The organism is Thioalkalivibrio sp. ALJ12, assembly GCF_000378305.1.
In the GTDB taxonomy this organism is placed as follows: Bacteria; Pseudomonadota; Gammaproteobacteria; order Ectothiorhodospirales; family Ectothiorhodospiraceae; genus Thioalkalivibrio.
Genome location: NZ_KB899538.1, coordinates 563616 through 619907 on the forward strand (window position 1 = coordinate 563616; position 56292 = coordinate 619907).

Below are 56292 nucleotides of genomic sequence, written 5' to 3' on the forward strand. Positions count from 1 at the left end.
GCCTGGTTGCCCGCCGCCCGGGCGGATTCCGCCAGTTCCAGCAGAGCGTCGCGCAGATCCGAGCGATTGGGCAGCAAGTAGACCCCGTCGCGCAGCGTAGCGGCGCCCAGCGCCTTCAGCGCGCGCCAGAGCCGAACCCGGGTCGAGTTCTGCCCACTCTGAAAGGCGAGGATGAGCAGTTGCCAGTCGGTATCCGGAAAATCCATGTTACAGGTATAGCAGTAACGTAACGTCCGTTACAACCAATGGCTTCCGGGCACAAGAAAGCCCGGCGCCTTGCGGGGCCGGGCCTCTTGGAAGGCGCTGACTTGATCGCGCGTCCGCGCTCGCGCCAGCGTCTAACTGACTGCAAAGGGCGTAGGGATCAGCCCTCGTTGTGGTAGCCGGTGATGCGCTCCACTTCGTTCTTCGCGCCCAGGACCACCGGCACGCGCTGGTGGATGCCCTCGGGGCTGATGTCCATGATGCGCTCGCGCCCGGTGGTGGCGGCACCGCCGGCCTGTTCGACGATGAAGCTCATCGGGTTGGCCTCGTACATCAGGCGCAGCTTGCCGGTCGTGCCCTTGGCCTGCATCTTCGTATCCATCGGGTACATGAACACCCCGCCGCGGCACAGGATGCGGTGCACCTCGGCGACCATGGAGGCTACCCAACGCATGTTGAAGTCCTTGCCGCGCTCGCCTTCCTTGCCGGCCAGGCATTCGTCGATGTAGCGCTTGACCGGGGCCTCCCAGAAGCGGCTGTTGGACATGTTGATCGCGAACTCCTGGGTGTCTTCCGGGATCTGCACGCTGTCCTTGGTCAGCAGGAACTCGCCGAAGTCCTTGTCCAGGGTGAACATCTTCACGCCCTGGCCGGTGGTCATCACCATCATGGTGGACGGGCCGTACAGGCAGTAGCCGGCGGCGACCTGCTTGGTGCCCGGCTGCAGGAAGTCCTCGGTCTTGGGATCGGTGACGCCTTCCGGGGCCTTCAGGATGGAGAAGATCGTGCCGACGGAGACGTTCACGTCGATGTTCGAGGAGCCGTCCAGCGGATCGAACAGGACCAGGTAGTGGCCGCGCGGCTCGTTGGCCGGCATCTCGCAGATCTCGTCCATCTCCTCGGAGGCCAGGCCGGCGGCGTGGCCGTTGTGGCTCAGGCTCTCGATGAACACCTCGTTGGTGATGATGTCGAGCTTCTTCTGCGTCTCGCCCTGCACGTTCTCGGAGCCGGCGGAGCCGAGCACGCCGACCAGATCACCCTTGTCGACGAGGTCGGAGATCTTCTTGCACGCCACGGAGATGTCGTTCAGCAGACCGGTGAATTCGCCGGTTGCGCCCTGGATGCCGCGCTGGGTTTCGATGATGCAGTTGGTCAGAGTGGTGCCGATATGCATGATGCAATCCTGATGCTGTTGTGAATCGGGCGACACGGCGCGAAATGGGGCACAGCAGCCCCGTCGCGGGGCGAACGGCCCCGGCGCGCCGGGTGTCAAAGGCGGCATAGTGTAGCAAAAGCACCCGGAGGGGCCGATCCGCAGCACTGATCGTGGCGTGACCGGCCTGGCACTGTGCTTGCTCGGCCTTCGGGGTCCAACAAAAACATGGAGGATTCGCATGCCCCAGAACGCGCTGTACGCCCAGTCGGGCGGGGTCACCGCTGTCATTAACGCCAGCGCCTGGGGGGTAATTGAGGCGGTCCGCGCCCACCCGGCCCATTTCGGCAAGATCTATGCGGCGCGCGACGGCATCCTGGGCGTCCTGCGCGAAGAGATCATCGACCTCGACCACGAGGACCCGCTGACCCTGGCCGCCCTGCGCCATACGCCGGGCGGTGCGTTCGGTTCCTGCCGCTTCGATCTGGGTGACCCCGACAAGGACCCGCAACAATACGAGCGCCTGGTCGAAGTCTTCCGCGCCCATGACATCGGCACCTTCTTCTACAACGGCGGTGGCGGCTCCATGGATACCGCCTTGAAGATCGCGAAGATGGGCGAGCGCATGGGCTTTCCGATCAAGGCGATTGGCGTGCCCAAGACGATCGACAACGACCTTGCCGTGACCGACTCCAGCCCGGGCTTTGGTTCCGCCGCCAAGTTCATCGCCACCGTGGTGCGCGAGGCCAGCCTGGACGTCGAGTCCATGCACACCAGTTCCACCAAGGTGTTCGTGATGGAGGTGATGGGGCGCCATGCTGGCTGGCTGGCGGCCGCGGCGGCGCTGGCGCAGGAGTTCGACGGCCAGCCGCCGATGCTGATCCTGTTCGCCGAGGTCCCGTTCGATCAGGACGACTTCCTGGATCATCTGAACCGCACCATCGAACGTCACGGGTATTGCGTGGTGGTCGTTTCCGAGGGGCTGAAGAATCCCGACGGTGGCTTGTTCTCGGTCGCGCAGAGCCACGATGTCTATGCCTACACCCAGCTCGGCGGTGCCGCCCCGCGCCTTGCCGAGCTGATCCGCGAAAAGACCGGGCACAAGCTGCACTGGGCGGTGGTGGACTACATCCAGCGTGCCGCGCGCCATATCGCGTCGAAGGTGGACGTGGAGCAGGCCTATGCCTGTGGCCGCGCGGCGGTGGAGGGGGTGGTCGCCGGCGAGGATGCCTTCATGCCGATCATCCGGCGTGACTCCAGCAAGCCCTATCGCTGGAGCATCGGCTTTACCCCGCTGGAGACCGTCGCCGATATCGAGCAGGGCATGCCGCGCAACTACATCACCCCGGATGGCTACGGCATTACTCAGGACGCACGCGACTACCTGCGCCCGCTGATCCAGGGCGAGGACGCTCCGCCGTTCGAGCGCGGCCTGCCCTGCTACCCGCGCATCCGCGGCGAGCTCTTGCCCAAGCGCTGCCCGCCGTACGAGGTCAACACCGACTAGTGTCGCCTGCCTGCTGCTCGGGTGCTTTGTTCGGCCCGCAGCAGCCGCCGGGGCCTTCTTGCTGGATGGGTGGGCAGGGCACGGTTCCGTAGGAACAGAAGACGCAGCAATCGCCCGGAAACGGCCTCAGCAGGGCACCGCAGCCGGTGCACTCGTAGAACCACTGGCAGGCATCGGTAGGCATGGTTTCCGCTTTCTCGTGCCCGCATTCGGGGCAGGTCAGGGTCGACTCCAGGACGACTTCATTCATCTGCGTTTCAGGCGAAGGCGGCATGATGGGCAATGTACAAGGCGCCTGTGGGCGGAAAAACCCCGTGTGCTACCCGGAAACGGAGTAGCCAGTGCAAGCCGGGCGTCTAATCTGTGATAAAGGCCACGCAAGAGGGCCAGCCGAAGTCCAGAGACTGTGGAGGAGATCATGAAGAGCCAAACCCTGAACCGGACGCTGGCGGGCTTTGCGGCCGTCGCCTTGATGGGGGCTTTCGCCGCCCCGGGCACGGTGTCGGCCCAAGGTGCTTACTGGCTGGCGGCCGACGGTTCGCCCGACGATATCAAGGTCGAATACCGGCTGCGCGATCATGGCTGCGACAACGTCCGCGGTGAGTGGCGCGTCGTGAACGAGAGCGATGACTACGTCGATGTAACCGTGACCAAGACGGCCTACACCTGCCCCGGCGAGCTCGACGATGACGTACGCACCACGGTGCGTCGCTTCGGCACGATTGCGCCGGGCGACATGCGTGAGCGCACGCGTGACGACAGCGTCTGCGGCGGGGCCTGGGCGCGTTCGGTCGAAGTGCTCGAGTACGAGATCGAAAAGGTCGATCCGCCCGAAGAGAGTTGAGCCAGCTCGCGTTTCGTGGTCCGCGTTTCCCTGACCGGGGCTTGATAGCGTGACCGGGCGCGAAAAAATGAGCGGCCCGGGGCTTGGCGAGCAGGTGCCGGCGGGTACACTTAAGTGGTGTCACCCCGGCGGATTGCCGGCCCTGTTCAATCGAAAAAGGAGTTCGACCATGTCCCACGCACCGCATCGTCGTTGGTTGTCCGCCCCGGCCGCTTTCCTGATCGCAATGGCGCTGGCCCTGCTGCCCGCGACCCCGGCCTTTGCCGGTGCGGGAATGCTGGACACCGGCTCCATGATCCAGCAGGCCAGCGCGGATGACACCCGCGCTCAGCTGCTCAAACAGCTGGATGATCAGGCCGTTCGCGAGAAGCTGGTCGAGATGGGCGTGGACCCCGACCGGGCCCAGGAGCGCGTCGCCCGCCTGACCCCTGAAGAGCTGGCCCACCTCGAGGCCCGCATGGAAACCGATCCGGCCGGTGCCGCCGGCGTGGTCGGCGTGGTTGCCATCGTGTTCGTCGTGCTCGTGATTCTGGACGCGGTCGGCGTGACCGACATCTTCTCGTTCGTTGGCCCCGCCCGCGAACGCTAGGTCTCTCATGACACCTGCGTACTGGCGGCGAGCCTCCGGGCTCGCCGCGCTCGTTTGCGGCCTGTTGGCCGTGCTCTGGCTTAGTGGCTGCGCCACGGCGCCACAGAGCGCGCAGCTCTCCAGTCAGGTCCCGGAAGACATCCCGACCCGCGTGGAGCTGGAAGACACCCCGTTCTTCCCGCAGGAGGATTACCAGTGTGGTCCGGCGGCGCTGGCCACGGTGCTGGGTGCGCGCGGGATCGACGCCTCGCTGGAAGAACTGATCGACGAGGTCTACATCCCGGCTCGCGAGGGCAGTCTGCAGGCCGAGATGCGTGCCGCCGCGCGTGCCCGTGACCTGGTCGCCTACCGCGTCGAGCCACAGCTGGAGTCCATCCTGCGCGAGGTGGCCGAGGGTAACCCGGTGGTGGTGTTCCAGAACCTCGGGGTCGCGATGTTCCCCGAATGGCACTTTGCCGTGGTGATGGGTTACGACCTGGAGGAGCGCGAGGTGTATCTGCGCAGCGGGCCTATCGAGCGCCACGTGAATTCGTTCGCCCGCTTCGAGCGCACCTGGGCGCGCGGCGATCGCTGGGCCTTCCTGGTGACCGAGCCGGATCAGCTGCCGGCCACGGCCGAGCCGCTGCGCTGGCTGCGTGCCGTGAACGAACTGGAGCAGGTGGGGCGTCTGGGCCCGGCCGCCACGGGATATCAGACCGCGATGGAGCGCTGGCCGGAACACCCGATCGGCTATGTCGGGCGGGCGAATGTGGCCTTCGCCCAGGGCGACCTGCTAACGGCGGAGGACACGCTGCGCCAGTTGATCGAACGGGACCCGCAACGGCACGAGGGCTGGAACAACCTGGCCCATGTGCTGATTGCCCGCCAGTGCGGCGAGCAGGCCCGCGAGGCTGCCAGTTGCGCGGGTGAACTGGCCGGTCCCGGGAGCTATGCGCCTACCCTGGGGGCGGCGGCCGGGGCGCCTGACGACGGCGATCAGTGTCGCGCCCTTCCGCCCTGCCCCGCGGCGCTGGAAGCACGCGCGCCGCAGGAGTAGCGGGCGGCCCGTCAGGCCTTGCGCTTCTCCAGGGTCTGTTCGGCGTGCTTGAGGACCAGCCCGAGGTTCTGTTTCTCGACGTCCGTGACTTGCGGGTCTTCCTTCACGGCGTGGCGCAGGTGCTCGACCAGTTGCGCCAGTTCCTCGCGCGAGATCTGGTGGAAGTTGAACCCGCCCCCGTAGCGGGCCTCGAGCTGGTCCCAGTAATCGGCGAGCGGCGGACGGTAGTCATCGGTCATCGGTAGCCCTTGGCGGCGGTGGACGAGACGGGGCAGTGTAAAGCCTGGCCCGGCGATTTCCGAACATGCCCGGGTGGGGGTGTTTGGTTTGCCCCCACCCCTTGCGGTCTAATACGGGCCTTGTTCCCTGCTGGCTGTTGGCATGTCCCAAGTCACTGCGATCTACCCCGGCACCTTCGACCCAATCACCCACGGGCACACGGATATCGTGCGCCGAGCCGCGCGTCTGTTCGATCGTGTGGTGATCGCGGTGGCCGCCAACCCGAACAAGGGGCCAGCCTTTCCGCTGGAGACGCGCGTCGCGCTGGCCGAAGAGGCAGTGAAGGGGATCGACGGGGTCGAGGTTCAGGGCTTCAACGTGCTGCTGGCCAAGTTCGTTCATGCCCAGGGGGCCAACGTGATCCTGCGCGGCCTGCGCGCGGTATCCGATTTCGAGCACGAATTTCAGCTGGCGGCCATGAACCGTCAGCTGGCCCCCGAGGTCGAAACGCTGTTCCTGACGCCGGCGGAGGAATACAGCTTTGTCTCCTCCAGTCTGGTACGGGAAATCGCCCGTTTGGGCGGTGACGTCTCAAAATTCGTGAGCCCCGGCGTGGCGCGCATGCTGGCCGAACAAAACGGCGAGACCCGCTAGCCGGGCCCTGCGACTGGATACGAGGACAACCCCATGGCTCTGATGATCACCGACGAATGCATCAACTGCGATGTCTGCGAGCCCGAGTGCCCGAACGAGGCCATCTATCCCGGTGACGAGATCTACGAGATCGACCCGGAGCGCTGCACCGAGTGCGTCGGGCATTACGACGAACCGCAGTGCCAGGATGTCTGCCCGGTCGATTGCATCCCGCTGGACCCTGACCGCAAGGAAACACGCGAGCAGCTACAGGCGAAGTACGAGAAGCTGATGGGCGCGTAACGATGCTCGCGCGCTTGCTCCCCGCCGCCCTGGCTGCCACCCTGCTGGCGGCACCCGTTCAGGCCGAGGGGCCCGGCCAGGGGGCAGTGGCCTCCGCCCACCCGGAGGCCACTGCGGCGGGCGAGCGTATCCTCGCCGCCGGGGGCAACGCGTTCGATGCCGCCGTCGCTGTAACAGCGGCCCTGGGTGTGGCCGAGCCCTATGGTTCCGGCCTCGGCGGCGGTGGGTTCTTTCTGCTCTACGACGCGGCGAATGATCGCAGCGTGATGCTGGACGCCCGCGAGACCGCTCCGGGCGAGGCGCATCGCGACATGTACCTGGACGACGATGGCGAGGTGGTCGAGGGTCTTTCGCTCGACGGGGTCCTCGCCGCCGGGATCCCCGGCATGCCCGCCGGGATCGACCACCTGTCCCGCCACTACGGCAGCCTCCCGCTTGGCGATGCGCTGGAGCCGGCCATCCGCCTGGCCGAGGACGGGGTCGAGGTGGGCAGCCGTTACAACCAGATGGCCAGCTTCCGCCACCAGGCGCTGCGGGATGGCGCCGATGCGGCGCAGATTTTCCTCGACAACGGCGGCGTGCCCGACGCGGGCATGCGCCTGGTGCAGCCGGATCTGGCCGACACCCTGCGTCTCTTGGCCGAAGAGGGTCGCGACGGTTTCTATACCGGCGCCCTGGCCGGGCGCCTGGTCGAAGGGGTGCGCGAGGCCGGCGGCATCTGGACGCTGGAAGACCTTGAGGGCTACGAGGCCGTCGAGCGCGACCCGATCCACATCGAATATCGGGGTGCACGGATTACCACGGCCTCGCCGCCGTCCTCGGGCGGCGTCGCCCTGGGGCAGATCCTGAACATCCTCTCGTTCTACGACCTCGAAGAGCTGGCCCCGGACCTGCGCGCGCATCTGACCATCGAGGCGATGCGCCGCGCCTACCGTGATCGTGCCGAGTACCTGGGCGATCCGGACCATGTCGACATGCCGCTGGAGCGGTTGTTGTCGCGCGACTACGCGGCAGGGTTGCGCGCGACCATCCACCCGGACGAGGCCACGCCCAGCCGCTACCTGCCGCTATCGGTGGACCCGCAGGCGGATGTCCCGGACCCGGCGCAGGCCACCGAGAGCCCGGAGACGACGCATTTCTCCGTGATCGACGCCGACGGTAACCGCGTGGCCGCCACGCTGACGTTGAACTACCCGTTCGGCTCCGGCTATGTGGTGCCCGGCACCGGGGTCCTGCTGAACAACGAGATGGACGACTTCTCGGCCAAGCCGGGCGAGCCCAATGCCTACGGGCTGATCGGTTTTGAGGCGAATGCGATTGCCCCGTATCGGCGGCCCTTGTCGAGCATGAGCCCGACCTTTGTCGAGACCGATGATCGCGTGGCGATCCTGGGCACCCCGGGCGGCAGCCGCATCATCACCATGGTGCTGCACGGCATCCTGGGTGTGGTGGAGGGCCTGGATGCGGAGGCGATCGTGGAGCAGCCGCGCTATCACCACCAGTACCTGCCGGATCGCGTGGAACACGAGACCAGTGCATTCGATATGGAAACGCGCGGGCAACTGGTGTCGCGCGGCCACCGCCTGGTGCCTCAGGTGCGCCCCTTCGGCGACATGCAGGCGATCCTGTGGGAGCGCGGGGAAGGGCGGCTGGAGGCAGCCTCCGACCCGCGTGGCGAGGGCGGCGCCCGCGTGCTCTCCGAGTAACCAAGTTCGCGGTTCGCGCCCAGCTGCCATGTTTTCCTGAAGCGAGCCACGCAAAAAGCCGCGCCCGGATCATGTCCGGGCGCGGCTTGGCAGGCAATCCCGTTCGGGGCTGGGCCCCGAACGGCCGGGGCATTTAGCCCTGGGCCAGGTCGCGGATGCGGGCGTTCAGGCGGCTCTTGTGGCGCGCCGCCTTGTTCCGGTGGATCAGCCCCTTGCTCACGGTCGCGTCGATGACCGGCACGGCCTTCTTGTAGGCCTCGCTGGCTGCCTGGGCATCGCCCTGCTGCAGCGGCTTCAGTACGGCCTTCATGGCCGTACGGAAACGGGAGCGAAGCGCCACGTTGTGAGCGCGATTTTTGACCGCCTGACGGGCCCGTTTACGGGCAGAAGCAATATTCGCCAAAGTACTTCCCTCGCGTTGATGCGCTAGGTTCTGGAAAAGGCGGCAGAGCATACCGCTGGCCCCGGTTCGCGTCAACCTTGTGCCGCTGGGGTTCTGGATGGCGTCGCGGGGTCGTGGCGTCTACTGTATAAGGCACGACAACCCCACAAGGAGAACCACGATGTTTCCGCTCCCCCGCGCCGTTCGAATGGCACGCCTGCCCGGTTTTGCGATGGCCCTGATGCTGACGGGTCTGCTGTTCGCCGCGTTGGCGTTCACGCCCCGTGCCGAGGCCATGGAGCCCGAGGCCAAGGTGGTATATCACGCCGATTTCGCCGATCCCCGGCGTTTCTCTGCGATGCTGACCAGCATCAACAATATGATGACGCACTACCAGGACGAGTTCATGGACGTGGATGTGCGCATCGTGTTCGTCGCACACGGCATCCGTTTCCTGACCGATGACGACCTCGACGGCTCGCCCTTCGAGGCTGATGAGGAGCTCCAGGAGCAGCGCGATGAGCTGCGTGGTCGCCTGTCCAGCCTGGTCAGTTCTCACGGAGTGAAACTGGAGCTGTGCGAGATCACTCGTAGTCAGATCAATCTCGACGAAGACCTGGTGTACGACAACGTCGAGATGGTGCCCTCGGGCGTGGTACGTATCGCCGAGCTGCAGAACGAGAAGGGATTCGCCTACATCAAGATCGAGTAACCGGCGCCGCTGCCGGCAGTCTCAAGCCCCGCCTCGGCGGGGCTTTTTAGTGCTGGCCCAGGACCTCGAGCTTGGCGAATCCGAGTACCAGCCATTTGGAACCCGCGTGGGCGAAGTTCACCTGCACCCGTGCCGAGTTGCCCGAGCCCTCGAACTGGGTGATCAGGCCCTCGCCGAATTTCGCATGGTGCACGCGGGCCCCGATCGACAGACCATTGTCGCGGGCCGCGGCATCTGAGGTATCCAGCGACCCAAAGCCCGCGGTGCGCTGGCGGCTGGCGGCAAAGCGCCCCGCACCAAACGGCGAGGCCTGCGGGCGCAGCACCTCCAGGGCCTCTTCCGGGATCTCGTTGATAAAGCGCGAGGCAACGTTGTAGGACTCGCGCCCGTACAGGCGCCGGGTCTCGGCGTGGATCAGGTACAGCTCCTGCTCCGCGCGGGTCATGCCGACGTAGGCCAGGCGGCGCTCCTCCTCCAGTCGCCCCGGCTCCTCCAGCGAGCGCGAGTTGGGGAACAGGCCCTCTTCCAGGCCGGTCAGGAAGACCAGCGGGAACTCGAGGCCCTTGGCGGAGTGCAGGGTCATCATCTGCACCGCGTCCTCGTGCGGGTCGGCTGCGCCCTCGCCGGCCTCCAGCGCGGCGTGGGCGAGGAACTCGGTCAGGCGGTTGCCTTCGCCTTCCTCGCTCTCGGCGGTGGGCTCCATGTCGAAGGCGCGCGCCGCGCCTACCAGTTCGTCCAGGTTCTCCAGGCGCGCCTCGCCGCGCTCGCCCTTCTCCTTCTTGTAGTGCTCGCGCAGCTGCGCGCGCTCGATCGCCTGTTCCACCTGATCGGCCAGCGGCTGGCGCGGCAGCTCCTGCTGCAGGCTGTGGATCAGCTGGATGAAGCCGGCGACCGCGTTGCGCGCGCGGCCGGGTAGCGCGTCGGCGTCGACCGCATGGACAGCCGCCTTCAGCAGGCTGGTGTCCGCCGCCTGGGCCGCCCCGCGCAGGCCCTCCAGAGTCTTTTCGCCGATCCCGCGCGGCGGCTGATTGACCACGCGCAGGAAGGCGGCGTCGTCATCGCCGTTGCCGGCCAGGCGCAGGTAGGCCAGGGCGTCGCGGATCTCCTGGCGCTCGAAGAAGCGCAGGCCGCCGTAGACCCGGTAGGGCATACGCCGACCGATGAAGGTCTCCTCCAGCACACGCGACTGGGCGTTGGAGCGATACAGCACCGCGCACTCGCGATGCAGCCCGCCCTGGTCCACATGGCGGGCGATGGTCTCGGCGATGAAGCGCGCTTCTTCCTGCTCGTTCAGCGCGGTGTACAGGCGCACCGGGGCGCCTTCCTTGTCCTCGGTCCAAAGCTCCTTGCCGAGACGCCCGGAGTTGTGGCGGATCAGTGCGTTGGCGGCGTTCAGGATGTTGGCGCTGGAGCGGTAGTTCTGCTCCAGGCGCACGACCTGGGTGCCCGGGTAGTCCTGCTGGAAGTGCTGGATGTTCTCGATCTTCGCGCCGCGCCAGCCGTAGATGGACTGGTCGTCGTCGCCGACCGCGAACACGGGGCTGTCGCCGGCCAGCAGGCGCAGCCAGGCGTACTGGATGTCGTTGGTGTCCTGGAACTCGTCGACCAGCACATGGCGAAAGCGCGTGCGGTAGTGCTCCAGCAGCGCCTTGTTGTCGCGCAGCAACTCCAGCGAGCGCAGCATCAGTTCGGCGAAATCCACCACCCCGGCACGCTCGCAGGCCTGCTGGTAGGTGGTGTAGACGCGCACCCACTGGCGGGCGACCGGGTCGCCGGTATCCGGCAGGTGTTCCGGGCGCGAGCCCTCGTCCTTTCGCGCATTGATGTACCACTGCGCCTGTTTCGGCGGCCAGCGCGCCTCGTCCAGCTCCAGGCCGCGCAGCACACGCTTGACCATGCGCAGCTGGTCGTCGGAGTCGAGGATCTGGAAGCCCTGCGGCAGCCGCGCGTCCTGCCAGTGCTGGCGCAGCAGACGGTGGGCCAGCCCGTGGAAGGTGCCGACCCACAGCCCGGTCGCCGGGTGCCCCAGCAGCGCCTCGATGCGCCCGCGCATCTCGGCCGCCGCCTTGTTGGTGAAGGTAACCGCCAGCAGGCTGTGCGGGGCCACGCCCTCCACACCGATCAGCCAGGCGATACGGTGCACCAGCACGCGGGTCTTGCCGGAGCCGGCGCCGGCCAGCACCAGCAGCGGTTGTGGCGGGGCCGCCACGGCCTCGCGCTGGGCCGGGTTCAGGGAATCGAGCAGGGGGGAGACATCCATGCGCGAATGGTAGGGAAACCCGGCCGGAATCGCACGTTGTGCACGCGGGGCGTGTGCCTTCCGCCGCGCAAACGCGCTACTCTCGGGCAAAGTCCTCATCGGCCCCGCGCGGGGAACCTCGCAGCCGAGAACGGTCCCAAGTAACAACACCGCGCACGCGCAATCGGAACATCGCGAATGAATGACATGCCCTCGCTGCACCGGCTGGATACGCCGGTCTCCGGACAGGAGCTGCACCCGGACAACCTGCTTTTCGCCGAGACCCTGCTGGAACGCTACCGCGAGGACCCGGAGTCGGTGCCGCCGGCCTGGGCCGACTACTTCCGCTCGCTGGAGGGTGCGCCGCGGCTGGAACGGCGTCGTTCGACCGATCGCCCGGATCTGGCCCATGAGCAGTTGCAGATCCGGGTGCTTCAGTTCATCAACTCCTATCGCTACCTGGGCCACTTCGGGGCGCGTCTGGATCCGCTGGAGCGGGAGGCCCCCGAGCCGCCGGTGGAGCTGAGTCGGGGGTATCACGGGCTGGACCGGGTCGGCCCGGAGATCCTGTTCGATCCCGGTTCCCTGTTCATCGAGGGCCCGGTGTCGCTGGACACGATCGAGCGGGTGCTGCGCGAGACCTACTGCGCGAGCATCGGTGCCGAATACATGCACATCGCGGCGACCGAGGAAAAACGCTGGCTGCAGGAGCGGCTGGAGTCGGCCCATGGCCACTTCGGCTTTGGCGACGAGACGCGGCTGGCCATCCTCGAGCGCCTGACGGCGGCCGAGGGGCTGGAGCGCTATCTGCACCGGCGCTATGTCGGACAGAAGCGCTTCTCCCTGGAAGGCGCGGAGAGCCTGATTCCGCTATTGAATGCCCTGGTCCAGCGCGGCGGTGCGCGCGGGCTGCAGGAGGTCGTGCTGGGCATGGCGCATCGCGGGCGCCTGAACGTGCTGGTCAACCTGTTCGGCAAGGCCCCCGCGGATCTGGCCGGCGAGTTCGAGGGCCGCCCGCGCGACGATCGTGGCACCGGGGACGTCAAGTACCACATGGGCTTCTCCTCGAATGTCGAGACGCCCGGCGGTCCGGTCCATCTGGCGCTGGCGTTCAACCCCTCGCATCTGGAGATCGTGACGCCCGTCGTCGAGGGCTCGGTGCGCGCCCGCCAGGTCCGCATAGCCGATCGGAAGGGCAACCGGGTGATGCCCGTGGTGATCCATGGCGATGCCGCGTTCGCCGGCCAGGGCGTGGTCATGGAAACCCTGAACATGTCCCAGACCCGGGGGTTTTCCACCAAGGGCACGGTGCACGTGGTGGTGAACAACCAGGTCGGGTTTACCACATCGACCCTGAAAGACGCCCGCTCGACGCATTACGCGACCGATGTCGCCAAAATGGTGAACGCGCCGATCCTGCACGTGAACGGCGACGATCCCGAGGCTGTGGTGTTTGTCACCCAGGTCGCGCTGGATTACCGCATGCGCTTCGGCAAGGACGTGGTGATCGACCTGGTCTGCTACCGCCGCCAAGGACACAACGAGGCCGACGAGCCGGCCGCCACGCAGCCGCACATGTACCGCCGTATCCGCGACCTGCCGACCACCCGCGAGCTATACGCGCGCTCACTGATCGAGGCCGGGCTGACCGAAGAGAAGGCCCAGGACGAGGCGGTCGAGGCCTATCGCGCCCGCCTGGATGCCGGCGAGCCCGTGGCCCTGTCGCTGCACGACGACGGGCATGGCACCACAACCAACTGGGCGCCCTATGTGAACCAGACCTGGGATCAGGACGTGGAGACGGGCGTGGAGAGCGCGCGCCTGTCGCGTATGCTCGACCAGCTCTCGACACCGCCGGAGGGCTTTCAGGTCCACCCGCGCGTGCAGAAGATCCTCGACGCCCGCCGGGCGATGGCCGCGGGCGATCAGCTGCTGGACTGGGGCGCGGCCGAGACGCTGGCCTACGGCACGCTGATCCAGGATGGCTACCGTATTCGCCTGTCCGGCCAGGACTCCGGGCGCGGCACATTCTTCCACCGCCACGCGGTGTTGCACGACCAGGAGACAGGGAAGGCGCTGGTGCCGCTGCGTCGGCTGGACCCGGATCATCCGCGCTTCCTGGTCATCGATTCGCTGCTGTCCGAGGAAGGCGTGCTCGCATTCGAGTACGGCTATGCAACGGCCGCGCCGGAGGCCCTGGTGGTCTGGGAGGCGCAGTTCGGTGACTTCGTGAACGGCGCGCAGGTGGTGATCGACCAGTTCATCTCCTCCGGCGAACAGAAATGGGGCCGTTTGTGCGGGCTGACGCTGCTGCTGCCGCATGGTTACGAGGGTCAGGGCCCGGAGCATTCCTCGGCCCGGCCCGAGCGCTTCCTGCAACTGGCGGCTCAGGAGAACATGCAGGTCTGTGTGCCGACCACGCCCGCGCAGATCTTCCATCTGCTGCGTCGGCAGATGGTGCGCCCCTATCGCAAGCCGCTCATCGTGATGACGCCGAAGAGCCTGCTGCGGCACCAGGATGCGGTCTCCGATCTCGAGGCGCTGGCGCACGGGCAGTACCAGACGGTGATCGACGATGCGCGCATTGAGGACCCCAAGGCCGTCAAGCGGGTGCTGCTGACCAGTGGCCGCATCTACTATGACCTGGCTACAAGCCAGTCCGAGGGCCAGCACTGGGATGTCGCAATCCTGCGCCTGGAGCAGAGCTACCCGTTCCCCGAGGAGCGCCTGACCGAACTGCTGGGGCGCTACCCACACGCGGAGGAGTTCGTCTGGGTGCAGGACGAGCCGGAAAATCAGGGCTATCTGGGATTCCTGGCGCCGCGCATCAATCCACTGCTGACGGTGCGTGGTCAGACGCTGCACGCGGTCGCACGACCCCCGGCCGCCGCGCCGGCGGTCGGCTACCCGGAGGTCCACAAGGCGCAGTTGAAGGATCTGCTCGAGCGGGCATTCGGCCCGATCAGCTCGCGCGACACCCCGCACCCCACGCCCTGAACACTGACGCACAGCACAAGGAAGCGAGATGGCACCCGACCCCACCCCGATCAAGGTCCCCGAACTCCCGGAGTCCGTTGCCGATGCGACCGTGGTCGCCCTGCACAAAAAGGCAGGCGACACGGTCAAGCGCGATGAACTGATCGCCGAGCTCGAGACCGACAAGGTCGTGCTCGAGGTCTCCGCCCCGTCTGCGGGGGCCCTGACAGCGCTGGAGGTCAGCGAGGGCGATACCGTGAAGACCGACGCGGTGATCGCCTACCTGGGCGCGGCCGATGAAGCGGCCGAGGAAGACTCCGAGGCGGAAGGGGAGGAGGCCTCGATACCTTCACAGCCGGCTGCTCGGGAATCGTCCGATGACAAGACCTCGTCACCCCGTGCCGAGGACAGGGGCAAGGCCCGGGACACCGCGAACGTTGTGCCCGAAGGCGGCTCCGGTGGCGCCGCCCCGCCCCCCAGCCCGTCCGTGCGGCGCTTGTTGCAGGAGGCCGGGCTCAAGGCCGAGGACGTCGAGGGCACGGGCGAGGACGGCCGTATCCTGCGCGAGGACGTTGAGCGAGTGCAGACGGACCGATCGCGCCGCAGCGAGGCGCCTTCTTCGGCGTCGCCTCAGGGGCGTGCCCCGGAGCGCGAGCGGGCGCCGTCCGCCGGCAGTATCGAACGCGTCCCGATGACGCGCCTGCGTGCGCGCATCGCCGAGCGGCTGCTGGAGGCCAAGCAGTCCACCGCGATGCTGACGACCTTCAACGAGATCGACATGTCCGCGGCGATGGACCTGCGCGCGCGCTACAAGGAGACCTTCGAGAAGCGCCACTCGATCAAGTTGGGCTTCATGGGCTTGTTCGTGGCCGCTGCCAGTCGTGCGCTGGAGCGCTTCCCGATCATCAATGCCGCGCTGGATGGCGAGGAGATCGTCTATCACCATTTCAGCGACATCGGCATCGCCGTGTCCTCGCCGCGCGGGCTGGTGGTGCCGGTGCTGCGTGATACCGGCAACGCCAGCGTCGCCGACATCGAGCGACGCATCCGCGACTTCGCGGAACGCGCCAGCGACGGCAAGCTGGACATCGACGAGCTGCGCGGCGGCACCTTCACGATCACCAACGGCGGTGTATTCGGCTCGCTGTTTTCCACCCCGATCGTGAACCCGCCACAAAGCGCCATCCTCGGCATGCACGCGATCAAGGAGCGCCCCGTTGCGGTGGACGGCGAGGTGGTGATCCGGCCGATGATGTATATCGCCCTCTCCTACGACCACCGCCTGGTCGACGGCGCCGATGCCGTACGCTTCCTCGTCGCGATCAAGGACGCAATCGAGGACCCGGCACGCCTGCTCCTCGACGTCTGACCCCGCGTCGGCCCCGAACCCCGCCCCCTGTAGGAGGCCAGCCCTCTGGCCGATGGACAGGTCCCCATCGGCCAGAGGGCTGGCCTCCTGCTGTCTGCGGCGACACGGCCCATGAATGAACGGGCGACGCTGCCTGTGGTGTTCAGGTGCGATCGACGGGGCGGCGGTACGGGCCCGGGCGCAGCCCGAATAGCAGCATGGCGGCGCCGACCAGGCCGAGCGGCCAGGACGGCCAGGCCAGTCCGAGCCAGGTGGACACGTCGAGCTGGGTGGCCAGCCCCGCCAGGGCGAGCAGACCCGCGCCTCCCCAGGCCTCGTGCCGCCTGCGGTTCTGGCGGCGCAGCCCCTCTTCAAGATCGCGGATCTGCTGGCGCAGGGCGGCGTCGCGCTCGGCGCGCTGTTCCTCCACCGTGAGGGCCTTTTCCAGGTGCATGGGCATTTCGGGCAGCTGGGCGAGCAGACGCGGCAGGTGCTGCTGCGCATTGCGGATGAATGCGCGCACGCCCATGCGCTCGTGCATCCAGTCCTCGATGAACGGCTTGGCGGTTGTCCACAGGTCCAGCTGCGGATAGAGCTGGCGGCCCAGACCCTCGATGTTCAGCAGGGTCTTCTGCAGCAGCACCAGCTGCGGCTGGACCTCCATGTTGAAGCGCCGGGCCGTCTGGAACAGGCGCAGGAGGACCTGACCGAAGGAGATCTCCTCGAGCGGGCGCTGGAAGATCGGCTCGCAGACGGTGCGGATCGCCGCCTCGAACTCGTCCACGCGGGTGTCCTTCGGCACCCAGCCGGATTCCACGTGCAACTCGGCCACGCGGCGGTAGTCGCGGTTGAAGAAGGCGTGGAAATTCTCTGCCAGGTAGCGCTGGTCGGAGTCGAGCAGCGAGCCGACGATGCCGAAGTCCACCGCCAGATAAGTCGGGTTGTCCGGGTGGGTGGCGTCCACAAAGATGTTGCCCGGGTGCATGTCGGCGTGGAAGAAGTTGTGCTGGAACACTTGCGTGAAGAAGATCTCCACTCCGCGTTCGGCCAGCAGCCTCAGGTCCACGTTGCGTTCACGCAGTGCCGCGATATCCGCCACCGGGATGCCGCCGATGCGCTCCATCACCAGCACGCTGCGGCGCGTGTAGTCCCAGATGATCTCCGGGATGTACAGCAGGTGGCTGTCCTCAAAGTTGCGGTGGATCGCGGCGGCGTTCGCGCCCTCGCGGATCAGGTCCAACTCGTCGGTGACGGTCTTTTCGTATTCGTCCACCACCTCGCGCGGGCGCAGGCGCTTGGCCTCGGACCAGTAGCGATCGGCCAGATCCGCGATCAGGTGCATCACCTCGAGATCCGCGCGGATGGTCTTGAAGATGCCGGGGCGCACGACCTTGACCACCACCTCGCGCCCGTCCTGGAGCGTGGCCGCGTGCACCTGGGCGATGGAGGCCGAGGCGATCGGGGTGTCCTCGAACGTGGCAAAGGCAATCTCGATCGGACGCTCAAGTTCGGACTCGATCAGTGCGCGCGCCTGGTCGCTCGGGAACGGCGGGACCCGGTCCTGCAGCCGTGACAGTTCGATGGCGATGTCGTCCGGCAGCAGGTCGCGCCGGGTGGAGAGCATCTGCCCGAATTTGATGAAGATCGGCCCCAGGTCTTCCAGCGCGCGGCGGATGCGCTCGCCGCGTGTGCCTTCGGTGCGGCGAAACCAATTCCAGGGTGCGAGATAGAGCAGGAAGCTAAGCGGGCGCAGCGGCTTCAGCGTAAACAGGATGACATCGAGGCGATAGCGCACCAGGACCCGCGCGATGGTCCACAGCCGCAGCCCCCGGTACAGCGCGCGGCGCATCAGGCCTGCCGGTCGTCGGTATCGGAGGCGGCCCCGGCCTCCAGCCGGTGCAGGCGTGCATCCAGTCGCGCGACGCCGTCGCGCAGGTCGGAGACGTCCTCGGCAAAGGCCTCGAAGGCCCCGCCTGCTGGCAGCCACTCGAGCTCGTCACGCAGATAGTCGGCCGTGTCCTCGGCGGAGCGGCGGCCGAGGTGACGCAGACTGCCACGAGCCTGATCGAGCAGGTGGCGCAGCGGCCCAGCGGCCCCGACGCCGGCAAAGCGCTCGAACAGCCCCTCCCAGTCGACCCCGGAGTCGCGCAGCGCATGCTGCAGATCGGAGAGCACGGTGGCCTCACCGGTGATGGTCAGCCCGGAGCGGTCGTCCCTGCCCATGGCCGCGGCGAGCGACAGCGGCGATCCCGCCAGCTGCACATCCACCGGTTCCTCGACACCGCCGATGACCTGCAGCCGGTCGGCGGCCCCGACCAGCGAAAAGGCCAGCCCCGGGGGCTCGATCACGATGGCGATTGCACGCCCGGCCAGGCGTGCGCGGTCCTTCTCCGGCGCGCTCGCCAGGTGCTCGTTGAGCGTGGCCTCGATCAAGGCCGTGAGCGGGCTGGGCAGGGCGAGGGGTTCGGTCATGGTGAGGCCCGCATCTCCCTAGAGTTTTGTGCCGCGATGCAGGGCGACGATTCCGCCGGTCAGGTTGTCGTACTCGACGCGCTCCAGACCGGCGTCGCGCATCATGCCGGCCAGGGTCTCCTGATCCGGGTGCATGCGGATGGACTCCGCCAGGTAGCGGTAGCTGTCGGCATCGTTGGCGACCAGCTTGCCCATCAGCGGCAGCATCTTGAACGAATAGATATCGTAGATCGGGCGCAGCGGTGCCATCGGCTGCGAGAACTCCAGCACCAGCACGCGCCCGCCGGGCTTGATCACCCGGCGCATCTCGGCCAGCGCGCGTTCCTTGCGGGTCACGTTGCGCAGGCCGAAGGCGATGGTCACGCGGTCGAAGTAGTCATCCGGATAGGGGAGCTGTTCCGCGTCCGCCTGCACGAAGTCGAGGTTGCCCACGTGGCCCTCGTCCAGCATGCGGTCGCGCCCGGCCTCCAGCATCGAGGCGTTGATGTCGCAGACCACGATCTGCCCCTTCGGCCCGACGCGTGGGGCAAAGGCCCCGGCCAGGTCCCCGGTACCCCCGGCCAGGTCCAGGATCTTCATGCCCGGGCGCACGCCGGTGCGCTCCAGCGTGTAGCGCTTCCAGATGCGATGGACGCCCATCGACATCAGGTCGTTCATCACGTCGTAGCGCGAGGCGACCGAGTGGAAGACCTCGCCGACCCGTGAGGCCTTTTCGGACTCGGGGACGCTCTGGTAGCCGAAGTGGGTCTTGCCGGGTTCTTCTTTCATTGTCAGTGCGTCTTGCGCTCGTGGCCGGCCTCTTTCAGCCGATCCAGGTAATCCTGCCACAGACTTTCCTGCTCCGTGCCGAGCTTGTGCAGGTAATCCCAGTCGTAGATGCCGGTGTCGTGGCCGTCGGAGAACTCCAGCTTCACTGCATAGTTACCGACCGGCTCGATGCCGGTGATGTTCACATCCTCCTTGTCCACCTGCAGCACCTCCTGGCCCGGCCCGTGCCCGCGCACCTCGGCGGAGGGCGAGTACACGCGCAGAAACTCGCAGGGCAGCTCGAAATGCGAGCCATCGGAGTAGGTCAGCTCCAGGATGCGCGACTTCTGATGCAACTGGATATCGGTGGGTCGGTGCTTACTGCTCATGCGGCCTCCAGAATCCTCGGTCGGGGCGAGCCCGGAAAGATCTTGCGCAACCGCCCAAGGCGGCCATCGTCAAAGGACTGCGAGGATACCAGCCCTGCCGGCCAGCGTGGCATCTCCCCGCGCACCGCAGGCCTGACGGAACGGCGGGTTACGCGCGGCTGCCTTGACACCCGGCCGGCATCTCTTCAGGCTCCGCAACCATATTCATGGAAAGGGAATATCCATGACTTCGCCACGGATTGGCGCGTCCACACTTCGACAAGAGTCCGGCTACGGAGGCCTCGCCAGCATTCCATGGGCAGGCCCTCGTGTTGTATTCGGGTGTTTCATATCCGACCGACCTGAAGCTTCTTGGTCCTGCAGCTTCGGCCGGTGCCCCTCGCAATCGACCCCTGCGCACGTGAACTGGGCTGCTACTGCCCGGGTCACCCGGAAGGCGATCGCATGAAGCCGGCCCTGGTTACCGTATTGCTGGTACTGGCCGGACTGGGTGCCGGGTACGCGTACATGCCCGATGTTCGCAACGGCATGAACCAGTTTGCGGTCGAGTTTGCCGACGGGTTTGAGCGAGGATACTCCGCAGCCACGGGCCGCTCATTCTCGATGGGGCGGTCCTCGAGTGACGGCTCGCCGGATCCTGCATCCGGGGATTCTCAACGGCAGCTGGATTCGTCGTCCTTTAGCGATCATTCTGGTCGGGACCTTCTGGAGTCCGCCGGAGCCGAGCCGGATCTCCGGGGCTATGGTCGCGTGCCGGATCTTCGCAAAGCCCTGGAGCATGACGAGAACGGGCGTTTGCGCGAACACCTCGACGCCTTTCGAGACGAGCTCGACGTGCAGGCTCGTCGTGCACGCATGAAGGGCTTGCTGTTCGAGTGGGCCGGCGCCGCCGACGTCGACCCGGAAGGCCGCGGGCCCAACATCGATGGCCGCAAGCTGGCCACTCTGGAGGCCTTTCTGGAGCGGGATTTCCGCCAGCAGGGAAGCCCGAATCCGCGTCCCGGCGGTGCGGCTGAGCTGCACAAGGCCTTCGACATCCTGAAAACCGAGATGTACAGCCAGCTCATGCGGCAGACGCACCTGGCACCCTATTTCGATGCGATCGCCTTTCGCGTGAACGCATCCGGTCTCGGTTTCGACTTCTCGGACACAACAAGCAACTTGCAGGAAACCTTCGAGCGCGACTTGGCCCGGGGGCTGACCGACCTGTTCGAGTTTGAACGGGCTGGCGGCGAGCGCCTGCGGGCGATGGGCTTCGACCCCTACCGCCTGATGCGCGACTGGCTGCTCGAGGCGGGGAGCGACCCAACTCTACAGAGCGCGTTAATGGCGCTGGGCTGGGACGCGGTGCGCATCGACGGGCAGGGCACGGCGGCGCGCGAGATTGTGGTGGCGCATGAGGGTGGCGCAACGCTGAAGGCCGGACCCGGTGGGGACTGGCTGCTCGGCGGGTATGGCGACGACACCCTGCACCCCGGTCCCGGTGATGACCTCCTGTACGGCGGAGCCGGCAACAATACCTACCGGTTCGGCGTCGGCAGCGGCCACAACACCCTGATCGAGATGTACGGAGACCGCGGCCGTAGCGTCATCGAAGTGGCTCCGGGCATCCGCGCCGAAGACCTCGATATCCAGGTGGAAGGCCACGAACTGGTCCTCGCCCACCGCAACGGCGAGGACAGCATCCGCATCCAGAACTGGTTTGGCTCCATCCACCCCAAGCGCCACAGCCTGCACGCCGTGCGTCTTGCCGACGGAGAGAACATCGATCTCCCCGATCCATCATTCCGCGTCAGACCGTAAAGGGTGAGCAACGTGTCGCAACAGATCAGCCACGCAATTTCCATGAGACGGATGCCTGATTTGCTCGCAGATCGCCGAGCGCCCGCGGGTCTAGGAATTGCTTGTTGGGCCGCTCGGCGCAGCTCGAAGGAAGGGGTTCTGCGTCTTTACCGGGTGCGGCCCATAGGGCGAACTGTTTGGTTTTCCCTCGAAGGTTCGCGCCAGACATTCGGTCTTCCCTTTGGAGTTTTTCAAGGCCTCGCGGTGCTGTCTCCTGCCGTAGAGCGCGTGGCATGGGCATGAAGCAATACATCATTGATTGGTTGGAGGGTGTGCCCGGGTCTACCGACGACCAAGATCGCCGCTGGTGTCGTCTGCGATGGGGATTGGTGGGTGTTGCTGTGCTGGCGAAGGTTTTGCTGTGGTACGTCCTGTATCACATGGACGTGAATAACCCGCCCCCTTGGCTGAGTATCCCGGCCGACTGGTTGCTTGCCAATGTTCCTGCAGCCCAAGGACGTACCAATTTCAATTTTAGTCTCAGAGACCAGATGCCGTATATTTTCGCCATCGGATTTGCTTATTCGGTTGTGGTTGCGGCTTCATTTCTGTTCTTTAATCATCGCCGAATGGTGGTCGCCGGGATAATAAAGATTCTTGATGAGGGCATTTCCCCCAAGATGGTATTTGGCTTGCTATTCGGTTGGGTCCCGATGCTAGTGATCGTCTATATCGGGCTATATGCGTTTTCTTCTGATGTGACCCATTCCGCTGACAAGATCGGCCTCTCGAGCATGCAAGAGACCCCTTTCATGGTAATGATTTATTGGGTCCCAATGTACGGTTTTATCGGTGCAATACTTGGCCAGCATCTTGTGTTTTTTCGTGATGTCGTGGTCCGTGCTCTGCGTGGTCCGGATACACGCTTTACAGGGAGGTAAACAGTATGTCAGATCATGATGATAGGCTTTGGTATTATGATGATGAAGGGGTGTTAAATATTGTTGTCACCCCTAATCCACCTGATGAGTCTGATGATTCTTCGCCAAGCGGAACCGATGTCGTTAGTGCCATATCATCGGCAAGCGATATATTTCTTAGTTCCCTTCAAGACGTTGGGAAGAAATTTGGGGGAATGTCAAACGATGATCTGAAATCATTCAAAGCGTTTTCGAACACGCGGGCCGGCGCTTTGAGTATCATGCATCTTGGGATAGCTGCAGCGGAAGGCGACTCGTCAAAGGTCGCCAAGGTTGCGGCGAGCATCGCAGTTGGGGTGGCTGTCTCCGCCGGCACGGGTGTTGTGTTAGCCGCAGTATTCCCTGCGGCAGCTACAGCTGCCATTGCCGCGACGGCAGGTGCTATTGCTGGGCATTTTGCAGGGGAATGGTTGAAAGACGAGCGGGTCACCGATTGGCTGCGTGATAATCTGAATTCGATCAATGATCAGACTGACGCCGCGACCGAGTGGTTCGGGAATCAGTGGGATAGCGTCACGGAAAGCGTTGCGGGTGTCTTTGAGGGCACGAAAGAGGCGGTGGCCGATACGTGGGACGATTCGGTGGACTGGGCCCAGGCTGCGGCCGATGCGGTTCGGGATATGATCCGGTCTGCCTGGGGCTTTTTCTGGACCGATGCCTTCATCGACGACGTGCGCGACTTCTTCAACCGCGGCGAGTCCCACGCCTCTCCCATCATCCTGGATCTGGACGGCAACGGCATTTCCACGCTGGGTCTGGATGCCGGGGTGCAGTTCGACCATAACGGGGACGGATTTGCGCAGGCGACCGGCTGGGTCGGGCCGGAGGATGCGCTGCTAGCGATGGACCTGACCGGGAACGAGGAGATCGAGACCGGCAGCGAGCTGTTCGGTAACGCCAGCGAGATTGAGGAAGGCGTGACAGCCATGAATGGCTTCGAGGCGCTGGCGATCCACGACACCAATGGCAACGGCCGCATCGACCCGGGCGACGAGGCCTGGGGTGACCTGCGCCTGTGGCAGGACGCGAACGGTAACGGTGTGGTCGACGAGGGCGAGCTGCTGACCCTCGACGAAGTCGGCATCGGCTCCATCGACCTCGGTTACACCAACTCCACCTACGTGGACGAGCACGGCAACGAGCACCGTCAGATCGGGCGGTTCGAGTGGGCCGACGGCCGCGAAGGCGAGGCGACGGACGTGTGGTTCATCCAGGATACGGCCATCACCGAGGCGCGCGAGCGCCTGGACATTCCGGAGGCCATCGCCATCCTGCCCGACCTGATGGGCTATGGCGAGGTGCATGACCTGCATCAGGCGCTGGTGCGGGACGAGAGCGGACAGTTGCGCGGGGAGGTTGAGGCCTTTATGGCCGAAACCGACGTGAAGGCGCGCGAAGCCCGCATGGAGAGCCTGCTGTACGAGTGGGCGGGCGTCAGTGACGTGGACCCGGAGGGCCGGGGATCCCATATCGACGGGCGCAAGGTCGCCACACTGGAGGCCTTCCTGGGGCGGGAGTTCCGTCAGCACGGGAGTCCAAACCCGAGGGTCATGGCCTCGGGGGAGCTGCGTGCGGCCTTCGACATCCTGCAGACCACCATGTATGCACAGATGATGCGCCAGACCCACCTGGCGCCCTATCTGGAAGGGATGGACCTGGTCTTCGATGAAGACGGCATCCGTATCGACTTCGCGGGCACCACGGAGGCCCTGAACCAGCAGTTCGATGCCGACCCGGCCCGTGGCGTGGCGGATCTTCTGGAACTGCAGCGTGCCACCGGCGAACAGCTCTCACCCATGGGCTTCGACAGCCATGGCCTGCTGCGCGACTGGCTCGCACAGGCCGGTGATGACCCGGCCGTGCTGGAGGCCCTGGCCGACTTCGGCTGGGACGGGGTGCGCACCCACGGCGAAGGCACGGCCGCGTCCGAAATTGTGTTCGCGAGCAACGACGGGGCGGAGCTTACCGCCGGCTCCGGTGGCGACTGGGTGCTGGGCGGTGATGGCGACGACGTGCTGCAGGCGGGCTCGGGCGACGACATCCTCTACGGCGGCTCTGGTAACAACACCTACCGCTTCGATGTGGGCCAGGGTCATAACACCATCATCGAAATGCATGGCGATGAGGGTCATAGCGTGCTGGAGTTCGGCCCGGAGATCCGCGCCGGCGATCTGGACATCCGTGCGGAGGGCAGTTCGCTGGTGCTGGCGCACAGCAACGGCCGCGACAGTGTCACCATCGAAAACTGGTTTGCTAGCGCCGATTCCGAGCGCCACCGGATCAACACCCTTCGTTTCGCCGATGGTCATAGCTTCGATCTGTCCGCGTTGCAGCTCGGCTCGACCGAGGGTGACGAGCTGACCGGCGGGGAGGAGAACGCCATCCTGGTCGGCAACGAGGGCGAGAACATCCTGACCGGCGGGACCGGCGACAACTGGCTGCACGGCGGCCGGGATGCCGACGTCCTGGTGGGTGGCGAGGGCGACAACCTGTTCGTGGTGCGGCACCGGGATGATCAGGTGATCGCGGAATCGGGCGATGGGACCAACACGGTGCAGTCGCATGCGTCGTTCACCCTGTCCGACAACCTGCACAACCTGACGCTGTTGGGCCGCAGCGGGATCAGTGCCACCGGCAACGAGCTGGATAACGTTCTGATCGGCAACTCCGGCAACAACCGGCTCGACGGGGTGGCGGGGGCCAACACCATGATCGGGGGCCGCGGCAACAACACCTACGTGGTGCACAGCGCCGATGACGTGGTGATCGAAGAGCCCGGCGAAGGCAACGACACGGTCGAGTCGCATATCGACTACGTCCTGCCGGATAACGTGGAGAACCTGCACCTGCAGGGCAGCGAGGATCTTCACGGGACCGGCAACGAGCTGAACAACGAACTCATCGGCAACACCGGCGACAACGTCCTGAACGGGGTCGAGGGCAACAACTACATCGACGGTCGTGGCGGCGCCAACATCATGATCGGTGGCGCGGGCGACGATACCTACGTGGTACGCAGCGATGAGGATGTGGTGATCGAAAAGCACGGCGAGGGGAACGACACCGTCCACTCCTACATCGACTATGCCCTGCCAGAGAACGTGGACAACCTGACGCTGATGGGCGGCGAGGATCTCGATGGTACGGGCAACGAACTCGACAACGTGATCATCGGCAACACCGGCGACAACGTGCTGAACGGCGTGGAGGGCGACAACTACATCGATGGCCGCGCCGGTGCCAACATCATGATCGGGGGCGCGGGCGACGACATCTACGTGGTCAATAGCGAGGATGACGTGGTGATCGAGAAGCCCGGCGAGGGCCACGACACCATCCGCTCCTCGGTCACCTATGCCCTGCCCGACAACATCGAGGACCTGACCCTCACCGGCTCGGCCAACATCGACGGTACCGGCAACGAGCTGGACAACTACATCCAGGGCAACAATGGCGACAACGTGCTCAACGGCGTGGCCGGCGCGAACGTGATGGCTGGCGGCCGCGGTGACAATACCTACATCCTCAACAGCGAGGAGGACGTGGTCATCGAGAAGCCGAACCAGGGCACGGATACGGTGATCAGCCCGTTCGACTACACCCTGCCGGACAACGTGGAGAACCTGACGCTGGTCGGAGACGCCCGGGTGGGGCGCGGTAATGACGAGGACAACATCATCATCGGCACCGAGCGCCCCAATCACCTCTATGGTGTGAGCGGCAACAACGTGCTGATCGGGGGCGGGCGCTCCGCCAACTTCCTGTATGGCGGTGACGGAGACAACACCTATGTGGTGCGCAATCCGGGCACCAAGGTGATCGCCCAGGAGAATGGAGGCACCGATACCGTAAAGGCGGAGACCAACTTCCGCCTGCCCGATCATGTCGAGAATCTCACGCTGACCGGGGATGGCGATTATCGCGGTTGGGGCAACGAGCTCGACAACGTCCTGATCGGCAATGACGGCGATAACGTGCTGCGCGGTGAAGGCGGCGACAACTTCATCCACGGCGGTCGCGGCAATAATGTCCTGTACGGGGGCGCCGGCAGCGATACCTACTTCTTCCAACGCGGCGATGGCCACGACCGCATCGTGGAGCGCGCCCGCGACCCGGGCGAGGACACGCTGCTCCTGGGCGAGGATATCGCGACGGACCAACTCTGGTTCCGACAGGATGGGCGCGACCTGTCCGTGGAGGTGATCGGCACGGAGGATCGCATCACGGTCGACTCCTGGTTCGGGCCGCAGGGCGAGACCCTGGATCAGGTCGAGCTTTCGAGTGGCGAGGTCCTGACGGCATCAGAGGTGAACAACCTGGTGCAGGCCATGGCGGCATTCGATCCGCCGGGGGCCGACGAGAGCCGTATTCCCGAGGCGTACCGGGAGCAGCTACAGCCTGTCGTCGCATCCGCATGGCAGTGATCGAGTAGCCCTTCGTGGGGGGGTGGCGCTTACGCGCCGGCCCCACTTTCTACACAGGACATCCGGCGGCCCGCGACACGGGGCCGCCGCTTTTTGCATGCCAGCGGCAGGATGCCGTTGGCATAACAGTGAGGCAGCATGGATTCGCCAGGGAAGGCGGCCCCGGACTCGCACAGCGAGAACGGGGCCATCGACACGGGACTGACCGCGCTCGCGATGCTGGCGCAGTATCATGGCGTGGCCGCCAACCCGGCACAGCTGCGCCACGAGTTCGCGCCGGATGGGCAGCCGTTCGATGGCGACCACATCCTGCGCGGTGCCCGGCACCTGGGCCTGAAGGCCAAGCGGGTGCGGACCACGCTTTCGCGCCTCGATCGTACGCCGCTGCCAGCGATTGCGCAGGCCGTGGACGGGCGCTTCTTTGTGCTGGCGCGCGCCGGGGAGCAGGATGTGCTGGTCCAGCACCCCGGTCGTGGGCGCGCCGACCGCATCACGCGCGAGGCGCTGGAAGAGCTGTGGACGGGGGATCTGATCCTGTTTACCTCGCGGGCCTCGCTGACAGCCGAGCTTGGCAAGTTCGACTTCACCTGGTTTGTGCCCGCGCTGGTCAAGCACCGAAAGCTGCTGGGCGAGGTGCTGCTGGCCTCGTTCTTCCTGCAGATCTTCGCGCTGGTCACACCCCTGTTCTTCCAGGTGGTGATGGACAAGGTGCTGGTGCACCGCAGCCTGACCACGCTGGACGTCTTGGCCATCGGGTTGCTGGCGGTCATGGTGTTCGAAGTGGTGCTGTCCGGCCTGCGTAGCTATGTGCTGGCGCACACGGCCAGCCGCATCGACGTCGAGCTCGGGGCCAGTCTGTTCCGGCACCTGATCAACCTCCCCATGGGGTATTTCGAATCGCGGCGTGTGGGCGATTCGGTGGCGCGCGTGCGGGAGCTGGAGAACATCCGCGAATTCCTGACGGGCAACGCGCTCACGTTATTGCTCGATCTCTTCTTCTCCGTGGTCTTCATCGCGGTCATGCTGTTTTACAGCGGCTGGCTGACACTGATCGTCCTCGCCTCGTTGCCGCTGTACGTGCTGATCTCCGTGCTGATCACGCCGCCGCTGCGGGCGCGCCTGCACGAGAAGTTCAACCGCGGGGCGGAGAACCAGGCCTTTCTGGTCGAGAGCATCAACGGCATCGACACGCTCAAGTCGATGGCGGTGGAGCCGCAGACCACCAAGAAGTGGGATGAACAGCTTTCCGGCTATGTATCCGCCGGGCTTCGCACCACCCGTCTGTCGACCATCGCGCGCGAGCTGATCTCGCTGGTGGGCAAACTGGTGACCGTGGGCACGCTGTGGCTGGGTGCGCTTCTGGTGATCGAGGGGGATCTGACCGTTGGTCAGCTCATTGCCTTCAACATGCTGGCCGCTCGGGTCGCCCAGCCGATCATGCGCCTGGCCAATATGTGGACGGACTTCCAGCAGGTCGGGATTTCCATGCAGCGTCTGGGCGACATCCTCAATGCGCCCACGGAGTCCTCCTTTGCCAACCGCAGCAGCCTGCCGCGGCTGGAGGGAAGGATCGAGTTCGACCAGGTGCATTTCCGCTATCGCCCCGACGGGCCCGAGGTCCTGCGTGGTGTGAGTCTGGAGATTCCCCCTGGCCAGGTGATTGGAGTGGTCGGCCGCTCGGGTTCCGGCAAGAGCACGCTGGCGAAGCTGATTGCCCGCATGTATGTCCCGGAGCGCGGGCGTGTTCTGGTCGATGGCACCGATCTCGCGGTCGCCGAGATCAGTTCGCTACGCCGGCAGATCGGGGTCGTGCAACAGGAGAACATGCTGTTCAATCGCAGTATTCGCGAGAACATCGCCCTGGCCAGCCCCGGCGCCCCGCTGGAGCAGGTAATGACCGCCGCCCGGCTGGCAGGCGCACATGACTTCATTCTGGAAACACCGGAGGGATACGACACAACGGTTGGCGAGCACGGCTCGAGCCTCTCCGGCGGGCAGCGTCAGCGCATCGCGATAGCCCGTGCACTGATGAATGACCCGCGTATCCTGATTTTTGACGAGGCCACCAGCGCACTGGACTACGAGTCGGAACGGGTCATCCAGCAGAACATGGAGCGGATCGCTCGCGGGCGGACGGTTATCATCATTGCCCACCGCCTGAGTGCCGTGCGCAGGGCCGACCGCATCATCGCGATGGATCATGGGCAGATTGTCGAATCGGGCTCGCACGACGAACTGGCCGAGCGGCCGGGCGGGATCTATGCCGGCCTGCTGAGCCTGCAGCGCGAGTGAGGTGACCCATGGGGATGCCGCGCCAGGCCTGGGGTGACATCGGCGGCCGCTACCGGCGGGTGTTCGCGCGTGCGTGGGCCCGTCGCCGGGAAATGGATCCGCCCCGGCGACAGCCCTACGAGCAGGAGTTCCTGCCCGCGGCGATGTCGCTGCAGGAAACGCCGATCCACCCCCTACCGCGGGTGATCATGGGCGTAATCGTGCTGCTGGCCGTACTCACGGTGATCTGGGCCACGCTCGGGCAGATGGACATCGTTGCGGTCGCGGAGGGCCGCGTGGTGCCCGATGGTCGCACCCAGACCATCCAGGCGACCGAAACCGCCAGCGTGCATGCCATCCACGTTCGTGACGGGCAGCGCGTGCAGGCGGGAGAAATCCTCGTCGAATTGGACCCGACCTTGCCCGGCGCCGATCTGGAACGCCTGGGCGTTGAATATCGGTCCGCGCGTCTGGCGGCCGCCCGGTCGGAAGCCTTTCTGGAAGCCCTCGAGAACGACGCGGGCATCCCGCTCCTGAACACCGACCACCCCGTCCCGGAAGACGCCCGGCAGATCGAGGAGCGCGTGCTGGTCGGGCATGTCCATCACTACCGGGCGCGCATCCAGCAACTGAATGCGGAAACCGCGCGCCGCGAACAGGAGATGGAAGCCACGCGCGCGATGGTGATCAGCCTGGAAAACACCATCCCGATTATCCGGCGCCGCAGCGAGGATCTGCGGCAGCTGTCCGACCAGGGCATGGCCGCCGCGCACGAGCAGCTGGAGCTGGAACAGAACTACATTGAGACGACGCACCAGCTAGCCGCCCAGCGGGCCCGTCTCGCCGAGGCCGAAGCGGCACTCCATGAGGTCCGGGAGCAGCGAAAGGCCTTGCAGGCGGAGAGTCGTCGCGAGGCGCTGGATACCCTGCACCGGGCACGATCGGATGCCGAATCCCTGCGCCAGGAACTGATCAAGGCCCGCCGTCTGGATGACCTGACACGCTTGCGTGCCCCCGTGGATGGAACAGTGGAACAACTGGCCGTGCATACGGTGGGTGGTGTCGTCGAGCCCGCCAGTCCGCTCATGGTCGTGGTCCCCGAGGATGGCGCAGTGGAAGTCGAGGCTACCCTGCCCAACAAGGACATCGGGTTCGTGCGGGCCGGCCAGGAGGCCGAGGTGAAACTTCAGACTTTCCCCTACACCCGCTACGGCACGATCGATGGCGTGGTCACGGACGTATCGCAGGACGCGGTACAGGATGAACACCAGGGCCTCGTGTTCGTGGTGCGTGTGCGTCTGGAAAAGGACACCGTGGACGTTCATGGCGAGGATGTCCGCATCGCCCCGGGGATGATGGCCACCGTCGAGATCAAGACCGGCTACCGCCGGATCATCGAGTATTTCCTGGCGCCGCTGCTGCGCGCTGCACGCGAAAGCCTGAACGAACGCTGAGGCCAGCGCTGCTTGTTACCCGTAATTCGGGGTGGATGGGAAACAACCTGGGTTGATGTTAACGGAACGCTTGCAAACTCCCTTGGTGTCAATCTGAAGGGATTTCTTGAACACAAGTAATGTTCGGGTTGATTCGTTGACGCCAACGGGAATTGCTGCCTGGAACGGTTCCCGCATCCTTCCTTCAGCCAATGCACGATACATGGTCCAGAGAAGGTCGTGGAAACAGGAGCGAAGCCGCCCTCACCGAACCACACGATGACTGTGCGGCTGGGCACATCTGCGATTGGCGTGAGTTGTGCCCTTCGGGGCGACATACCAGGGCGTGCCTTGACACGGATTGAAAGGCCACTCAGCATCTGCAGCCTTACTCATGGAAAGGGAATGTCCATGACCTCGCCACGGACTGGCGCGTTCGCCGCACAGGCACGCCTCGATCTCGCAGCCCCCATTGTCTTTCGTGCGCCCATGCTTGCACGCGTCTGTCTTCGGCACGTAGACGTTCTGGGGCCGCGTTTCGGGTGCCTACCTCGGTCCAGGATTGCCCTGTGAACGTCGTCGGCCTGATGGGATCAGTGCTCATCGCCCTGATTCCGATGGCGGTTGCCATTGTTGCGGCCATTGGGATGTTGGTGGCCGTCCGTCGCGCGTCGGCTGTCGTCAGGATCGGCTATGCCCTGCTCGTACTGGCCCTGCCGGTGGCCATGATGTTGGGGTTCATGCTTCTTCTGGAAGAGTATGCGCGCGAGATGTCCGCGGGACCGCCGTTGGCCCTGTTCGCGTTCATTGGCATCCCGCTGATGGTCGTCTGGTGGTTTCGGCGGCGTCACCCAGTGCGGTTGGAGACGGGCGCGCCCGCCGACCCTACACCGCGCAGCTTCCGCCTTACGTTTCGCTACTGGCGGCTGGAGCTGGCCCTCGTAGCCCTGCTGGTGCTGGTCGTCCTCACGGAGAACCCGGTCTCGCGCATGCTCAATGACTATGCGGGCCGGATTCACCTGAAGGTCGCAACGGCGCACTTCGACTTGTCAGGCCACAAGTTCGATGTGCCGGTGCGGTTTTTCTACTTTGTCCATGAAGAGCTGGGCCACTGGCCGCGCCCCGGAGAGGGGCGACATGAACCGGCGACCCTCCCGTTGAGCACTCTCCTGCCGGATTTGCGGCCTTATCACCACGAAGACCGGGATCGCTGGACCCGGGGTGACGACGCCCTGGGAGATCGGGTGGAAATCATGCTCTTGAACGAACCGCCTCCCCGGTTTATTGGCCCGATGGGGCGGCTTGCAAGGGAGAACCCGCAGGGCGGCCGGACATCCGATGATGGCCTCGTTATGTTCGAGACCGCTCCACAGGAGAGCGGCCCGAAGGCCCCGGGTTCGTCGTCATTTTTTGTCCCCGAGGACGCATCAAAGGACCTTGTAATCCGGTGTACCTCGCCAGGCGAGCAGCCCGCTTCTGAATGCATGGCCATGACCGCCTTTCGCGACGATCTCGCATTGACCTATCGCTTCAGCCTCGAGCACCTTCCGGGCTGGCAGCGGATAGATCGCGAGGTTCGACAGCTCCTGGACTCCCTTTCGGTCAAGGGTGACGCGTCATGAGGCCTTCCGCATGTTTTACCATCCCCCGTGATCGGCTATCCCGTTTCACTATCGACCCCGTCCTCGTGATCCGGGCGCAGAATCGGGGCGTGGACTCATGACACGTCAGGCGAAGCCGCCCAAGCCCTTTTTCAATTACCAAAAGCTCGGAGCCTTTGGCCTCGTGTTCTGGGTGCCTCTGGTTGTGACGGTCCTGGTTTCGCAGGTGGGTCTCGCAGGGGATGCAGGCATCGCTACGGCCGTTCGGTGGCTTTCTGACGGGGTTGCCGGCGGGCTTCCCATGATCGACACGATCGCTGAATCCCGTCGGGACACCGAGGGCATCCGGGCAGCCTTGGCGGCAGCCATCGCATTTCAGCCGTTTCTGTTCGTTTACCTGTTTTTCAAGATGTCCAGATCCGTACGCCCCGAGCGGCCTTCCGGCATGGCGCTTCTGAAGCTGATTGGATCGCTCACCTCGTTCTTTGCGTTTTTTGCGTTTGTCGTCTTCGCCCAGCTGTATGCCGTCCTGCCAGCGGCAGGGCCTGGTCCATCGGGTCGCATGACCGAAAACCTTGATCCTCTGTTTGAGATTCCGGCGGTCGCGGCGACCTCCCTCTTTTTCGTGCTGTACTTATCCACGACGATGGCTTCCGCGTGGCTCTTTATGCTGGGAACCCTGGCGAGCGGTTCGTTTTCGGCGAGCGGGAAGAACCGGGGACGGGGCGCATGAGTGGCGCCGGCCGGCTGGCCCTGATTGTGGTCGTCCTGGTGGCGATCTGGCTGGCGGGCTCCGCCCTGTGGTCGGGCCTCGCGCGGCCCTGGCTCTCCGAGTTGGGGGTGTTCGACGCCCTGCACGAAATCTATGGCGAACCGCCACGGCTCGAGATCCAGGAATTTTCGCCTCCGATCCGCAAGGCCAACATCAACGGCGTGCCGATTGCGATTCCCTCCAATTACCTTTCTCTGGTCGGCATCGAGTACAAGGATCAGAGCGCCTGGGCGCCACGAAGTCCGGATACACCGAAGCCCGATGAGCGCACCTTCGAGGACGATGCGCAGGCCTTCTCCCTATACGTTCGCTGGCCAGACATGGTCCCGAGAAGCCCGGAGACACAGTCCAGCTTCTGGACCAGGGATGACCCTGATGGCGACGTCTGGCTGTTAATCGGCGTGGTGGCGATTTCCGACTTTCGTCGCGATGGCCAGTTTTCGTATGAACTTCTCCGTGAGCGCGGTGATTGGGCCCCCGCCCTTCGAGGAGTCATGCAGAGATTCGACGAGGGTGAGCGCATCACTCATGAGTGGAATGATGAGAAGGGGCGTTACAAACATCTGAAAAACGTTCGGTATGAAATGAGGGGGCGCGACCCCGAAACCGGGCTCCAGTGGGCGCAGCCTGTGGGTCCAGGGACAGATAAGCTCGAGTTATGGAACCAGACTCTTTATTGGAAGGGTGACGTCGACGGTGTTGTGACCGACTATTTCCAATGCCGGGCCGGGAGTACGGCGAATCCCGATCTTATTCATACATGCCGCTATAAGTTCACCATTCCTGAATGGGGGGGGCCGCGTAGCGTTTCGGTTTCCACGCGACAAGCTTGTCGCGTGGCGCGAAATAAAGGTGGCCGTGCGCGATCTCATTCTGGGCCTTGGTGGACCCGATGGAGAACGCAGAAGAGGGCCCGTGAGCGTTCGTGAATCGCTCATCGAGCTGCTGACGAAATACCCCGGGCCGACAGATGCTGAGGCCCGTCGTTGGCGGTACGCCCTGATGGCAATGGGTGCGTTCGCGCTTCTCGCCGAAGGGGTCCTCGTCTACATCCTTTATTACATGGACCCTGTAGCGCCTCCATTCTGGCTGGCCTCTCCGGCGGGCTGGCTATGGGAGCATGTTCCCGCCGCGCGTGGGTTCACGAACAGCTCCTACGGCCTTCGCGCACAGATGCCGTACGTATTTGTGGTGTTTTTCGTCTTGGTGGTCGCTACTGCTGCGCTGGTAGCCTGCTGTAATCGCCGCGGATCGATCTTCGGCATGGCAGTCAATTTTCTTCAAGAGGGGATCTTTAGGCAGGGGGTTATCCTCGTCGCGGTGCCCATCGTGTACTACGCCGTTGCCTTTTTCGTCCTTTCTTCCGATCTGGAGGCGGTTTCGAGCCCGAGTGAGCGATCGTACCGGCATTACGGTTTGTTTTTCGAGACAGAGATGGGTGTTGCGACTGTCTGGGTGCCGCTGGCCTTGTTCTGCGGTTCCTTCATCGGGGTCCATCTCTCGATGACCGCCGAGATTCCAAGGCTTCTCAGGGCCGCCCGCGTTGGTTGACCTCGCTTGCTAGCGGATCCAGGAAGGTAATTGTCCATGTGCACAGTGGCTTACTTTTCGCTATGGCTGTCTTTTCTTTTTGTCTGGGCGGCCCCTTCCAGCCTGATCATTCTTGGGTCCCGTAGACGCGCTGGCCTGGGGGCGCGGATGTCCTACGCAGGTCTGATCTTGCTGGCCCCGCTTGTGACGCCGTATATGGTCCGTGCCCTGTTTGTGTTTCGCCGGCCGGTTCATGCGTAACGAACCGCGCCTATTTCGGGGAGGGTTGAACATGCCGTGAAATGGGCGCTGAAGGCCGCCACCATTCTGCTGATGGTGTCGCCCTGTGGCCCCACGCCACGCGGGGAGTGGATGGAGGCGACCCAAACTCGCCAGCGTCCCCGGCGTGAACTTGTTGACCCTGCCGCTCGGGGTGGGGGACGGTCGGCAGGGCCGGGCTTTAGAGGATGTAGCGCGAGAGGTCTTCGTTTTCGACCAGGTCGCCGAGGCGTTCGTCGACGAAGCTGCGGTCGACTACGACGGCGCCGTCGACGTCCGGGGCGCGGTAGGCGACGTCCTGCAGCAGGCGTTCCAGCACGGTGTGCAGGCGGCGGGCGCCGATGTTCTCGGTGCGCGCGTTCACGTCATGGGCGATCTCGGCGAGGCGGCGGACGCCGTCTTCCTCGAAGCGCAGTTCCACGCCTTCGGTCTTCATCAACTCGGTGTACTGCTCGGTCAGCGAGGCGGTGGGTTCGGTCAGGATGCGCACGAAGGCGTCCACCGACAGCGGGCCCAGTTCGACGCGGATCGGGAGTCGGCCCTGCAGCTCCGGCACGAGGTCGGACGGCTTGGACAGGTGGAAGGCGCCGGAGGCGATGAACAGGATGTGGTCGGTGCGCACCATGCCCAGCTTGGTGGAGACGGTGGTGCCCTCGATCAGAGGCAGCAGGTCGCGCTGCACGCCCTCGCGCGAGACCTCGCCGCTGCTGCCCTTGTCGCTGCCCTTGGCGACCTTGTCGATCTCGTCGAGAAAGACGATGCCGCTTTGTTCGACGCGGTCGATCGCCTGGAGCTTCAGCTCTTCTTCGTTAATCAGGCGCGCGGCCTCTTCCTCGATCAGCAGCTTGCGGGCCTCGGCGATCTGCAGCCGGCGCGAGCGGGTCTTCTGGCCGCCAATGTTCTGGAACATCGACTGCAGCTGGCTGGCCATCTCCTCCATGCCCGGCGGGGTCATGATCTCTACGCCGTGCGGGTTCTGCTGCACCTCGATGTCGATCTCGCGCTCGTCCAGGTCGCCCTCGCGCAGGCGCTTGCGCAGTTTCTGGCGGGTGTCGCTGTTGGAGTCGTCTTGCGCGGATTCGGTGAAGCCGGCGTTGCGCGGGCGCGGTAGCAGGGCATCGAGGATGCGCTCCTCCGCCGCGTCTTCGGCCTTGACGCGGTTTTCCTTGATGGCCTCGTCGCGCAGCTGCTTGACCGCGGCCTCGGCGAGGTCGCGGATGATCGATTCGACATCGCGGCCGACATAACCGACCTCGGTGAACTTGGTCGCCTCGATCTTGATGAACGGCGCGCGGGCGAGCTTGGCCAGGCGTCGGGCGATCTCGGTCTTGCCGACGCCGGTCGGGCCGATCATCAGGATGTTCTTGGGGGTGACCTCCGGCTGCAGCTCCGGTGGCAGCTGGCGGCGGCGCCAGCGGTTGCGCAGGGCAATGGCGACGGAGCGCTTGGCCTCGTCCTGGCCGATGATGTAACGGTCCAGTTCCTGGACGATCTCGCGGGGGGTCATGTCGGTCATGGCAAAAGGGGCCTTGGTCGAATCGTTCGTGCGGGGCCGGGCGCGTTATTCCGCGTCCAGGCTCTCCAGCGTGAGGTTGTGATTGGTGTACACGCAGATGTCGGCGGCGATGTTTAGCGACTTCTCCACGATGTCGCGGGCCGACAGGTCGGTGTTCTGCAGCAGGGCCTGGGCGGAGGCCTGGGCATAGGGGCCGCCGGAGCCGATCGCGATCAGCGCGTTTTCCGGTTCGATTACGTCGCCGTTGCCGGAGATCACGAAGGAGTTCTCGCGGTCGGACACGGCCAGCAGGGCCTCCAGCCGGCGCAGGGCGCGGTCGGTTCGCCAGTCCTTGGCCAGCTCGACCGCGGAGCGGGTGAGGTTGCCGGAGTGTTTCTCCAGCATGCCCTCGAAGCGCTCGAACAGGGTGAAGGCATCGGCCGTCCCGCCGGCAAAGCCAGCCAGGATGCGGTCGTGGTAGACGCGGCGCACCTTGCGCGCATTGCCCTTCATCACGGTGTTGCCAAGCGATACCTGGCCGTCGCCTCCGAGGGTGACGGCGCCGTCCTTGCGGACGCAGACGATGGTGGTGCCGCGAAACTGTTCCACGGGCGCTCTCCTTTGTGCTGCGGTCGGGGCCGGCCGCCCGCCTTGCTGCATTGCGAGACCGCCAGGGGCTGCTCGCAGGCACTAGGGGGTCAGGTTGTGCCGACGTCCGAGGTTTTTGCGGTCCGGAAGCGGTTGGGTCCCGGTCGTTGCTGTTGGTTCCCCGCCCGGAGAAAGCTGGATTCAGCGTTTGCCTGGCGAACGGTCTCTCCGGGCACGCGGGTGGGCGGCATCATACACCTGTGCCAGGTGCTGATAGTCGAGATGGGTATAGATCTGGGTGGTTTCAAGGTTGGCGTGACCAAGAAGTTCCTGAATGGCTCGCAAATCGCCACTCGATTCCAGCAGGTGACTGGCGAAGGCATGGCGCAGCCGGTGCGGATGCAGGCGCACGTCCAGCCCGGCGCGCCGGCCGGCCTCGGCCACGCGGCGCTGGACTGCGCGGTTGCCGATGCGGGCGCCGCGGCGGGTCACGAACAGGGCACGTTCGCCGGGCGCGGCCCAGTCCCCACGGCGCTCAAGCCAGCTGCGGATCGCATCACGCGCGACCCGCCCCACCGGGACGCTGCGCTCGCGCCGGCCCTTGCCGAGTACCCGCACCAGCCCGGTATCGAGGTCGAGATCCGTCAGGTCCAGCCCGGTCAGCTCGGACAGGCGCAGCCCGGAGGAGTACAGCAGCTCCAGCATGGCCTGGTCGCGGGCGGCCAGGGTCGGATCGAGGTCCTCGGCCGGGGTGAGGGCCTGTTGGGTCTGGTCGACGTCGAGATCGCGTGGCAGGGCGCGCCCCGCGCGCGGTCCGCGCAGGCCGGCGGCGGGGTTGGCCGGCATGCGGCGGTGCTCGACCTGAAAGGCGAAGAAGCCGCGCGCGGCGGACAGAAAGCGCTGGATGGAGCGCGGGTGGCGGCCCTGGCGGGCGAGCTGCCCGGCGATGCGGCGCATGTCCGCGGCCCGGAGATCGGCCCACGGGCCCGTGTGCAGGCCGCGCAGGCGGTTCAGGTCGCGCCGGTAGGCGTTGACGGTATGCGGTGAATGGCCGCGAACATCGCTTAAATGCCCGAGAAAGGCCGCGATATCCGCATCCTGCGGCGGGCTGGAATCAGTCGCCGCCTCAGGCGGCGGCGTGGGTCCGCTCGACATGGCAGCGGATCGATTCGGCCAGCAGGTCGCCGATATGGGTGACGAAATAGATGCCCATGTCGGGCTGGAAACGGTCCGGAGAGTCGCTGGCCAGGCCCAGCACCCCGATGCGGTCGGACTCGTCACCCAGTGGCATCAGGATCGCGGAACCGATGTCGTCGGCCGAATCGAACAGTACGTCCAGCATCTCGCCCGGCACACGGCCGCACTGGGCCTTGCCGCGCGCGAACAGCGGATCGAACGTGCTCAGCTCGCCGGACTCCAGGGCGTGCAGGTCGTCCACCTCGCGGTCGGCCAGGCGGATGCTGACGCGCTCGGCACCCAGCTCGTTGCGCAGGGCGTCCTGGGTCAGCGCCAGTACGGCATCCAGGTTTTCGGCGCGCATCAGGGTTTTGGCCAGTTCGTGCAGGTGCTGGCCCATGCGCTCGTTGTCGCGGGCGCGTTCGACCAGCTCGCCCATGTGCTGCTCCATCGCGCGGTGTTTCTCGCGCAGCAGGGCGACCTGGCGCTCCAGCAGCGACACCGCCCCGCCGGCCGGGTGTGGCAGGCGCAGGATGTCCAGCAGCGGCAGGTGGTCCTGGAAGAAATCCGGGTGATCGCGCAGATAGGCCTCGACGTCGGCCGCAGTAAGCGTTTTGTTGTTCTTGTCGTCCGTCGCCTGCGGCTTGGGGGTGTTTGCAGCAGAGGCGTTGGAGGATTGCCCAGTCATAGATCGATCCAGCCGTTGAAAACCGTGGTGGCCGGTCCGGTTAGCCAAACCGGGGCCTCGGCCTGTGCATTCCAGCTTAGCACAAGGGTACCGCCCGGCAGCGAGACTTCAACCTCGTCGTCGACCAGGTTGCGTCGGCGCAGGATGGCCATCGCGGCGGCCGCGCCGCTGCCACAGGCCAGCGTCTCGCCGACCCCGCGTTCGAATACCCGCAGGTCCACATGGCCGCGGTCGCGCAGCGCGGCAAAGCCGACATTCACGCGACGCGGGAAGCACTCGTGCCGCTCGATCAGCGGGCCGACCTCGGCCACGGGCGCGCTCGCGACGTCGTCGACCAGCAGCACCGCATGCGGATTGCCCATGGATACCACGCCCAGTGTGAGCGCGTGGCCCTGCACGTCCAGGGTGTAGGCATCGGCCTCGTGTTCGGCGACCAGCGGGATCTGTTCGGGCGTGAATACCGGCCGGCCCATGTTGACCCGCACACGCTCGTCGTCCTCGACATGCAGCACGATGCGTCCGCCCAGGGTCTCGACCGGGATTTCGCGGGCCTCGGTCAGGCCCTGCTCGCGCACGAAGCGGGCGAAACAGCGCGCACCGTTGCCGCACTGCTCCACCTCGGAGCCGTCGGCATTGAAGATGCGATAGCGGAACAGGGCCTGGGCCGGGTCGCCCGGGGGCTCCACCAGCAGGATCTGGTCGCAGCCGATGCCGAAGTGGCGATCCGCCAGATGGCGCAGCGTCGCCTCGTCGAGCCGGACGGTCTGGCGCGTCCCGTCGATGACCACGAAGTCGTTGCCCAGCCCGTGCATCTTGGTGAATTCCAGGCGCATCAGGTGGCCTCCGGCAGGTGCCCGAAGATGATCATGTGCCGGTCGGATGTGGGGCGGACGGTGAAGCCGTCGAGTCCGGCGGCGGCCAACTGTTCGCGGACCTCGTCGGGCGTGAAGGCCGCGTGCAGGGAGTGTTCGAAGTCGCGCCGCAGCACGTCCGGGTCCTCGGCTGCGTACTCCGCGACCAGGGCCTTGACCGCTTCTTCCGAGTCGGGACGTCGCAGGTCCATGACGAACACGGCTGCGCCGGGCGCCCCATCGCGCCGGATGGCCTGCCACAGCACGGTGGGGTCATGCAGGTGATGCAGCAGGGAATTGCTGATAATCGTGGCATACGGGGCGCGCGGGCCGCGCGCCTTGGGCAGGCAGCCCTCGGCCAGATGGACCCGCTGCGCGGCCGGGTGGCCGGCCATCAGCGCGTCACCGGCGGCCAGCATCGCGGGCGCGCCGTCGATCCCGTCGACCTCGCAGGCCGGGTAGCGCGCGGCGAAGCGCAGTGAGACATCGCCCGGGCCACAGCCGAGATCCAGCACGGGTCCGCTGACCGGGCCGGGGAAGGCCTCGGCGAAGGCGTCCACGAAGCCCTCGTGCGGCGCGGCGAAGTCGGCCTCGGCATAGGCGCGGGCCTGCGCAGGCTCCAGCATAAGCTCCGGTTCGGGGCGGCGCGGGATCATGGGTCCACGCTTCCGGGCGGATCGTCATCGTCCGGGTCCGTGTCTTCTGGGTCTTGGGGCAGCATGCTCTCGCGCATCATCAGGTGATCGACCTGCTCGCGTCGGTTGATGATCTGGAAGTGGTCGCCGTCGACCATGATCTCCGGTGGGCGCGGGCGCGAGTTGTAGTTGCCGGCCATCACATAGCCGTAGGCCCCGGCCGAGCGCACGGCGAGCACGTCGCCCGCGGCCAGCGTCAGTTCGCGCTCGCGGCCGAGGAAGTCGCCGGTCTCGCAGACCGGGCCGACGATGTCGTAGGTGCGGGGCTCGGAGTCCTTGCGCTGCACGACCGGGATGATCTCCTGCCAGGCGCCGTACAGGGCCGGGCGTAGCAGGTCGTTCATCGCCCCGTCGACGATCGCGAAGTCGTGGGCCTCGGTGTGCTTGAGGTACTCCACCCGGGTCAGGAACACGCCGGCGTTGGCCGCGATCGCGCGCCCCGGTTCGAGCAGAACCTTCAGCGGGCGCTCGCCCATTACCTCGCGCAGGGCGCTGGCCCAGGCGTCCGGCTCCGGCGGCGTCTCGTCGCGGTAGCGCACGCCCAGTCCGCCGCCGACATCGATGTGTTCGAGTTCGATGCCGTCTGCGGCCAGCTGGTCGACCAGCGTCAGCACGCGTTTCAGGGCATCGGTGAACGGGTCGATCCGGGTCAGCTGCGAGCCGATGTGGAAATCGACGCCGGTGGCCTCCAGGTGCTGGCTGTCGCGTACCCGGGCATACAGCGCCGGCGCCTCCTCGATGGCAACGCCGAACTTGTTCTCGCGCAGGCCGGTGGCGATATAGGGATGGGTCTCGGCATCGACGTCCGGATTCACGCGGATCGAGACCGGTGCGGTCACGCCTATCTCGGCCGCAACGGACTCCAGCCGCTCCAGCTCCGGGGCGGACTCGACGTTGAAGCAATGGATGCCGACCTGGAGTGCCCGGCGCATCTCGGCCGCAGTCTTGCCGACGCCCGAGAACACGACCTTCGCCGGGTCGCCGCCGGCGCGCAGTACACGTTCCAGTTCGCCGCCGGAGACGATGTCGAAGCCGGCGCCCAGGCGCGCGAGCACGTTCAGCACCCCCAGCGCGGAGTTCGCCTTCACCGCGAAGCAGACCTGGTGCGGCGTGCCGATCAGGGCCTCGCTGAACGCGCGGTAGTGGCGCTCCAGGGTGGCGCGCGAATACACGTAGGCGGGCGTACCCACCAGCTGGGCGAGGTGGTCCAGCGCCACGCCTTCGGCATGCAGCGTGTTGCCGTGGTAGTCGAAGTAGTCCATTCAGCGGCGCTCCTCGGTTTCGTCGTCATCGGGCAGGTAGAGATCACCCTTCTGTCCGCAGGAGGCGAGCATCTGCATCGTGCCGAGCACGACCACGACCGCAATCAGGAGCCACTGGGCCTTGCATGAACGCATGTTCGTTCCGGGGTGTCGTTGCAATGAAGGGCAATAGTGTGCCATTGATACGGCGCTGGCTTCAGGTCCATCCGTTGTCATTCACCCGATTTTGAACCCTTGGTGATCTGTTCATCATCGATTCAGCGAACTTTGGGAGGATGAACCTGCCAGACCAGCAGAAGACCACTGAAGCTGGTCAGCGATGGAGCCCGACCCCAAGGAATAGATCCCCGGGGGTCGCCGTCCAAAGCAACAGGCGTAAACGCGGGCAACCGCTAAAACGCCGCCGGATAACCCGGAACTGACCCAAAAAGATGAGAGGAGATCTCCATGATTAGCACCAAGCGTCGTGTCTTCCTGAAAGGCACTCTCGCCGCCGGCACCGTCGGCGTGGCCGTTGGGGCTGGCCTGCTGGCTCCGAGCAAGCTGCTGGCCGCCTGGCCGTCCTCCACGTTCGAGGCCGAGGGCCTGGACGCCGCGATGGAAGCTGCGCTCGGCTCCACCGACATCCCGGATAGCGACGACATCGATCTGAGCGCCCCGGAAATCGCCGAGAACGGCGCCGTGGTCCCGGTTTCGATCGAAACCAGCCTGGACGACGTCACCGAGATCGCCCTGTTCGCCGAGGAAAACGACTTCGCCGCGACCGCCCACTACATCCTGGCCTCCGGCACCAAGCCGAAAGTGTCCAGCCGCATCCGTCTGGGTGAGTCCTCGAACGTCGTGGCCGCCGTGAAGTCTGGCGACAGCTGGTACAAGACGGTCCGCGAAGTGAAGGTCACGGTCGGTGGCTGCGGCGGTTAAGCCGCGCGCCCCAATCGCTGATCGAACCCTATTGGAGGAATAAGATATGTCTATTCGAGTTCGCGCCCAAGAAAGCAACGGCGTTGTTAACGTCCGCGCTCTGATGAGCCACGACATGCTGGTCCCGGATGATGATGGTGGTCCGCACTTCATCGAAACCGTGGAAATCAAGCGTAACGGCGAAGACGCCATTACCGCCTACTGGAACTTCACTGTCTCTCGTAACCCGTTCCTGCAGGTCGAGTTCGACGGTTCCGCCGGCGACACCGTGTCCGTCTCCTGGACGGACAACAAGGGCGAATCCGATTCGACCGAAGTCGAAGTCGGCTAAGGAAGCCTCGCTTCCTGACGTCCAGCCGGGGCCCTCGGGTCCCGGCTTTTTTTTGCCAATTGCATGGCAGGCGAGTGCCCCGATCCGGTGTGCGTACCGGGCCGTGGCCAGCCTTGCTACACTGAGCCTTTGTCGTCTTGAATCGGAATCATGACTGAACGTACTGCTAGCATCCGCCGCGACACCCTCGAGACCCAGATCACCGTCGAGCTCAACCTTGATGGCAAGGGCACAAGCCAGCTGGAGACCGGTGTCCCGTTCCTCGATCACATGCTCGACCAGGTGGCCCGCCACGGCATGGTCGATCTCTCGGTGCGTGCGCAGGGCGACCTGCATATCGACGCGCATCACACGGTCGAGGATGTCGGCATCACGCTCGGACAGGCGCTGGCCAAGGCCTTGGGGGACAAGAAGGGCATCCGCCGCTACGGCCATGCCTACGTCCCGCTGGACGAGGCCCTGGCGCGGGTAGTGATCGATTTTTCAGGGCGCCCGGGGCTGGAGATGCACGCGGACTTTCGGCGTTCGCACATCGGCGAGTTCGATGTGGATCTCTTTCACGAGTTCTTCCAGGGGCTGGTCAACCACGCCTGGATGACCCTGCACATCGACAGTCTTCGCGGAGACAACGCGCACCACGTGGCCGAGACCATCTTCAAGGCCTTTGGGCGCGCGCTGCGCATGGCGGCCGAGGCCGACCCGCGCGCGCAGGGGATTACCCCGTCGACCAAGGGCAGTCTTTAAAGGGATTTCCCGGCCATGGAAACAGTTGCCGTCATTGACTACGGCATGGGTAACCTGCACTCGGTCGTTCGCGCGCTCGAACACGAGTCCGGTGCCGGCCAGCGCATCCTGCTGACGGACGATCCCGACACCCTGCGTGAGGCCGATCGCCTGGTCTTTCCGGGGCAGGGGGCGGCCGGTGATGCGATGCGCGCGCTGGCCTCGCGGGGGCTCGATCGCCTGTTGCCCGAGCTGACTGCGGATCGGCCCTTCCTTGGCCTGTGCCTGGGGCAGCAGATCCTGATGCAGCACAGCGAAGAGAGCGGCGGGGTCGATCTTCTGGGCATACTGCCGGGGCGGGTCGCACGTTTCCCGGAATGCGATGGCCCGGACGGCCGGCGCCTGAAGATCCCGCACATGGGGTGGAACCGGGTCCTGCCGACGGGCGAGCACCCCCTGTGGCACGGCCTGCCCGAGACGCCGTGGTTCTATTTTGTACACAGCTATCGCGTGTTGCCGGAGAACGAGGCGGATATCGCCGGGCGCACCGATTATGGCGAGACCTTTGCCTCGGCACTGGCGCGCGGCTCGCTGTTCACCATGCAGTGCCACCCGGAGAAGAGCGCCGCCTGCGGGCTGCGCCTGTTGCATAACTTTCTGCGCTGGGACGGTGAGGGTCCCGGGGCTGCGTGAGGAGTCCAAGATGCTGGTCATTCCTGCAATTGATCTGAAGGAAGGCAAATGCGTGCGCCTGCGCCAGGGCAAGATGGAGGATTCCACCGTGTTCGGCGAAGACCCGGTGGAGATGGCGAAGCGCTGGGTAGATGCCGGGGCGGAGCGCCTGCACATCGTCGACCTGGATGGCGCCTTCGCGGGCCATCCGCGTAATGCCGAGGCCGTACATGCGATCGCCGAGGCCTTCCCCGACCTGCCGATCCAGATCGGCGGCGGGATTCGCGACGAGGACACCGTGCAGGCCTATCTGGATGCCGGGGTGGAGTTCGTGATCATTGGCACCCGGGCGGTGAGCGCGCCGCACTTCGTCAATGACCTGTGCCTGGAGTTTCCCGGGCGCATCATCGTCGGGCTGGACGCGAAGGACGGCAAGCTGGCGGTGGATGGCTGGTCGAAGCTGTCGCACCACGATGTGATTGATCTGGCCCAGCATTTCGAGGCCGATGGTGTGGTGGCCTTCGTCTATACCGATATCGCCCGCGACGGGATGATGAAGGGCCCCAATGTCGAGGCCACCGCCCGCCTGGCCAGCAACGTGCGCGTGCCGGTGATCGCCTCTGGCGGGATCAGCTCGCTGGATGACCTGCGCCAGCTCGCCGAGAACGAGGAAGAGGGCATCACGGGGGCCATCGTCGGACGCGCGCTGTACGAGGGCGCGTTCACGCTCGAAGAGGCGCGCAAGGCGGCGTCCGGGGGCTGAGATGCTGGCCAAGCGCATCATCCCCTGCCTGGATGTCGATGCCGGCCGCGTCGTCAAGGGCGTGAACTTTGTCGGCATCCGCGATGCCGGCGACCCGGTGGAGATCGCGCGGCGCTACAACGCGCAGGGCGCGGACGAGATCACCTTCCTCGATATCACGGCCTCCAGTGACGACCGCGACACCATCCTGCATGTGGTCGAGGAGGTGGCGCGCGAGGTCTTTATCCCGCTGACCGTGGGTGGCGGCGTGCGTGCGGTGGAGGACATCCGCCGCCTGCTGAATGCCGGGGCCGACAAGGTCTCGATCAATACCGCCGCCGTGCACCGCCCGGAGCTGGTGCGCGAGGCGGCCGACTGGGTCGGCAGCCAGTGCATCGTGGTGGCGATCGACGCCAAGCGCGTCAGCGCGGAAGGCGAGTCCCCTCGCTGGGAGGTGCTCACCCACGGTGGGCGCCGCGAGACCGATCTGGAAGTCGTCGAGTGGGCGCAGCGGATGGAGTCCCTCGGGGCCGGCGAGATCCTGCTGACCAGCATGGACCGTGATGGCACCCGGATCGGGTTCGATCTGGAACTGACCCGGGCGGTCAGCGATGCGGTGGGTATCCCGGTCATTGCCTCCGGCGGCGTGGGCGAGTTGCAGCACCTGGTCGAGGGCGTGACCGAAGGCCATGCCGACGCAGTGCTGGCGGCCAGCATCTTCCATTTCGGTCAGCACACGGTGGGCGAGGCCAAGGACGCGATGGCCGCGGCAGGTGTGCCCGTACGGCCGAACGACGCCGGGGTGGCCGCCTGATGGCCGGGCGTGCGTCAGATGCCCTGGCGGGTGCCGAACTCCTGAGCGCGCTGGCCGAGGTGATCGAACAGCGGCGCCAGGCCGACCCGGAGCAGTCCTACGTGGCGAAGCTGCACGCCCGGGGGCTCGACGAAATGCTGAAGAAGCTCGGCGAGGAGTCGGCGGAGACCATTATCGCCGGCAAGAACGACGACAGCGACGCGCTGGTGTCGGAGATGGCGGACCTGTGGTTTCATAGCCTGATTGTGCTCGCGGCCCGGGGCCGCCACCCCGACGACGTCCTCGACGAGCTGGCTCGGCGCTTCGGGTTGTCCGGTATCGCGGAAAAGGCCGCGCGCCGGGCCAGTGGGCAGCGCTCTGATAAAAACGATAAATAAAACGCTGCGTATTGATTATGGGCCTGGCGCCGTTCAGGCTTATCCCAAAGTTGAATGATCTTGGAGAGAGTCCATGGGTATTGGTGGCATCAGCATCTGGCAACTTCTTATTATCCTGCTCATCGTCGTGCTGCTGTTCGGCACGAAGAAACTGCGCAACATGGGCGGTGACGTCGGCTCCGCGCTGAAGAACTTCCGTCAGGCGGTCAAGGACCCGGACGGCCAGAACAAGCAGGATGACAACGCGGAAGGCCAGGATGGCGAGACCCCTGAGGTCGAGGACCAGACCGGCGACAAGGGGCGTGTGGTCGACGGCGAGGTGAAGAACAGCTCGGAGCAGGAAACCGAGACCTCGCAGTCGGACAAGAAATCCTGATCCGCGCCCCGCGCGGAACGGCCGGACTCGGGCGGCGCTAGCGCATGTTCGACATCGGTTTCTGGGAGATCATCATCATCGTGCTGGTCGCGCTCCTGGTCGTCGGACCGGAGCGGCTGCCCGGCCTTGCGCGCGAGATCGGCCGCTGGGTGGGCAAGACCCGGCGTTTCGTGCACAGCGTGCGTTCGGATTTCGAGCAGGAACTACAGACCGACGAGCTGCGCAAGATGCTCCAGAGCCAGGAGCGCGAGATCCGTCAGCTCAAGGGCACCATGGAGGAGACCGAGAAGGATCTCCGCGAGGACATCGAGGAAACCGAAAAGGATCTGCGCGAGGACATCGAGGGGAAGCCCGCCGCCCGCAAGGGCCTGACGCAGGACCACCTGAAGGCCCTGGACGACAAGCGCGCTGCAACGGATAAACAGACGAAGAAGCCGGCCGTGCGTGAGCGCCGCCCGGCGGATGCGGACGACGCCCAGGACGAGGCCGATCCCGAGCAGGCTGAAGTGCGTCGGGTGCCGACCCGCTCGGGTATAGACGGCAACCTGATGACCGACGACCCGGCGCTGGAAGCCGAACGCAAGGCACGCGCTGGAGAGGCGGATCGACCCAAGCGCAAGAAGCCGGCTGTGCGCCCGCGTCGCACCGCGAAGTCGGATACCCCCGAGTCCGCGGACCGCCAGGATGCCGCCCCGGACCATTCAAGCGACTCCACTCACGACGACCAGGCCCCCGACAAGCACTCATGAGCAAGACCAAGCCGGAGGTCGAACCGAGTCCGGAGGCCACCGAAACCCTGCTCACGCACCTGATCGAGCTGCGTGATCGTGTCCTCAGGATGTTCATCGCCATTCTGGTGGTGTTCCTGGTGCTGTTCCCGTTCGCCAACCCGATATACACGTGGCTGGCGGATCCGCTGATGCAGCACCTGCCGGAAGGCACCAGCATGATCGCGATCGACGTCGCCGCGCCGTTCCTGATCCCGTTCAAGCTGGTCCTGCTGTTGGCGGTGGTGATCAGCATCCCGTACCTGCTCTATCAGGTCTGGTCGTTTGTTGCGCCGGGGCTGTACAGCCACGAAAAGAACATGGCCCTTCCGCTGGTGGCCTCGTCCACCATCCTGTTCTACCTCGGGATGGCCTTCGCGTATTTCGTGGTTTTTCCGCTGATCTTCGCCTTCTTCACCGCGACCGCCCCCGAGGGGGTCTCGGTGATGACCGACATCTCGCGCTATCTCTCGTTCGTGATCATGCTGTTCATCGCGTTCGGCATCGCATTCGAGGTGCCGGTGGCGACGATTCTTCTGGTCTCGCTGGGGGCGACCACACCCGACAAGCTGGCCAAGAAGCGCCCCTACGTGATCGTGGGGGTGTTCCTGATCGGCATGGTGCTCACGCCGCCGGATATCATCTCGCAGACGCTGCTGGCCTTGCCGATGTGGCTGCTGTTCGAGATCGGGCTGATCCTCTCGCGCATCATGGAGCGCAAGAAGGCCGAGAAGCGTCGCGCGCAAGGGGGCGATGAGCCCGATGACCTGAGCGATGACTCCGGCGATGGGCCCGACGACCCGGACGGTGGGCCTGGTGGTGGCGGCAAGGGTGCGTCTGGCACCTCTAGCCGCAAGGCCGCAGCCGCCACGGCCACGGCTGGAGCGGCCAGCTCCAGCTCCAGCGCCGGGGCTCGGGAGACCCCGGCCTCCGCGCGCGCGGGCTACACCCCGATGACCGACGAGGAGATGGATGCCGAACTCGACCGCATCGAGGCTGAACAGGCCGAGCTCCAGCGCCAGAAAGAGGCGCGCAAGTCCTCGGAATCGCAGACGGACGAAACTCCAGGCACCGATCTGTCGCAAGATGACACGCCTCAGGAACCTGCCCGTGACGATGCCCGGGCCGACGAGGGGCCCTCGCAGGAAGACTATGACGAGGGGCGTTTCCGCTAGGAAACATTGATCGGTGTTTCCCGGTAGACGCTGACTGTTTCACACGCCAGCGTCTACTGGATCCCCGCGGTGTCCATCTGCGCATTGGAACTTGCTAAAATGCCCGGATAACCCATTGACCCAGGTAATGAACCCGCGATGGCCGACCCGCGTCCGACCCCCCGCCGCCCCGTCCTGCTGATCGTTATGGACGGGGTCGGAGTAAACCCGTCCAAGGTGAACAACGCCTACGCCGAGGCCAACACGCCGCGCCTCGACGAGTACCTGTCTACCCATGCGCATACCACGCTGGATGCCTGTGGCCGCGCCGTTGGCCTGCCGGATGGCCAGATGGGCAACTCCGAGGTGGGCCATTTGACCCTGGGTGCCGGGACCGTGATCAACCAGGATCTGGTGCGCATCGACGACTCCATCGCCGATGGCAGTTTTTACGAGAACGACGCCCTGGTCAGTGCCGCCCGCGCGGCCGCGAATAATGACCTGCCGCTGCACCTGATTGGCCTGGTGTCCGATGGTGGCGTTCATTCGCATATCCGCCACCTGCGCGCGCTGGTCGAGATCTGCCAGCGCGAAGGCGCCCGGCCGATGGTGCACATGATCACCGACGGTCGCGACACGGCCCCGCGTTCCGCGCTCAACTACCTCGACCCGCTGGAAGAGGAGCTGGCCAGCGCCGGCGGCGCCATTGCCACGGTATGCGGTCGTTATTACGCCATGGATCGCGACAAGCGCTGGAGCCGCACCGAAAAGGCCTTCCGCGCGATTGCCTACGCCGAGGGCGAGCCCGCAGGGTCGGCGCGCGAGGCCATCGAGGCCGCCTACGCCGCCGGCGAGGACGACGAGTTCATCAATCCCCGCATCATCAACGGCGGTGCCCCGCTCGGGCAGGACGCGGTCTGCGTGCTGTTCAACTTCCGCAACGACCGGCCGCGTCAACTGACGGCCGCGCTGGGGCTGGACGACTTCGACGGCTTTGACCGTGGTGAATTCCGCCCGGTGGCCGAGACCTGTCTGACCGAGTACGACCCGCGCTTCCTGTCGCCGATCGCCTTCCCGCCCGAGCGCCCCTCGACCACCCTGGGGAGCACGATCGCCTCTGCCGGTATCCCGCAGTTCCACTGCGCGGAGACCGAAAAGTACGCCCACGTCACCTTTTTCTTCAATGGCGGGAAGGAAGAGCCCTACGCCGGAGAACAGCGCGTGATGGTGCCCTCGCCGCCAGTGGATACCTACGACGAACAGCCGGAGATGAGCGCGGTTGAGGTGGCCGACGAGACCATCAAAGCCATGGAAGGCGGGCGCTACGGGTTCATCCTGGTGAACTTTGCCAATGGCGACATGGTGGGCCACACGGCCAAGCGCGAGGCCCTGCTCCAGGCGGTCGAGGTGCTGGATCGCGAGGTCGGACGCGTGCTGGATGCCGCGAAGGATGCGGGTTATTCCGTGATCGTGACCGCTGACCATGGCAACTGCGACGAGTACATCGACCCGGTGACCGGCGACCCGCACACCCAGCACACGATCTACCCGGTGATGTGCATGATTACCGACTCGCAGCGCTGGCGTCTGCGTACCGGCGGCGGTCTGGCCGATGTGGCCCCGACGGTGCTGGAATTGATGGGGGTACCCAAGCCCGCCGCAATGGGTGGCTGCAGCCTGTTGCTCGAGGAAGTCCCCGAGCCGGCATGAGGCCGATCATGTATACGCGCTACGACGACATCCCGGCCTATGACACCAAGGACGGCTCCGAAATCCGCGAGCTGATGCACCCGGATTCCCATGGCAATGCGGCCCAGAGCCTCGCCGAGGCAGTGGTCGCCCCGGGCGCGACCACGCACCTGCATCGCCATGCGCAGACCGAGGAGCTCTACCACATCACCCGCGGGCGCGGAGAGATGCGGCTCGGGGGGGAGACCTTCGAGGTGACGGTCGGGGATACCGTCTGCATCCACCCCGGTACCCCGCATAACATCCGCAATACCGGGACCGAGCCGCTGCATATCCTGTGCAGTTGCGCGCCACCCTATTCGCACGGCGACACCGAGCTCTTGTAGCCGGGGTTCCGCTTGCTCAGGCGGGGGGAGTCCGTTCCGGGCGGTCCGCCTCCGCATGTTCCTCCAGTATCAGCGTCCGCTCGCTGTCGGATTCCGCTTGCGGGGCTTGCTGTTGGGGTGCCGGGCGCTGCTTCATGCGCGCCTCCAGCGAGTCCGCCATCGCGTTGTAGGCGGCATATACCCGTTCGAAATCATCGCGTCGCCGGGTGCGGATGCGCGTGTCCAGCCGGCCTTGTCCGATCTGATCGAGGGCCCCGCGCAGAGTGTCCAGTGGCGTCTGCAGCCGTCGTGCGAGTACGTAAGCACCCAGCGAAACGGCGAGCAACGTCACCAGCGCGAGCAGCGTCAGGGCCAGCAGTGTGGTCTGATTGGCGGCACGCAGCGAGCGGGTCGAGAGGCCCACCTGCAGCCGCCCGATCTCGATCTCCTGAAAGCGCACGGGTGCCTCGAACAGGAACATCTCGCGCCCGTCCGGGTCCTCCAGAGACCAGATCGCCTGGTCCCCGCGACGGGTCAGCAGGTGCTCCTCGGGAGGGGATTCAAATGGGCTGCCAAGTGATGCGTGATCGCTGCTCGCCACCACGTGCCCTCGGTGGTCCGCCACGCTCAATAGCGCGATCTCGCGATTGTCCTGCATGTCCTGCAGCCGCCCCTGTACGGCGATGGTGTCCTCCAGCAGCAGGTCCTCCGCGCTCTCCACCGTGATGATCTGCGCCAGCGTGGACCCGTAGTCGAAGGCCAGGTCCGTGATCACCTCGTTCTGTTTTTTCTGCACCAGGGCGCCGGCGGCTGCCAGCGTGATGGCCACGGTCGCTCCGAGGATTGCCGGCCAGCGCCACCGCAGCGGGATGATCCGCCGTCCGGCGCCGGCGCGTTCGTGTTCCATGCGCTCTTCGTCGATCCGTTGCAGCTCTACTAGCAGCTCTCCGGCTGACTGGTAGCGCTGGTCCGGTTGTTTCTCCAGCAGCCGTTCGACCAGCTCGATCAGCTCCGGGGGGCAATCCTGGACGATCGGGCGCAAGGGCGGTGGCGGGTCGCGCACCACTCGGGTCAGCAGCCCTTCGACCTCGTGCCCGCGAAAGGGTGTCGAGCCGGTGAGCAGTTCATACAGGACGACCCCCACCGAGTAGAGGTCCGCTCGGGCGTCGGTGGACAGGCCACGAATCTGTTCCGGAGCCATGTAGTGGGGCGAGCCGGCGACGTAGCCATCCGAATCGGCCCGCCAGGCAGGATCATTCAGGGTCTGGGCGATGCCGAAGTCCATCACCTTGATGTTCACCGTGGCGCTGGTGACGATGATGTTCTCCGGCTTGATATCGCGATGCACCACACCATTGCGGTGGGCGTAATCGAGCGCCTCGGTCAGCTGGATCGCGATCTTGAGTACGTTGCGCAATAGCAGCGGGCGGAACTGCTCGGCGAAGGCGGCGAGCGTAATCCCGTCCAGCAGTTCCATCGCGATAAACGGGCGGTCCCCGGATTCGCCGACGTCGAAGATCGTCACGATCCCCGGGTGGGTCAGTGTGCCGGCTGCGCGCGCCTCCACCAGAAACCGGCGGCGATACTCGGGCCGGCGTGCGTAGTCATCCTGCAGGCACTTGATCGCAAGTTCGCGGCGAATCTCCGGGTCGAAGCCGCGATAGATTACGGCCATCGCCCCGCGACCGATCTCCTCGCCTACGCCATAGCGACCGATGCGCTGCACGCCGGACGGCTCGTTCAGGTGTTTTCGAGCAGGATGCGCGCGACCGCGGCGAGCACCAGAATCGCCACTGCCACGCCGATCCAGCGCCAGGAGGACCGCCGGACGCCACCGACGGGCACGGCCTCGGAGCCGTCATCCCGGCGCCGGAAGATGAACTCCGCGCGCCCGAAACGGACATGGTCGCCGTCATTCAGCGTGGCCTCGTGCACCTTGCGCTCGTTCACCCAGGTGCCGTTCGTCGAGAGAAGGTTGACCACGCGGCAGGCCCCGCCGTCGTTGACCAGCCAGGCGTGTTGCGACGAGACACTGCCTTCCTGCAGCACGATGTCATTGTCGCCCTGTCGGCCGACGGACTGCTTGCCGGGTTTGAGGGTCAGGCGTTGCTGGCGGAAGGGTTCGGCGACGCCCACCAGGACGGGGTGTCCACCGGGGGGCGTTCGCGACTGCTCTGCGGTGGCTTCCGTCTCGGGCAAAGTCGCGCCCTGGAACAGCATGGTCCCTTGCGGCCCACTACGCTCGCGTTCACTGTCTCGTCCCTGATCGCTCATGCGGCCTCCATTGCGCAGCTGCGGTGTACCGCCCGAGTATGCCTTTCGCCCCAATGGCGAACAATGCACGGTGCCCCGGTCAGGCTGCTATGCTCGGAACCGTTCCCAACCCAACGGACAGGAGTATTCGCATGGAAGCAGAATCGACAGGCAACCCGCAGCTTCGCGAACTGATCGAACCACTGGTGCGCGGCAAGTTCTGGATGCAGCTGATCGGTATCATGCTGATCATCTCGGGCGTGCTCACTGCCCTGTCCATTGTCGGCATCCTGATTGCCTGGATCCCGATCTGGGCCGGGGTGGTGCTGATGCAGGCGGCGGGCGCCTCGCAGCGCGCCTTCGACAGCGCCGACCCGCTGGAGATCAAGTACGCACTAAGCCGACTGCGCATCTACTTCACCATCTTCGGCGTGCTGCTGCTGATCTACCTGGCCCTGATGATCGTCGGCATGCTGTTCGGCATTGGCGCTGGCATGATGGGCCTCGGCGCCATGGGCGAACACATGTAGGTGCGCAGCAGGCCCCCGGTCATTTGGTCGGCGGCTAGAACGGGATCTGCACCCGCATCCCGATGGCGTGATCCGTCATGTTGTTGGAGAAGCGGCCACGGTAGTCCACACGAACCGAACCGGAGTCCCCAGCGAGAATTTCCAGACCAGCGCCCATGTCCGCCACTGTGCGGTCACGGCTTCGGCTGATTCGAAACGAATCGCCGCCCCCCTGGAACGAGGCTGTAAGTTGGGTCTCGTCCGAGGTATACCGAGTGGCGCCCGCCGAGAGATAGGGGCGTACAAGTGTGTCATTTCCGGTCTCGAATTCGGTACCCCAGCGTGTACCCAGCGCGATACTGCCGGCGCGGTCGCGCTCGCTGTCCACGTCCAGTGCCTCGGGCCCACCGCTTTCGGAGAATCCACCCAGGCGGACCTGCCGGTAGCCAAGCCCGGCATAGGGCTTGAGGTAGGACCCACCTAGATCGATCTCGTACTGCGCATGGAGGTCGATCCCCAGGTGGCGTACGCGATAGTCGGCAGTGAGTTCGGATGGTTCGCCGGTGAAGTCGACGACGCGCGTGCTGTCATGCCAGCCGTAACCGCCCGACACTGACCCAGAAACCATCCACGGCCCTGGAGCATATTTGAGTACAGCGCCGGCATGCATGCGGTCCACTTCTGTCTGCGCGCCGGAATCCGACTGTACATCGCCGCGTTCGAATCCCACTCCGCCTCCGAGATGCCAGTCGTTGGCAAGTGCGCGTTGCACGCCGGTGGATACCGAGATGCTGTTTTCCTCGAATCCAGCCTGGCGCGAGGTGGAATCCTGGTCCAGATTCCGCCGTCCGAGCCGTACCCAGGCGCACTCGCCCTGGCGCACATGGACATGTGCGCCGGAGTCCACGCTGCAGCTAAGCAGGTCACTGGCGAACACGCCGGCCGCGTGGGTCGCGCTGGCGGCGCTGTTCATATGGGGCTCGGGGCTGAGCTGTTCGTAGGCCTGTGCCAATTCGGCAACATCCGAGACAGAGAGCAGGGCGCCGAACACGGTGTCGAGGTCTCCTGTTGACCCCGTCGCCCACAGCCCTTCGATAACCCCGTGCACGGACTGCTGGTTGGAGTTCAGTCCGGTTACCGTTTCGGGGATGTCGATTTCCGCGCTCAGGCCCAGCTCGCTGGCCGAGGAGAAGTCCAGTTTGTAGTCCACGAAGAGCGTATCTTGAACATTCATCCCCTCGTCCGTGACCCCGCCCGTTGCCGCGGCGATGGTGAAGCTTCCGGAATCGTCCGGAACCAGGATTCGGGGGACGACCTCGCCATTCAGGGAGGCGGTTCCGGAGATATCCAGGAAATCGGAATCGCCGGAAACCATGTCCAGGGAAACCTGATAGCGCCCAGTAGCGGTGTTGGTCCAGTCACCGGCGACCTGGGTGGTCACGATCCGATTTGTGCCACCCGGGTTGAGCCAACCGCGGTTCTCCAGCGTGCCGCCGTTTAGGTCGACGATGGCCTCGCTCTCGAACCGGCCGGCCTCCTGATTGAACAGGGCGTTACTGCCAGTTCCGAGGTCCACGTCCCCTGCCAGCAACCCCGTGTTGTAAATCGTGTCGTCGCCATCACCACCGAGTACGGCGCGCCGCGACATCGAGGTCAGCACCCCGTCGTTCCAGACCGTGTTGCTGCCCGACCCCTCGAGTTGTAGCCCATAGTATCCCGGCCCCCCGATCACCGACCCATCCGTGATCCGTACCTCGATATCGCGCGCCGACCCGCCGTCGCTGATGGCATGGATCGCCTGTTGCCCGGCCCGGATGTGGCCGGAGCTCAGGACAGACACGGCAGTCGCGGAATCCGACACCCCGCTGATCGAGGAATGGGCGACGATACCTCGGCCGTCCGCGTCAATCTCGCCGTGGTGTTCCACCCGGACCCGCGCGACCTCCACTGCATCGATCACCATGATCCCGGCCCGGTGATTGGATTGATCGACCGATATGTCGTTTATGGCCTCCCCATCGGGCTCGCCGCCTGCGCCGTCTCCTGCTTCCTGCATCTCATCGGTATTGGCCTGATTGACATGCTCCTTCTGGACGACCTCGGCGTTCGCACGCGCCACGATGCCGTCACCCCCGGCACGGATGTCCCCGTGATTCGAAACTTTCGTGCTGGCCAGCGATCCCCCGGATATCAGGAGGATCTGCTCGCTTTCGTTTTCTTGACCCAACCGATGGTGGTATTCGGCGGAGCCTCCGGCTCCTCCGTCACCATCGTTGCCGTCCGACCCGATGCCTCCTTCGCCTCCGTCTCCGCCCACAAGTCTGGTTTCGACTTCTGCCGAGTTGGTCTGATCGAGAATCTGTACCTGTACCAGTGACACCCCACTTTCGGCGGTGATGCCGCGGCCGCCGGCAAACACGCGACCGGAGTTCTCCACTTCGACTTCGGCAAGACGGCTATGCGACAACAACACGATCTGGCCTGCCTCGTTGGATTGCGACCAGATGAGCTCTGCCAGAGTGTCCCCACCATCCCCACCATCCCCACCATCCGCACCGGCGCCACCGTCGACATCCCCGGCGCCTCCGGCACCAGCATCGCCCGCGGTCGCGTCAAACGCATCCATTGCCTGATTGGCCTGCTCCCCTTCCTGCACCTGTACGATGTCGGTAGAGACGCGTGCGACGATGCCGCCCCCTCCCGCCTGGACCGATCCCGCGTTGCGTACCTCGGCCTGGCCGATACGCGAATCAGTCAGTACAAGGGTTTGAGCCAGCTCGTTGGACTGATTCAGGCGCAGCTCTGCCAGCGCATTGCCCCCGGCGCCACCGTCTGCACCCGTGTCTGGATCGCCGGCACCACCGTCACCGCCCGACCCGGCCACCGAGCTGGCGTCGCCTGTCACGTCGTTGATCTGTTCGACCTGTTGCACCTGGACCCGGCTCGCATCGACCTCTAGGGCCAGCCCGTATCCTTCTGCGGATACGCTTCCGGTATTGTGGATCCTTCCATGGCCCACGCTGGTCGCGGTCGCGATGTCGGTCTGGCTGGCCTCGCTCGATTGCTCAACATACCGAGTGGAAAGGGCAAGACCGCCAGGCGTGCCCGTGCTGCCCGAATCATCCACCTCGCCCGAGGGCGCGCTCAGTTCGGCCGTGCCCTGCCAGGTATTTTCCTGGATGGCATCCATGATCTGAGTGTCGGGGGTGGTCAGGATTGCTGCGACTCCGTGATCGCCGCTGGTTATATCGCCGTGGTTCTCGATCGCAAGTTCGCCCAACCGAGAATCCGCGGCCACATGGGTCTGGCCCAG

General features: G+C 65.4%; 52 protein-coding genes and 1 pseudogene (2 of these 53 running past the window's edge). 32 read left to right on the top strand and 21 right to left on the bottom strand.

The features are described 5' to 3' along the window. Positions 1-206: the 5' portion of a chromate resistance protein ChrB domain-containing protein gene (locus F467_RS0102700; protein WP_018139825.1), read on the bottom strand. 766 nt of this gene lie to the left of the window's left edge; 206 of the gene's 972 nt are visible here — the first part of the coding sequence; the start codon lies at positions 204-206; the stop codon falls past the left edge of the window. A gap of 158 nt (positions 207-364) precedes the next feature. Further along, a complete protein-coding gene (locus F467_RS0102705) occupies positions 365-1378 on the bottom strand; it encodes a class 1 fructose-bisphosphatase (RefSeq protein WP_018139826.1) in 1014 nt (337 codons plus the stop codon). A 220-nt stretch (positions 1379-1598) separates the two neighbouring features. On the opposite strand from F467_RS0102705, the gene F467_RS0102710 reads away from it, so the two are divergent. Then, positions 1599-2864 carry a 6-phosphofructokinase gene (locus F467_RS0102710; RefSeq protein WP_018139827.1) on the top strand — a complete coding sequence of 422 codons (1266 nt, stop codon included), beginning with the start codon at positions 1599-1601 and terminating at the stop codon, positions 2862-2864. Here the strand turns inward: F467_RS0102710 and F467_RS13320 are convergent. Next, positions 2851-3114, bottom strand: coding sequence for a GDCCVxC domain-containing (seleno)protein (locus F467_RS13320; RefSeq protein WP_081601236.1), 264 nt, complete (start codon positions 3112-3114; stop codon positions 2851-2853). The genes F467_RS0102710 and F467_RS13320 overlap by 14 nt on opposite strands. 156 nt (positions 3115-3270) lie before the next feature. On the opposite strand from F467_RS13320, the gene F467_RS0102715 reads away from it, so the two are divergent. From F467_RS0102715 to F467_RS0102725, 3 genes are all read left to right on the top strand, one after another. Further along, positions 3271-3708, top strand: coding sequence for a hypothetical protein (locus F467_RS0102715; RefSeq protein WP_018139828.1), 438 nt, complete (start codon positions 3271-3273; stop codon positions 3706-3708). Positions 3709-3877: 169 nt separating this feature from the next. Further along, on the top strand, positions 3878-4297 hold the full coding sequence (locus F467_RS0102720; RefSeq protein WP_018139829.1) for a PA2779 family protein: 420 nt from the start codon (positions 3878-3880) through the stop codon (positions 4295-4297). 7 nt (positions 4298-4304) lie between these two features. Further along, positions 4305-5333 (top strand): PA2778 family cysteine peptidase, encoded by a 1029-nt coding sequence (locus tag F467_RS0102725; protein WP_038038486.1) that lies wholly within the window; start codon positions 4305-4307, stop codon positions 5331-5333. An 11-nt stretch (positions 5334-5344) separates the two neighbouring features. Here the strand turns inward: F467_RS0102725 and F467_RS0102730 are convergent, their stop codons facing one another. Then, positions 5345-5572: a hypothetical protein gene (locus F467_RS0102730; RefSeq protein ID WP_018139831.1), complete on the bottom strand. Its 228-nt coding sequence runs from the start codon at positions 5570-5572 to the stop codon at positions 5345-5347. A 142-nt stretch (positions 5573-5714) separates the two neighbouring features. Between F467_RS0102730 and coaD the strand changes: the two genes are divergently transcribed. Genes coaD through ggt form a run of 3 tightly spaced genes read left to right on the top strand, consistent with a single transcriptional unit; the run spans position 5715 to position 8194 of the window. Then, positions 5715-6206 carry a pantetheine-phosphate adenylyltransferase gene (gene coaD / locus F467_RS0102735; RefSeq protein ID WP_018139832.1) on the top strand — a complete coding sequence of 164 codons (492 nt, stop codon included), beginning with the start codon at positions 5715-5717 and terminating at the stop codon, positions 6204-6206. 33 nt (positions 6207-6239) lie between these two features. Beyond that, positions 6240-6488: a YfhL family 4Fe-4S dicluster ferredoxin gene (locus tag F467_RS0102740; RefSeq protein WP_012981508.1), complete on the top strand. Its 249-nt coding sequence runs from the start codon at positions 6240-6242 to the stop codon at positions 6486-6488. A gap of 2 nt (positions 6489-6490) precedes the next feature. Beyond that, positions 6491-8194 (top strand): gamma-glutamyltransferase, encoded by a 1704-nt coding sequence (ggt, locus tag F467_RS0102745; protein ID WP_018139833.1) that lies wholly within the window; start codon positions 6491-6493, stop codon positions 8192-8194. A gap of 133 nt (positions 8195-8327) precedes the next feature. Here ggt and rpsT read toward each other — a convergent pair whose 3' ends face one another. Beyond that, entirely contained in the window at positions 8328-8597 is a 270-nt protein-coding gene (gene rpsT / locus F467_RS0102750) for a 30S ribosomal protein S20 (protein WP_018863226.1), read from the bottom strand. A 160-nt stretch (positions 8598-8757) separates the two neighbouring features. On the opposite strand from rpsT, the gene F467_RS0102755 reads away from it, so the two are divergent. Further along, on the top strand, positions 8758-9288 hold the full coding sequence (locus tag F467_RS0102755; RefSeq protein WP_038049811.1) for a DsrE family protein: 531 nt from the start codon (positions 8758-8760) through the stop codon (positions 9286-9288). A gap of 46 nt (positions 9289-9334) precedes the next feature. Here F467_RS0102755 and uvrD read toward each other — a convergent pair whose 3' ends face one another. Continuing rightward, positions 9335-11548, bottom strand: coding sequence for a DNA helicase II (uvrD, locus tag F467_RS0102760; protein WP_018139836.1), 2214 nt, complete (start codon positions 11546-11548; stop codon positions 9335-9337). Positions 11549-11725: 177 nt separating this feature from the next. Here uvrD and F467_RS0102765 point away from each other — a divergent pair, with 177 nt between their 5' ends. Together F467_RS0102765 and odhB are read left to right on the top strand one after the other, a co-directional pair. Next, entirely contained in the window at positions 11726-14524 is a 2799-nt protein-coding gene (locus tag F467_RS0102765; protein ID WP_018139837.1) for a 2-oxoglutarate dehydrogenase E1 component, read from the top strand. Between the two features lie 28 nt (positions 14525-14552). Further along, the gene (gene odhB, locus F467_RS0102770; protein WP_018139838.1) at positions 14553-15872 is read left to right on the top strand and encodes a 2-oxoglutarate dehydrogenase complex dihydrolipoyllysine-residue succinyltransferase; all 1320 of its coding nucleotides are present in this window, start codon (positions 14553-14555) and stop codon (positions 15870-15872) included. Between the two features lie 142 nt (positions 15873-16014). Here the strand turns inward: odhB and ubiB are convergent, their stop codons facing one another. From ubiB to F467_RS0102790, 4 genes are read right to left on the bottom strand one after another with little or no spacing between them, the layout of a single operon-like run. Continuing rightward, entirely contained in the window at positions 16015-17700 is a 1686-nt protein-coding gene (gene ubiB, locus F467_RS0102775) for a ubiquinone biosynthesis regulatory protein kinase UbiB (RefSeq protein WP_018139839.1), read from the bottom strand. Then, positions 17700-18323, bottom strand: coding sequence for an SCP2 domain-containing protein (locus F467_RS0102780; RefSeq protein WP_018139840.1), 624 nt, complete (start codon positions 18321-18323; stop codon positions 17700-17702). Before F467_RS0102780 ends, ubiB begins: the two co-directional genes overlap by 1 nt. A gap of 18 nt (positions 18324-18341) precedes the next feature. After that, positions 18342-19091: a bifunctional demethylmenaquinone methyltransferase/2-methoxy-6-polyprenyl-1,4-benzoquinol methylase UbiE gene (gene ubiE / locus F467_RS0102785; protein ID WP_018139841.1), complete on the bottom strand. Its 750-nt coding sequence runs from the start codon at positions 19089-19091 to the stop codon at positions 18342-18344. A gap of 2 nt (positions 19092-19093) precedes the next feature. Next, positions 19094-19459 (bottom strand): gamma-butyrobetaine hydroxylase-like domain-containing protein, encoded by a 366-nt coding sequence (locus F467_RS0102790; protein WP_018139842.1) that lies wholly within the window; start codon positions 19457-19459, stop codon positions 19094-19096. A gap of 444 nt (positions 19460-19903) precedes the next feature. On the opposite strand from F467_RS0102790, the gene F467_RS0102795 reads away from it, so the two are divergent. From F467_RS0102795 to F467_RS0102835, 9 genes and pseudogenes are all read left to right on the top strand, one after another. Then, positions 19904-21262: a calcium-binding protein gene (locus F467_RS0102795; protein WP_018139843.1), complete on the top strand. Its 1359-nt coding sequence runs from the start codon at positions 19904-19906 to the stop codon at positions 21260-21262. A gap of 272 nt (positions 21263-21534) precedes the next feature. Further along, positions 21535-22182, top strand: coding sequence for a hypothetical protein (locus tag F467_RS0102800; protein ID WP_018139844.1), 648 nt, complete (start codon positions 21535-21537; stop codon positions 22180-22182). Positions 22183-22631: 449 nt separating this feature from the next. Next, entirely contained in the window at positions 22632-26645 is a 4014-nt protein-coding gene (locus tag F467_RS0102805; RefSeq protein WP_018139845.1) for a calcium-binding protein, read from the top strand. Positions 26646-26783: 138 nt separating this feature from the next. Continuing rightward, the gene (locus F467_RS0102810) at positions 26784-28937 is read left to right on the top strand and encodes a type I secretion system permease/ATPase (protein WP_018139846.1); all 2154 of its coding nucleotides are present in this window, start codon (positions 26784-26786) and stop codon (positions 28935-28937) included. An 8-nt stretch (positions 28938-28945) separates the two neighbouring features. Continuing rightward, positions 28946-30370 (top strand): HlyD family type I secretion periplasmic adaptor subunit, encoded by a 1425-nt coding sequence (locus tag F467_RS0102815; protein ID WP_018139847.1) that lies wholly within the window; start codon positions 28946-28948, stop codon positions 30368-30370. A 548-nt stretch (positions 30371-30918) separates the two neighbouring features. Next, a complete protein-coding gene (locus F467_RS0102820) occupies positions 30919-31971 on the top strand; it encodes a hypothetical protein (RefSeq protein ID WP_018139848.1) in 1053 nt (350 codons plus the stop codon). A 97-nt stretch (positions 31972-32068) separates the two neighbouring features. Beyond that, positions 32069-32683: a hypothetical protein gene (locus F467_RS0102825; RefSeq protein ID WP_018139849.1), complete on the top strand. Its 615-nt coding sequence runs from the start codon at positions 32069-32071 to the stop codon at positions 32681-32683. Further along, positions 32680-33641, top strand: a pseudogene (locus F467_RS0102830) (hypothetical protein). The gene F467_RS0102825 and the pseudogene F467_RS0102830 overlap by 4 nt, the downstream one beginning before the upstream one ends. Further along, complete coding sequence (locus F467_RS0102835; RefSeq protein WP_018139851.1) at positions 33638-34273, top strand: hypothetical protein; 636 nt, start codon at positions 33638-33640, stop codon at positions 34271-34273. Before F467_RS0102830 ends, F467_RS0102835 begins: the two are co-directional and overlap by 4 nt. A gap of 439 nt (positions 34274-34712) precedes the next feature. Here F467_RS0102835 and hslU read toward each other — a convergent pair whose 3' ends face one another. From hslU to F467_RS13330, 8 genes are all read right to left on the bottom strand, one after another. Further along, positions 34713-36047, bottom strand: coding sequence for an ATP-dependent protease ATPase subunit HslU (gene hslU, locus F467_RS0102845; protein ID WP_018139853.1), 1335 nt, complete (start codon positions 36045-36047; stop codon positions 34713-34715). 45 nt (positions 36048-36092) lie between these two features. Beyond that, positions 36093-36635 carry an ATP-dependent protease subunit HslV gene (gene hslV / locus F467_RS0102850; protein ID WP_018139854.1) on the bottom strand — a complete coding sequence of 181 codons (543 nt, stop codon included), beginning with the start codon at positions 36633-36635 and terminating at the stop codon, positions 36093-36095. A 180-nt stretch (positions 36636-36815) separates the two neighbouring features. Next, positions 36816-37769 carry a tyrosine recombinase XerC gene (xerC, locus tag F467_RS0102855; protein ID WP_018139855.1) on the bottom strand — a complete coding sequence of 318 codons (954 nt, stop codon included), beginning with the start codon at positions 37767-37769 and terminating at the stop codon, positions 36816-36818. Then, positions 37741-38478 carry a DUF484 family protein gene (locus F467_RS0102860; protein ID WP_018139856.1) on the bottom strand — a complete coding sequence of 246 codons (738 nt, stop codon included), beginning with the start codon at positions 38476-38478 and terminating at the stop codon, positions 37741-37743. The genes xerC and F467_RS0102860 overlap by 29 nt, the downstream gene beginning before the upstream one ends. Continuing rightward, positions 38475-39311 carry a diaminopimelate epimerase gene (dapF, locus tag F467_RS0102865; protein ID WP_018139857.1) on the bottom strand — a complete coding sequence of 279 codons (837 nt, stop codon included), beginning with the start codon at positions 39309-39311 and terminating at the stop codon, positions 38475-38477. Before dapF ends, F467_RS0102860 begins: the two co-directional genes overlap by 4 nt. Next, positions 39311-39985, bottom strand: a complete 675-nt coding sequence (locus F467_RS0102870) for a trans-aconitate 2-methyltransferase (RefSeq protein WP_018139858.1) — start codon at positions 39983-39985, stop codon at positions 39311-39313. Before F467_RS0102870 ends, dapF begins: the two co-directional genes overlap by 1 nt. Then, positions 39982-41286 (bottom strand): diaminopimelate decarboxylase, encoded by a 1305-nt coding sequence (gene lysA, locus F467_RS0102875; protein ID WP_018139859.1) that lies wholly within the window; start codon positions 41284-41286, stop codon positions 39982-39984. The genes F467_RS0102870 and lysA overlap by 4 nt, the downstream gene beginning before the upstream one ends. Next, complete coding sequence (locus F467_RS13330) at positions 41287-41421, bottom strand: lipoprotein (protein WP_012981537.1); 135 nt, start codon at positions 41419-41421, stop codon at positions 41287-41289. 312 nt (positions 41422-41733) lie between these two features. Between F467_RS13330 and soxY the strand changes: the two genes are divergently transcribed. From soxY to F467_RS0102940, 12 genes are all read left to right on the top strand, one after another. Continuing rightward, positions 41734-42207 (top strand): thiosulfate oxidation carrier protein SoxY, encoded by a 474-nt coding sequence (soxY, locus tag F467_RS0102885; protein WP_012981538.1) that lies wholly within the window; start codon positions 41734-41736, stop codon positions 42205-42207. A 46-nt stretch (positions 42208-42253) separates the two neighbouring features. Further along, complete coding sequence (gene soxZ / locus F467_RS13135; protein ID WP_012981539.1) at positions 42254-42538, top strand: thiosulfate oxidation carrier complex protein SoxZ; 285 nt, start codon at positions 42254-42256, stop codon at positions 42536-42538. Between the two features lie 150 nt (positions 42539-42688). Beyond that, positions 42689-43282: an imidazoleglycerol-phosphate dehydratase HisB gene (gene hisB, locus F467_RS0102895; protein WP_018139861.1), complete on the top strand. Its 594-nt coding sequence runs from the start codon at positions 42689-42691 to the stop codon at positions 43280-43282. A 15-nt stretch (positions 43283-43297) separates the two neighbouring features. Beyond that, positions 43298-43954, top strand: a complete 657-nt coding sequence (gene hisH, locus F467_RS0102900) for an imidazole glycerol phosphate synthase subunit HisH (protein ID WP_018139862.1) — start codon at positions 43298-43300, stop codon at positions 43952-43954. Between the two features lie 10 nt (positions 43955-43964). Beyond that, positions 43965-44696: a 1-(5-phosphoribosyl)-5-[(5-phosphoribosylamino)methylideneamino]imidazole-4-carboxamide isomerase gene (gene hisA, locus F467_RS0102905; protein ID WP_012981542.1), complete on the top strand. Its 732-nt coding sequence runs from the start codon at positions 43965-43967 to the stop codon at positions 44694-44696. Position 44697: 1 nt separating this feature from the next. Beyond that, positions 44698-45489, top strand: a complete 792-nt coding sequence (hisF, locus tag F467_RS0102910; RefSeq protein ID WP_018139863.1) for an imidazole glycerol phosphate synthase subunit HisF — start codon at positions 44698-44700, stop codon at positions 45487-45489. Then, entirely contained in the window at positions 45489-45866 is a 378-nt protein-coding gene (locus tag F467_RS0102915; protein WP_018139864.1) for a phosphoribosyl-ATP diphosphatase, read from the top strand. Before hisF ends, F467_RS0102915 begins: the two co-directional genes overlap by 1 nt. 73 nt (positions 45867-45939) lie before the next feature. Further along, positions 45940-46242, top strand: a complete 303-nt coding sequence (gene tatA, locus F467_RS0102920; RefSeq protein WP_012981545.1) for a twin-arginine translocase TatA/TatE family subunit — start codon at positions 45940-45942, stop codon at positions 46240-46242. 44 nt (positions 46243-46286) lie between these two features. Further along, positions 46287-46991, top strand: a complete 705-nt coding sequence (gene tatB, locus F467_RS0102925; RefSeq protein ID WP_018139865.1) for a Sec-independent protein translocase protein TatB — start codon at positions 46287-46289, stop codon at positions 46989-46991. Then, positions 46988-48184 (top strand): twin-arginine translocase subunit TatC, encoded by a 1197-nt coding sequence (gene tatC, locus F467_RS0102930; protein WP_012981547.1) that lies wholly within the window; start codon positions 46988-46990, stop codon positions 48182-48184. Before tatB ends, tatC begins: the two co-directional genes overlap by 4 nt. A gap of 138 nt (positions 48185-48322) precedes the next feature. After that, on the top strand, positions 48323-49873 hold the full coding sequence (gene gpmI / locus F467_RS0102935) for a 2,3-bisphosphoglycerate-independent phosphoglycerate mutase (RefSeq protein WP_018139866.1): 1551 nt from the start codon (positions 48323-48325) through the stop codon (positions 49871-49873). 8 nt (positions 49874-49881) lie between these two features. Beyond that, positions 49882-50238: a cupin domain-containing protein gene (locus F467_RS0102940; RefSeq protein ID WP_018139867.1), complete on the top strand. Its 357-nt coding sequence runs from the start codon at positions 49882-49884 to the stop codon at positions 50236-50238. A 16-nt stretch (positions 50239-50254) separates the two neighbouring features. Here the strand turns inward: F467_RS0102940 and F467_RS0102945 are convergent, their stop codons facing one another. Together F467_RS0102945 and F467_RS0102950 are read right to left on the bottom strand one after the other, a co-directional pair. After that, entirely contained in the window at positions 50255-51943 is a 1689-nt protein-coding gene (locus F467_RS0102945) for a serine/threonine-protein kinase (RefSeq protein ID WP_018139868.1), read from the bottom strand. A 14-nt stretch (positions 51944-51957) separates the two neighbouring features. Further along, complete coding sequence (locus F467_RS0102950; protein WP_012981551.1) at positions 51958-52491, bottom strand: FHA domain-containing protein; 534 nt, start codon at positions 52489-52491, stop codon at positions 51958-51960. A 131-nt stretch (positions 52492-52622) separates the two neighbouring features. On the opposite strand from F467_RS0102950, the gene F467_RS0102955 reads away from it, so the two are divergent. Then, a complete protein-coding gene (locus F467_RS0102955) occupies positions 52623-53000 on the top strand; it encodes a DUF5362 family protein (protein ID WP_018139869.1) in 378 nt (125 codons plus the stop codon). Positions 53001-53034: 34 nt separating this feature from the next. Here F467_RS0102955 and F467_RS0102960 read toward each other — a convergent pair whose 3' ends face one another. Continuing rightward, positions 53035-56292, bottom strand: the 3' portion of a protein-coding gene (locus F467_RS0102960) for an autotransporter domain-containing protein (protein ID WP_018137573.1). It continues 792 nt past the right edge of the window; 3258 of the gene's 4050 nt are visible here — the last part of the coding sequence; its start codon lies beyond the right edge, outside the window; its stop codon occupies positions 53035-53037.

What these genes read in the sequence shown, in the direction of transcription:
- F467_RS0102705 (WP_018139826.1), bottom strand. Translation starts at nt 1,378, where the DNA reads ATGCATATCGGCACCACTCTGACCAACTGCATCATCGAAACCCAGCGC.
- F467_RS0102710 (WP_018139827.1), top strand. Translation starts at nt 1,599, where the DNA reads ATGCCCCAGAACGCGCTGTACGCCCAGTCGGGCGGGGTCACCGCTGTC.
- F467_RS13320 (WP_081601236.1), bottom strand. Translation starts at nt 3,114, where the DNA reads ATGAATGAAGTCGTCCTGGAGTCGACCCTGACCTGCCCCGAATGCGGG.
- F467_RS0102720 (WP_018139829.1), top strand. Translation starts at nt 3,878, where the DNA reads ATGTCCCACGCACCGCATCGTCGTTGGTTGTCCGCCCCGGCCGCTTTC.
- F467_RS0102725 (WP_038038486.1), top strand. Translation starts at nt 4,305, where the DNA reads ATGACACCTGCGTACTGGCGGCGAGCCTCCGGGCTCGCCGCGCTCGTT.
- F467_RS0102730 (WP_018139831.1), bottom strand. Translation starts at nt 5,572, where the DNA reads ATGACCGATGACTACCGTCCGCCGCTCGCCGATTACTGGGACCAGCTC.
- coaD (WP_018139832.1), top strand. Translation starts at nt 5,715, where the DNA reads ATGTCCCAAGTCACTGCGATCTACCCCGGCACCTTCGACCCAATCACC.
- F467_RS0102740 (WP_012981508.1), top strand. Translation starts at nt 6,240, where the DNA reads ATGGCTCTGATGATCACCGACGAATGCATCAACTGCGATGTCTGCGAG.
- ggt (WP_018139833.1), top strand. Translation starts at nt 6,491, where the DNA reads ATGCTCGCGCGCTTGCTCCCCGCCGCCCTGGCTGCCACCCTGCTGGCG.
- F467_RS0102755 (WP_038049811.1), top strand. Translation starts at nt 8,758, where the DNA reads ATGTTTCCGCTCCCCCGCGCCGTTCGAATGGCACGCCTGCCCGGTTTT.
- uvrD (WP_018139836.1), bottom strand. Translation starts at nt 11,548, where the DNA reads ATGGATGTCTCCCCCCTGCTCGATTCCCTGAACCCGGCCCAGCGCGAG.
- F467_RS0102765 (WP_018139837.1), top strand. Translation starts at nt 11,726, where the DNA reads ATGAATGACATGCCCTCGCTGCACCGGCTGGATACGCCGGTCTCCGGA.
- odhB (WP_018139838.1), top strand. Translation starts at nt 14,553, where the DNA reads ATGGCACCCGACCCCACCCCGATCAAGGTCCCCGAACTCCCGGAGTCC.
- ubiB (WP_018139839.1), bottom strand. Translation starts at nt 17,700, where the DNA reads ATGCGCCGCGCGCTGTACCGGGGGCTGCGGCTGTGGACCATCGCGCGG.
- F467_RS0102780 (WP_018139840.1), bottom strand. Translation starts at nt 18,323, where the DNA reads ATGACCGAACCCCTCGCCCTGCCCAGCCCGCTCACGGCCTTGATCGAG.
- ubiE (WP_018139841.1), bottom strand. Translation starts at nt 19,091, where the DNA reads ATGAAAGAAGAACCCGGCAAGACCCACTTCGGCTACCAGAGCGTCCCC.
- F467_RS0102790 (WP_018139842.1), bottom strand. Translation starts at nt 19,459, where the DNA reads ATGAGCAGTAAGCACCGACCCACCGATATCCAGTTGCATCAGAAGTCG.
- F467_RS0102795 (WP_018139843.1), top strand. Translation starts at nt 19,904, where the DNA reads ATGAAGCCGGCCCTGGTTACCGTATTGCTGGTACTGGCCGGACTGGGT.
- F467_RS0102800 (WP_018139844.1), top strand. Translation starts at nt 21,535, where the DNA reads ATGGGCATGAAGCAATACATCATTGATTGGTTGGAGGGTGTGCCCGGG.
- F467_RS0102810 (WP_018139846.1), top strand. Translation starts at nt 26,784, where the DNA reads ATGGATTCGCCAGGGAAGGCGGCCCCGGACTCGCACAGCGAGAACGGG.
- F467_RS0102815 (WP_018139847.1), top strand. Translation starts at nt 28,946, where the DNA reads ATGGGGATGCCGCGCCAGGCCTGGGGTGACATCGGCGGCCGCTACCGG.
- F467_RS0102825 (WP_018139849.1), top strand. Translation starts at nt 32,069, where the DNA reads ATGACACGTCAGGCGAAGCCGCCCAAGCCCTTTTTCAATTACCAAAAG.
- hslU (WP_018139853.1), bottom strand. Translation starts at nt 36,047, where the DNA reads ATGACCGACATGACCCCCCGCGAGATCGTCCAGGAACTGGACCGTTAC.
- xerC (WP_018139855.1), bottom strand. Translation starts at nt 37,769, where the DNA reads ATGTCGAGCGGACCCACGCCGCCGCCTGAGGCGGCGACTGATTCCAGC.
- F467_RS0102860 (WP_018139856.1), bottom strand. Translation starts at nt 38,478, where the DNA reads ATGACTGGGCAATCCTCCAACGCCTCTGCTGCAAACACCCCCAAGCCG.
- dapF (WP_018139857.1), bottom strand. Translation starts at nt 39,311, where the DNA reads ATGCGCCTGGAATTCACCAAGATGCACGGGCTGGGCAACGACTTCGTG.
- F467_RS0102870 (WP_018139858.1), bottom strand. Translation starts at nt 39,985, where the DNA reads ATGATCCCGCGCCGCCCCGAACCGGAGCTTATGCTGGAGCCTGCGCAG.
- lysA (WP_018139859.1), bottom strand. Translation starts at nt 41,286, where the DNA reads ATGGACTACTTCGACTACCACGGCAACACGCTGCATGCCGAAGGCGTG.
- F467_RS13330 (WP_012981537.1), bottom strand. Translation starts at nt 41,421, where the DNA reads ATGCGTTCATGCAAGGCCCAGTGGCTCCTGATTGCGGTCGTGGTCGTG.
- soxY (WP_012981538.1), top strand. Translation starts at nt 41,734, where the DNA reads ATGATTAGCACCAAGCGTCGTGTCTTCCTGAAAGGCACTCTCGCCGCC.
- soxZ (WP_012981539.1), top strand. Translation starts at nt 42,254, where the DNA reads ATGTCTATTCGAGTTCGCGCCCAAGAAAGCAACGGCGTTGTTAACGTC.
- hisB (WP_018139861.1), top strand. Translation starts at nt 42,689, where the DNA reads ATGACTGAACGTACTGCTAGCATCCGCCGCGACACCCTCGAGACCCAG.
- hisH (WP_018139862.1), top strand. Translation starts at nt 43,298, where the DNA reads ATGGAAACAGTTGCCGTCATTGACTACGGCATGGGTAACCTGCACTCG.
- hisA (WP_012981542.1), top strand. Translation starts at nt 43,965, where the DNA reads ATGCTGGTCATTCCTGCAATTGATCTGAAGGAAGGCAAATGCGTGCGC.
- hisF (WP_018139863.1), top strand. Translation starts at nt 44,698, where the DNA reads ATGCTGGCCAAGCGCATCATCCCCTGCCTGGATGTCGATGCCGGCCGC.
- F467_RS0102915 (WP_018139864.1), top strand. Translation starts at nt 45,489, where the DNA reads ATGGCCGGGCGTGCGTCAGATGCCCTGGCGGGTGCCGAACTCCTGAGC.
- tatA (WP_012981545.1), top strand. Translation starts at nt 45,940, where the DNA reads ATGGGTATTGGTGGCATCAGCATCTGGCAACTTCTTATTATCCTGCTC.
- tatB (WP_018139865.1), top strand. Translation starts at nt 46,287, where the DNA reads ATGTTCGACATCGGTTTCTGGGAGATCATCATCATCGTGCTGGTCGCG.
- tatC (WP_012981547.1), top strand. Translation starts at nt 46,988, where the DNA reads ATGAGCAAGACCAAGCCGGAGGTCGAACCGAGTCCGGAGGCCACCGAA.
- gpmI (WP_018139866.1), top strand. Translation starts at nt 48,323, where the DNA reads ATGGCCGACCCGCGTCCGACCCCCCGCCGCCCCGTCCTGCTGATCGTT.
- F467_RS0102940 (WP_018139867.1), top strand. Translation starts at nt 49,882, where the DNA reads ATGTATACGCGCTACGACGACATCCCGGCCTATGACACCAAGGACGGC.
- F467_RS0102950 (WP_012981551.1), bottom strand. Translation starts at nt 52,491, where the DNA reads ATGAGCGATCAGGGACGAGACAGTGAACGCGAGCGTAGTGGGCCGCAA.
- F467_RS0102955 (WP_018139869.1), top strand. Translation starts at nt 52,623, where the DNA reads ATGGAAGCAGAATCGACAGGCAACCCGCAGCTTCGCGAACTGATCGAA.